This window comes from Pseudomonas sp. TWP3-2 (assembly GCF_049897765.1).
Lineage (GTDB): Bacteria > Pseudomonadota > Gammaproteobacteria > Pseudomonadales > Pseudomonadaceae > Aquipseudomonas.
Genome location: NZ_JAFCWW010000029.1, coordinates 1 through 51,354, shown reverse-complemented (window position 1 = coordinate 51,354; position 51,354 = coordinate 1). Strand labels below are relative to the sequence as shown.

The following is a 51,354-nucleotide window of genomic DNA, read 5'->3' as shown; positions in this document are numbered from 1 at the left end:
TGCTTTTGGCCATGTGTGAGACGTTGGAGCAACACACCCCAGAGGAGCTGGCGGCTTTTGCTAAAGAAGCCATCGGCTGGATGGCCAGCCGAAGAACTTAGATGTGTAGATACCAATGCAGCGATGAGGCCAGACCAGCCAATAAAGTTCAGCCCTTCAACTCCTTCAAATGCTTGTAAACCGTCGCCCGCCCCATGTTCAGCACATTCGCCACATAGTTCGAGGCACTCTTGCCTTTGAACGCGCCCTCGGCGTGCAACGCCAAGACCAATTCCCGTTTGTGATCACGCGTCAGCACGCTCAGGCTGAGCTGCCGTTCGCGCAGCCAGTTGTGCAGGAAGGTGTTGATGCGCTCCTGCCAGTCATCGCGAAACAGTGAGTCCGGTTGCGGGATCAGTTTGCTCGGCGAGAGAAACAGATCCAGCGCAGCCTTGGCATTCTCGAACAGCGAAATATTCAGATTGATGCACAGCACCGCCAGCGGACGCCCTTCGCTGTCACGCAGCACGCTGCTCAGGCTGCGAATCTTCTGACCGTCCCAGTTGAGCTTTTCGTAGGGGCCGATGTTCCGTTCGCTGACGTCTTCACTGAGCATGTCTTCCAGCGCCGAGTCATCGCCGATGTCGCGCTTCGACAGGTTGTTGGCAATGTAATCGACCTTCTGCGTGCGCAGGTCGTGCAGCACCACTTCAGCGTGGGGATAGAACAGCGTGGCGATGGCGTCGGCGATGGCGCGGAAGTTGTCCAGCGCAGCGTCGTTCAGCTCGGGTTTGGTTTCGGCGGCGGTCATGATTGTGTAGCTCCAGAAAGCGTCAGCGCCTCGTGCACAGGGGCGCTGCGAGTGTGCCGCAATCGGTCGCGCGCGTCATCCGCGCAGGCGGGCAGGGGCGAGCATCGCGGCGTTCAGACCGAACTGCTGCAGGTGTTCGGGCAGTGCTTCACCGCGCACCAATGCCGCACTGGCCTGGCCCATGGCGGGAGACGTCTGAATGCCGTAACCGCCCTGCGCCGCGACCCAGAACAGCCCCGGTACCTGCGGATCGAAACCGCAAAGCAGGTCACCGTCAGCGACGAAGCTGCGCAAACCGGCCCAGGTGCGGGTCGGGCGGCGGATGGTCAGGGTGGTGGCTTCCTCGATCTGGTAAATGCCCATGGCGATGTCGAGTTCTTCCGGCTGCACGTCATGCGGTTCCACCGGGTCGGCGTTGGCTGGCGAGCCAAGGAACATGCCCGCGTCGGGCTTCATATAGAACGATTCATCGAGGCTGACCAGCATCGGCCAGTGATGAATATCCACGCCTTCAGGGCCGGCGAAAATGAACGCGGCGCGGCGCTTCGGTTGCAGGCCCAACGGCTGGGCGCCGGCCAATGCACCGACCTTGTCGGCCCACGCGCCTGCGGCATTTATAACAACCGGGGCGCTGAACGTCTGGCCGTTGGTCTCGACCTGCCACAGGCCTTCGGCATCGCGGCTCAGGCCCAGCACCTGGCAATCGGTGTGCACTTCGCCTTTGTTGCGGCGAATACCGCGCAGATAACCCTGATGCAGCGCGTCAGTGTCGATGTCGCTGGCGGACGGATCGTAGATTGCGCCGTGGACTTTTTCCCGGCGCAGGATCGGCAGCCTTGCGCAGGCTTCATCGGCGCTGAGCAGTTGCATCTCCGGCACCGTGGCTTTGGCGCTCAGGTATTGATTGTTGAGCTCGGCCGGATCGCCGGTGAAATCCACGGTCATCTCGCCGCGTGGGGTCAGCAGTGGATGTTCGCAAAATCCGCTGGGCGGGTTATCGAAAAACGCGCGACTGGCCTGAGTCAGCGCGCGCACCTGCGGCGTGCCGTACGCGGCAGTGAACAGCGCGGCCGAACGGCCGGTGGAGTGATAGGCCGGATGCGATTCGCGCTCCAGCACGATCACCTTGCCGTGCGGCGACAACCAGAAACCGCTGGAAGCGCCGGCAATCCCGCCGCCGATGATGATGAAATCTGCGTGGCTCATGATGATCTCCGCTGTCAGCGCTGCAATTGGTAAACCGCATTGGCCAGGGCGATGTCTTCCAGGCCCAGGCCAATCGAGCGGAAAAATACGTGGCGGTGATATTCCGGGCGCTGCACTTTTTCGCTGAGCAGGTCCGCGAGGTCACCGAGGATTGAATCGGGATTCCAGTCGTGTTGTTCAGCGGCAATCAACATCTCACCCGCCGAACCCGGGGTGGTCAGACGATAGTCGCAGAACACCTGCATGTCGTTGAGGCTGTGCGGCGGCACTTCGTGAGCGCGTGCAGCGTTGGTGCTGATCGAAGTGATCAGCGCCGGTTTGCTCAGGTTCGCCGGGTCAATCACCGGGCCGGCGGACGAAGTGCAGAGCATGATCACGTCAGCATCGGCGATGGCGGCTTCGCGGCTGGCGGCGATGGTCAGGCGTGGATCGAGGGATTTCAGCAGTTTCGCGGTTTCGGCGTCGGAGCTCAGGCTTGGCGAATAGAACGTAATACTCTGCCAGTCGCGCAATGTTTTGACGTAATGCAGGTGCGCCTGGGCGACCTTGCCGCTGCCGATGATCGCCAGGCGTTGTGCGTTCAACGGCGCAAGGGCATCGACTGCCACCGCTGTGGTCGCCGCCGTGCGTGCGGTGGTCAGCTCACCGGCATCACATAACAGCAGCGGTTGGCCGGTCTTCATCGACATCAACAGCGTCCACGCGGTCACCAGCGGGCCTTGCTCGCGCACGATGTACGGCGAAGTCTTGACCCCGTACACGCCGTCCTCGGCGAGTACGCCCAGATAATTGATGAAATCCCCGGCGCCCTGTGGAAATTCCACCAGTTGCTGCGCCGGTTGCACTGCGTGCCCGGCCGCCAGATCACGGAACAGGTTGCGCAGGATCTGCGGCACATCAATCCGCGCCAGCAACTCGCGGGCCTGGGTCTGGTCGATCACGTAAGGCGTACTGGACATGTCGGCTCCGCCGTCTGGATATAAACTAATTTGTCCATTATGGACTTTTAGTCGAGGCGAACAATATCCAGACGAAAAAAAAGCGCAGTCCGTTGCCGGCTGCGCTTTCCTTTATCGCTTCGCTTACTCGGGACGCTTGCGCTCAACCGCACGCAACAGATGCGTCGGCGGTGTTTCACAGCTGATCTTGCGGCCCAGCTTCTCTTCGATCGAAGGCAACTGATAAGAGTCATCTTCTCCGGCGAAGCTGATCGACACACCATCGGCGCCGGCGCGACCGGTACGGCCGATGCGGTGCACGTAGTCGTCCGGGACTTCCGGCAGGGTGAAGTTGATCACGTGGCTGATGCCGTCGATGTGGATGCCGCGACCGGCGACGTCGGTGGCAACCAGTACGCGGATCTTGCCTTCGCGGAAACCTTCCAGAGTCTTGATGCGCTTGTGCTGCGGCACGTCGCCGGACAGTTGCGCGGCGTTGACGCCATCACGCACCAGACGTTCTTCAATGCGCCGCACTTCATCCTTGCGGTTGGCGAAGACCATCACCCGCTCCCAACCGTTGTCGGTGACGAGGTTGTAGAGCAGTTTGTATTTGTCGGCGGCTGCTACCGCGTAAATATGTTGCTCGACGTTTTCGCTGGCCACGTTCTGCGACTCGATCTCGACGATCGACGGGTCGGTGGTCCATTGCTTGGCGAGGTTCATCACGTCTTCGGTGAAGGTCGCGGAGAACAGCAGCGTCTGACGCTCGTTCTTCGGCGGCGTCTGACGAATGATCTGCCGCACTTGCGGGATGAAACCCATGTCGAGCATGCGGTCGGCTTCGTCCAGCACCATCACTTCGACCATGTCCAGATGCACGTCGCCGCGCTGGTTGAAGTCGAGCAGACGGCCCGGCGTGGCCACGAGGATGTCGCAGTGGCGCGCCTCGAGGTGCTTGAGCTGCTTGTCGAAGTCCATGCCGCCAACGAACGTCATGACGTTGAGGCCGGTGTACTTGGTCAGGTCCGCGGCGTCTTTGGCAATCTGCACCACCAGCTCGCGGGTTGGCGCGATGATCAGTGCGCGTGGCTCACCCATGTAGCGCTCTTTCGGCGGCGGGGTCTGCAGCAGCTGGGTGATGATCGAGATCAGGAACGCGGCGGTTTTGCCGGTACCGGTCTGGGCGCGGCCGATGGCGTCTTTGCCGGCGAGGGTGAAACCCAGCACCTGCGCCTGGATCGGCGTGCAGTACGGGAAGCCCAGGTCCTGGATGGCATGCATCAGTTCCGGGGACAATTTGAAATCGTGGAAACGGGTTTTGCCTTCCTGTGGTTCGACGACGAAGTCTTCGAGCTTCCACGGAATCACCGGCGCCTTGGGCTTCGGTTCGCGACGCGGCTTGGCTGGTTTCGGCGCTTCGCTGTGTGCTGGCTCGGCAACTGGAGCATCAACAACAGGCGTGGCCGGTGCTGGCCGTGGTTCGCGTTTGGGTGCCGCTACCGGAACGTGGCGGTCAGCTTGAGGGGCATCGCTTTGATGACCGGAGGCGCGGGACGGCGCACTGGGAACTGGCGCGAGCTGCTCAGCCTCGCTTTTACCGAACATTTTCTTGAGTGCTTTGAGCACGGTCATCTCATCAATTGGTTAAGGAATGTACGCCGGCCAGTGTAATGCAAGAATCGGGCGCGGCGTAGTGGGATGATCAAAGGGCTTTTATTGCAGAACTGATCAGCGCAGGCGTTCGCTCAGCCACACGCCGATATCGCGAATTTCCTCGGGTAACACTTCGTGCTCCATTGGGTATTCCTGCCATGTCACGGTGACACCATGAGCCTTCAGATACTCATACGCCGTGCGGCCCATCGAGTTCTGTACCACGTTGTCGAACTGACCGTGCAACGCCAGCACCGGAATTCGCTGCTGACTGGCGGATAACTCCAGTTCATCACTGAAAGTCGGCGCATACGTCGACAATGCGATCACCCCGCCCAGGGGGCCCTGCCAGCGCAGAAAAGCGCTGTGATAAACCACGGCGCCACCTTGGGAAAACCCTGCGAGAAAAATCCGCGAGGCGTCTATTCCGCTGGCGCGCTGTTGTTCGATCAATTCGAGGACATGATCGGCGGAAGCTTCCAGCTCATCGCGATCAATCGCGCGTGCCGGGCTCATGGCCTTGATGTCGTACCAGCTCGGCATGGCATATCCGCCATTTATGGTCACGGGACGAGTAGGCGCCTGTGGCAATACAAAGCGTGTGCTCAACAGGTTTTCCTGCAGGGCCTCGGCCACCGGCAGGAAGTCGTAACGATCGGCGCCGAGGCCGTGCAGCCAGATCACGCAGGCGTCTGCGGGCTTAACAGGCTGAAGAATCAAGGGCTCGGTCATGGCTGCTCCAAATATGTGCGGGCGCTCTCATTAAGTGCGTGATTGAGGTGCGCGCCGGGGTGATCCGTTAAGAAGATGTCGCAAGGTTACAAGTTTTGCTATTGACCTGTCGCACAGTCGTATCGGCGACCAGTGTGGTACGGGCTTTGCTATGAAGAATTCGCGCAGTTGATCTCGCGCCCGGCGGTAACACTATCAGTGAACGTCGGGCGGGGGGAAAGCAAAGAATCCGGTGATGGATGTTCGCCAATGACCGCTACGGGCTTAGCGAACGTGAAAGGGCTACAGCCCGTTCGGCCGATGGTGAGAAGTGAGTTGTCCATGATGTGGATTGTCTCCTACTAGACTCATAGCGAAGGTTCTGCGTCGGTTGACCCTAAAAAAAGCCAACACGGGTCAGCAACGCCTCAAAAGGGTGCGACGGAACTCAAGCTCCGACACAACAAGAGCAAAACTGGAGGTTTGAATGAAGATGTTGAAATCCACCCTGGCCATCGTGACTGCTGCAGCAGTCCTCGGTGTCAGCGGGTTCGCTCAGGCGGGTGCAACCCTGGATGCCGTGCAGAAGAAAGGTTTCGTGCAGTGTGGCGTGAGCGACGGTCTGCCGGGTTTCTCGGTACCGGATTCGACCGGCAAGATCCTCGGGATCGACGCTGACGTCTGCCGTGCTGTGGCCGCTGCGGTTTTCGGCGACGCGACCAAGGTCAAATTCAGTCAGTTGAATGCCAAAGAGCGCTTCACCGCGCTGCAATCGGGCGAGATCGACATCCTGTCGCGCAACACCACCATGACCAGTTCGCGTGACGCGGGCATGGGCCTGAAATTCCCCGGCTTCATCACTTACTACGACGGCGTGGGCTTCCTGGCCAACAGCAAGATGGGCGTGAAAAGTGCCAAGGAACTGGACGGTGCAACCATCTGCATCCAGGCCGGTACCACCACCGAGCTGAACGTGTCCGACTACTTCCGCGCCAATGGCCTGAAGTACACCCCGATCACTTTCGACACCTCCGATGAAAGCGCCAAGTCGCTGGAATCCGGTCGTTGCGACGTGCTGACCTCGGACAAATCGCAACTGTTCGCTCAGCGCAGCAAACTGGCTACGCCGAAGGACTACGTGGTTCTGCCGGAAACCATTTCCAAAGAACCGCTGGGTCCAGTCGTGCGTAACGGCGATGACGAGTGGCTGGCTATCGTGCGCTGGGTCGGCTATGCGCTGCTCAACGCTGAAGAAGCCGGCGTGACGTCGAAAAACGTACTGGAAGAAGCCAAGTCGACCAAGAACCCGGACGTTGCACGTCTGCTGGGCGGCGACGGTGAGTACGGCAAGGATCTGAAACTGCCGAAGGACTGGGTGGTGAAAATCGTTTCCCAGGTCGGTAACTACGGCGAAATCTTCGAGAAAAACCTCGGCAAGAGCACTCCGCTGGAAATCGACCGTGGCCTGAACGCGCTGTGGAACAACGGCGGCATTCAGTACGCACCACCAGTGCGCTAATGGTTCTATCACCCGGCGGGCCAACCGCCGGGTGATGTTCTGTTCCATTTCTTTCGGGGCACTTCATGCAAAATTCAATCGGCGCACCAAAGCAGAGGTTCAGCCTCAGCGATCCACGAGTGCGTGCGTGGCTATTCCAGATCATCACCATTGTCGCGGTGGTCTCGATGGGCTGGTATCTGTTCGATAACACTCAGACCAACCTGCAACACCGGGGCATCACCTCCGGCTTCGACTTTCTGGAGCGCAGCGCCGGGTTCGGCATCGCTCAACACCTGATCGACTACACCGAATCGGACAGCTATGCCCGGGTATTCGTGATCGGTCTGCTCAACACCTTGCTGGTGACGTTCATCGGCGTGATCCTCGCGACCTTGCTCGGCTTCATCGTCGGCGTGGCGCGGCTGTCGCCGAACTGGATCATCAGCAAACTGGCGACGGTGTATGTGGAAGTCTTCCGCAACATTCCGCCGCTGTTGCAAATCCTGTTCTGGTACTTCGCGGTGTTCCTGACCATGCCGGGACCGCGCAACAGTCACAACTTCGGCGATACCTTTTTTGTCAGCAGCCGTGGCCTGAACATGCCGGGCGCGCTGGCGGCGGACGGTTTCTGGGCGTTCGTGATCAGCGTCGTGGTGGCCATCATCGGCGTCGTGCTGATGAACCGCTGGGCGACCAAGCGTTTTGAAGAAACCGGCGTCCCGTTTCACAAATTCTGGGTTGGCCTGGCCATCCTCGTAGTGATTCCGGCGCTGTGCGCACTGATCTTCGGCGCGCCGCTGCATTGGGAAATGCCGCAGCTCAAAGGCTTCAACTTCGTTGGCGGCTGGGTGTTGATCCCGGAACTGCTCGCGTTGACCCTGGCCCTGACCGTGTACACCGCGGCGTTCATCGCCGAGATCGTACGGTCTGGGATCAAGTCGGTCAGCCACGGCCAGACCGAAGCGGCGCGTTCGCTGGGACTGCGCAACGGCCCGACCTTGCGCAAGGTGATCATTCCGCAAGCTCTGCGCGTAATCATTCCACCGCTGACCAGCCAATACCTGAACCTGGCGAAGAACTCCTCGCTGGCGGCCGGTATCGGTTATCCGGAAATGGTTTCGCTGTTCGCCGGCACCGTGCTCAACCAGACCGGTCAGGCGATCGAAGTGATTGCCATCACCATGAGCGTGTACCTGGCGATCAGTATCAGCATTTCCCTGCTGATGAACTGGTACAACAAGCGCATTGCGCTGATCGAGCGGTAAGGAAAAGCGCATGAGTACTCATACTTTCAAACCCGACATGCCCCCACCGAGCAGCAGCATCGGCGTGGTGGCGTGGATGCGCGCGAACATGTTCTCCAGCTGGCTCAACACGCTGCTGACGCTGTTCGCGTTCTACCTGATTTACCTGATCGTGCCGCCGATTCTCAGCTGGGCGATCATCGACGCCAACTGGGTCGGCACCACCCGCGCCGACTGCACCAAGGAGGGCGCCTGCTGGGTGTTCATTCAGCAGCGTTTCGGCCAGTTCATGTACGGCTACTACCCGGCCGATCTGCGCTGGCGCGTTGACCTGACCGTGTGGCTGGCGGTGATTGGCGTCGCGCCGTTGTTCATCAAGCGCGTCGCGCACAAAGCGGTGTACGGGCTGAGCTTTCTGGTGATCTACCCGATCGTGGCCTGGTGTCTGCTGCACGGCGGTGTGTTCGGTCTGACTCAGGTGGCGACCAGCCAGTGGGGCGGCCTGATGCTGACCCTGGTGATCGCCACTGTCGGTATCGCCGGCGCATTGCCGCTGGGCATCGTCCTGGCCCTCGGTCGCCGTTCGAACATGCCGGCGATCCGCGTGGTCTGCGTGACCTTCATCGAGTTCTGGCGCGGCGTGCCGTTGATCACCGTGCTGTTCATGTCCTCGGTGATGCTGCCGCTGTTCTTGCCCGAAGGCATGAACTTCGACAAGCTGCTGCGAGCGCTGATCGGCGTGATCCTGTTCCAGTCGGCGTACGTCGCCGAAGTGGTGCGCGGCGGGCTGCAAGCGATCCCCAAAGGTCAATACGAAGCCGCTGCGGCGATGGGCCTGGGCTACTGGCGTTCGATGGGCCTGGTGATTCTGCCGCAAGCCCTGAAGATGGTTATTCCCGGCATCGTCAACACCTTCATTGCGCTGTTCAAGGACACCAGTCTGGTGATCATCATCGGCCTGTTTGACCTGCTCAACAGCGTCAAGCAAGCCGCTGCCGATCCGAAATGGCTGGGCATGGCCACCGAAGGCTACGTGTTCGCCGCCCTGGTGTTCTGGATTTTCTGTTTTGGTATGTCGCGCTATTCCATGCATCTGGAACGCAAGCTCGACACTGGCCACAAGCGCTAAGTCGCTACCTAATTTGGGAAGTTCTGTAATGAGCGAAGCAATCAAAAAGCCTGTGAGCCCCGAAGGCATTATTCAGATGCAGGGCGTGAACAAGTGGTACGGCCAGTTCCACGTACTGAAAGACATCAACCTCAACGTCAAGCAGGGCGAGCGTATCGTGCTGTGCGGCCCGTCGGGCTCCGGCAAATCCACCACCATCCGTTGCCTGAATCGTCTGGAAGAACACCAGCAGGGCCGCATTGTGGTAGACGGCGTCGAGCTGACCAATGACCTCAAGCAGATCGAAGCGATCCGCCGTGAAGTCGGCATGGTGTTCCAGCACTTCAACCTGTTCCCGCATTTGACCATCCTGCAGAACTGCACGCTGGCGCCGATGTGGGTGCGCAAGATGCCCAAGCGCAAGGCCGAGGAAATCGCCATGCATTATCTGGAACGCGTACGCATTCCGGAGCAGGCGCACAAGTTTCCGGGGCAACTGTCCGGCGGTCAGCAACAGCGTGTGGCGATTGCCCGTGCGCTGTGCATGAAACCGAAAATCATGCTGTTCGACGAACCGACTTCGGCGCTCGATCCCGAGATGGTCAAAGAGGTTCTCGACACTATGATCGGTCTGGCGGAAGACGGCATGACCATGCTCTGCGTAACCCACGAAATGGGTTTTGCGCGGACCGTGGCCAACCGCGTGATCTTCATGGACAAGGGCGAGATCGTTGAACAGGCAGCGCCAAACGACTTCTTCGACAATCCGCAGAATGAGCGTACCAAGCTGTTCCTGAGCCAGATTCTGCATTGATCGGATTCAGGCAGTGAAATAAACCCGGACTCAGTTCCGGGTTTATTTTTGGTTGCAGATCCAATCAGGTGACCAACGCAGTTTCATGTTCAGGGAAACGCTCGGCGAGCAATCGCCGCAGGTTAGTACCTTCACTCAACGCCTGTACTTCGGCGAGGAGGTGCGGGTGACGATCCAGCAGGTGCATCAGCGCGAACAGCGCTTGAGGCGGAGCGATTTCGCCGCGTTCATAACGAGAAAAGGCGTTGTGACCGCCGCCTGACAGTAGGGCTACTGCGTCTTTTTGTGTGAGATGCAGTTTGCGGCGGATGCGTTTCATCTCGCTTCCCATGATTTGAAAGCAGTCTTCGAGCAGTTTGTCGCTGGCATCGGAGTAGCGCTTGGCACTGTCCGTCTGCTGATCGAATTCGATCTCATGGCAGACTTGGCATTCCCAGCCCGCGATATGGTGTACCACCCGCGCGAATTGCTTGTAATCGATGGTAAAGGTTCGACCTGAAAAGTGATGCATTCCATCGTGGGTACCGCAGCTGACGCATTGCTGAGTTTTCATGGGTGTTTCTCCTTGAAGGAGATCACCGGATGACCTCCGCGGGGGCGGTAGGTCACCTTGATGTAAATCTCCCGATTCTCGAATTTACTGTAATACACGTCTTGCCAGACTCGATGGTCTGCATGGCTGGTCATCGATTTGTGGAGCATTCGATACTCCAGCAAATAAACCACCCTGAGCATCTGGCCAATGCTTAAGCCCATTTTTCGTCCGCCTTCACGAGCCGTCATAGTGAACGCTTCGGCTCCCATCCTGAGAACCTCTTCCCTGACCACCGCCAAGTCGTAATGAGGCGTGTGCTTTTCCATAAGATGCTATTAACCTGTCCCTGAAATTACCCTTAAAGGGTAATTTTGACTAATCGAAAATCCCGCTCCTTTTCTCTCCATCTGACCCTAGGCGGTTGCCGTCCTACACGAAGCTGACTAACATGTCAGAAAATTCATCCGATGATTGGATGAAAAGGCGAATCCCATGTCAGACATTTCTCCACTTATTAAGCGATCCTTGGTCGATCAGGCCCTGGATCAGCTACGCCAGCGCATCACCGATGGCATATGGGCTGTCGGTCAGCGCTTGCCGACCGAGCCTGAGCTCAGCTCAGAGCTGGGCATCAGCCGTAACACCGTGCGCGAAGCCATGCGTGTATTGGCGTTCTCTGGATTGATCGAGATCCGTCAGGGCGACGGCAGTTATCTGAGGGCGGTGGTCGATCCGATGGACACGCTCAAGGCACTCTCGCGCTGCTCGCTGGATCAGGCGCGGGAAACCCGGCACATCCTCGAAGTCGAGGCCATTGGTCTGGCTGCACTGCGCCGCACCGATGAAGACCTGGCGACGTTGCGTGAGGCGCTCGGTACCAGCGGTTGTCACTACCACGGCGATCTCGACACCTACGTCGCGTGTGATCTGGTGTTTCACCAGGGACTGGTGGACGCCGCGCACAACCCGGCGCTCAGTGAGTTGTACCGCTATTTCTCCAGCATCGTCGGCGCGCAGTTGCGCCAGACCTTGAACATCGTCCCGCGTCGCCAGGAAGTGTTCGATCTGCACATCGAGTTGCTCGATGCGGTCGAACAGCGCGATCCGGAACGGGCAAAAGCCTTATCCAGGCAGTTGATCAATGAACCTTGAAACCGAGAAAACCATGCCCCGCAGTGAGATATCCACAGCCCCCAAACGCACCGCAGAGCTGGAAGAGCTGCTGATCGACGCCGAGGCCGACGACGAGCAAGTGCAGCAAAGTCATCCGCTGGTGCGCCGGCCATGGCTATTGCTGCTGGGTCTTATCCTGGTCGCGTTGAACCTGCGCCCGGCGCTGTCGAGCATGGCGCCGCTGCTCACTGACGTGTCGAAAAGCCTGGGTTTGTCGGCTGCACACGCCGGCCTGCTGACGACTTTGCCGGTGCTGTGCCTTGGTCTGTTCGCGCCGATGGCGCCGATTCTGGCGCGGCGTTTTGGCGCCGAACGCGTTGTACTGGGGATTCTTCTGACGCTGGCTGGTGGGATTATCCTGCGCAGCAATTTCGGAGAAATCGGCCTGTTTGCGGGCAGCGTGTTGGGCGGCGCGAGTATCGGCATCATCGGCGTATTGCTGCCGGGTATCGTCAAACGCGATTTCGCCAAACACGCCGGCACCATGACTGGCGTGTACACCATGGCCCTGTGTCTCGGTGCGGCGATGGCGGCGGGTTCGACCGTACCGTTGAGCGAACACTTCGATCACCGCTGGGCTGTAGGCCTGGGATTCTGGGTGATTCCGGCGCTGGTTGCGGCGGTGTTCTGGTTGCCGCAAGTCGGGCAGAAACATGGCGCGCACAATGTGGCTTATCGGGTGCGCGGTCTGTTGCGTGATCCGCTGGCCTGGCAGGTCACGCTGTACATGGGCTTGCAATCGTCGCTGGCCTACATCGTATTCGGCTGGTTGCCGTCGATCCTGATCGGTCGCGGGCTGACACCGACCCAAGCGGGTCTGGTGTTGTCCGGTTCGGTGATCGTTCAGCTCGCCAGCTCACTGGCCGCACCTTGGCTGGCGACGCGTGGCAAGGATCAGCGTCTGGCCATCGTGGTGGTGATGGCGATGACGCTCGGCGGTCTGTTCGGTTGCCTGTACGCACCGATTGAAGGCCTGTGGGGCTGGGCGATTCTGCTCGGACTTGGGCAGGGCGGTGCGTTCAGTCTGGCGTTGACGTTGATCGTGCTGCGCTCGCGTGATGCGCATGTCGCGGCCAATCTGTCGAGCATGGCGCAGGGCTTCGGCTACACCCTGGCGTCGATGGGGCCGTTCGCGGTCGGCATCGTGCATGACTGGACCGGTGGCTGGAACGCGGTGGGCTGGATCTTCGGCATCATCGGTCTTGGTGCGATCATTGCCGGACTCGGTGCCGGGCGCTCGCTGTACGTGCAGGTCGAAAGCGAGAAGATCTGAAGCATCCGCACTGTCGGTATTCGGAGCGCGAATGCCGATAGTGTTTCCCGCGTTTGCAGACTATCGTGCTGGCAATCGTCTGCCATCATTTTGCAACCAAAGGTAGTTTGCCCATGAGTGAAGCCCACAGCGCCCTGATCACCCGCTTCTACGAGGCGTTCCAGCGTCTCGACGCCGAAGGGATGGCTGCCTGCTACAGCGACGATGTAGTGTTCAGCGACCCGGCTTTCGGTGAACTGCGCGGGCGCGATGCCGGCGATATGTGGCGCATGCTCACCACCCGCGCCAGGGATTTCTCCCTGACCTTCGACAACGTCCGCGCCGATGAGCGCACTGGCGGCGCACATTGGGTGGCGACCTACCTGTTCAGCCAGACCGGCAACACGGTGGTCAATGATATCCAGGCGCGCTTCGTGTTTCGCGACGGCAAGATCTGCGAGCACCACGACCACTTCGATCTGTGGCGCTGGTCGCGTCAGGCACTGGGTTTCAAAGGGCTGTTGCTGGGCTGGACGCCCGTGGTGCACAACGCGGTGCGCTCTCAGGCGCTGAAAGGCCTGAAGGCATTTCAGGCCAGTCGCTGATAAGATCGCGGCCTGTTCCTACACACCTTGATTCTCAAGTGACCAGCCTCAGCGAAAATCCTCTCGAAGCCGACAAACCTGTGAGCAAATCCTGGTTCGTCTACCTCGTACGCGCGGCCAACGGCTCGTTGTACTGCGGGATCAGCGATGATCCCGTGCGCCGCTTTGCCAAACATCAGAGCGGCAAGGGCGCGCGGTTTTTCCTGTCGAGTCCGGCGATGGCGTTGGTGTATACCGAGTTGTGTCGCGACAAGGGCGATGCGTTGCGTCAGGAAAGGTTGATCAAGAAGCTCAGGAAGAGTGCCAAGGAATGCTTGGTGGCTTCCTATCAGTCGAGGTAGACCTCGCTGTTCTACGAGGCAGTGGCTACAAAATTGATGGCAAAAAAAACCGCCTTGCGGGGCGGTTTTTTCCGTAAGCATCGGTTTGCGGCCGAGCTTGGTGCATCTCACTGAATACACTGGCGTGGACGAAGCTTATTCGCCTTTTCGGCGCCGGGCAAGCCTTCAAGCAATCATTCCAGAGAATGCTTTTCTGGTTCGATTTGTTTAAAAGCCAGTTCAAGAATCTGATTACTATTCGTCCGCTCGCATGACAGTGCAGTCACTGAGGCCAAGTCGATTGGCGAACCGATTTCACGCCCTCTGACACGGAGTTGCACCCGTGCCGGAATGATGGCTCGGAGGGATCACAATCGGCCGCCTCACTGAATACGCTGGCGTGTATTCCAAAGGCGTACATGGTCCGGTAAGCACGCTGGAGGTTTGGCCACCGACTGGAGGCCAAAACGTATGAAGCTTTTGCTGCGTACTCTGAGCCTCGTATGGAGATCGTTTAAAGCGTTCCGCTTTTACGAGTTCCTGCGAGATCACTTTGATGACCTGACGTAAGGTTTATCGGTGTGAGAACAACCGCCCCGGTTTCGGCCGAGGCGGTTTTTTAGCTCGGTAAATCTTGAGCACCTTATCAATCTGACTGATAGGTTCCCATCAGCCAGATCTGTAGGCTGCTATGTAAATGCACGCTAAGCTGCGGACTCACTTTTTGTGCGGCGGAGCCGAGCATGTCCGAGTTGATTCTGCATCATTACCCGACCTCTCCATTCGCCGAAAAGGCCCGTCTGCTGTTGGGTTTCAAAGGCTTGTCCTGGCGTTCGGTGCACATCTCGCCGGTGATGCCAAAACCTGATCTGACTGCGCTGACCGGCGGCTATCGCAAGACACCGGTGTTGCAGATTGGCGCTGACATCTATTGCGACACCGCATTGATCGCCCGGCGTCTGGAGCAGGAAAAAGCTTCACCGGCGTTCTTCCCGCAGGGGCAGGAAATGATCACGGCGAGTTTCGCGGCGTGGGCTGATTCGGTGGTGTTTCAGCATGCGGTGAGCCTGGTGTTTCAACCGGAATCGGTGGCGGTGCGTTTCGGCAAGCTGCCGCCGGAAGCGATCAAGGCGTTCATCGCTGATCGTGCCGCACTGTTCTCGGGTGGCAGCGCGACGCGCCTGTCTGCCGAGCAGGCCAAGCATCAATGGCCAACGATCATGGCGCGGCTGGAGCAGCAGTTGCAGCGCGAGCAGGGCGACTTCCTGTTTGGTGAGCCGTCGATTGCCGATTTCGCTTTGGCACATCCGATGTGGTTCTTGAAGGCGACGCACGTGACGGCGCCGTTTGTTGATGATTATCCAGCGGTGGCGGCGTGGTTCGGCCGGGTGCAGGGTTTCGGCCATGGCGCGGCAAGTGAGATGACTGCTGATGCCGCGCTGGAGGTTGCGCGTAATGCGACACCAGCGGCTTTACCGGATGAGCAGTTCGTTGATCCGAACGGCTTTGTTGCGGGGCAGCAGGTAGTGATCGCGGCGACTGATTACGGTGTTGATCCGGTTGCCGGGGAGTTGTTGTTCGCTGGGCGTGAGGAATTGATCCTGCGCCGCGAAGACGAACGTGGCGGAGTGGTGCATGTGCACTTCCCGCGTTTCGGTTTCTGCATCGAAAAACACTGAGCAAACTGAATGAGGGAGCCAATTGGCTCCCTCATTCATTTCAGCGCAGCCAGAATCTCATCCGGGTCAAACCCGCGAATCAACGTTCCATTCACGTCGATCAACGGAATCCCGCGTCCGCCCAACGCTTCATACGCCTCGCGCGCCTCGGCGTCCTTCTCGATGTCGAATTCCTTGTAGGCAATCCCCTTGGCATCGAGAAAGCGCTTGGTCTGCTTGCAGTAGCCGCACCAGTCGGTGGTGTACAGCACGACGTCAGCGTTGGCGCGGACTTGCTCCGAGACCATCTGCGACGGATTGAATACGCGCTCGATCTTGCCCCAGTTCTGATAGACCACCACCACGATCAGTACCAGCAGAACCTTTTTCAGCACATTGCCGAGCATCAGTTACGACGCTTCAGCTGATCGGTGAGCGAGGTCGGCAGGCCCTTGATGATCAGAGTGCCGGCTTCTTCGTCGTACTCGATCTTCGAGCCCAGCAGATGCGCTTCAAAGCTGATCGACAGGCCTTCGGCGCGGCCGGTAAAGCGGCGGAACTGGTTGAGGGTGCGTTTGTCGGCCGGGATTTCTGGCGACAAGCCGTAATCCTTGTTGCGGATGTGATCGTAGAAGGCTTTCGGGCGTTCCTCGTCGATCAGCTCCGAGAGTTCTTCCAGGCCCATCGGTTCGCCGAGTTTGGCCTGACTGCTGGCGTAATCGACCAGTGTCTTGGTTTTCTCGCGGGCGGACTCTTCCGGCAGATCTTCGCTCTCGACGAAATCGCTGAAGGCCTTGAGTAGCGTACGGGTCTCGCCCGGGCCGTCGACGCCTTCCTGGCAGCCGATGAAGTCGCGGAAGTACTCCGAAACCTTTTTGCCGTTCTTGCCTTTGATGAACGAGATGTACTGCTTGGATTGCTTGTTGTTCTGCCACTCGGACACATTGATTCGCGCCGCAAGGTGCAATTGGCCGAGGTCGAGATGCCGCGATGGCGTCACGTCGAGCTGGTCGGTTACCGCCACGCCTTCGCTGTGATGCAGCAGCGCAATTGCGAGGTAATCAGTCATACCCTGCTGATAGTGGGCGAACAGCACGTGGCCACCGACCGACAGGTTGGATTCTTCCATCAGTTTCTGCAGGTGCTCCACCGCCACGCGGCTGAACGCCGTGAAGTCCTGACCACCTTCAAGGTAATCCTTCAGCCAGCCGCTGAACGGAAACGCGCCGGACTCCGGATGAAACAAGCCCCAGGCTTTGCCCTGTTTGGCGTTATAGCTCTCGTTGAGGTCGGCGAGCATGTTCTCGATGGCCGCGGACTCGGCCAGTTCGGAGTCACGAGCGTGCAGAACTGCGGGCGTGCCGTCGGGTTTTTTGTCGATCAAATGGACGATGCAATGACGGATCGGCATGGGCTTCTCGGCTGGTGAATGGGAGGAGGGCAGGCTCCCCCGAAAAAGCGCTCAGTGTACCGCAACCACTGGATTTGGCGCGGGCTGAGGGGCAAATCCGGGTCACTCGGCAGCCCTTATGCATTTATTTAACGATTTAGCGCAATAAACCTGACCATTTGGGTAGCTAGAGGCGGATATTTCCTTGTCGCTGTGCTAGTTTTGCCCGGTCTTACGCGAAGTCACTGCGTTAAGCGTGCATTCAGCATTTGTCAGGTCGAACCAAACCCTGATTTCGGTATCTATAACCCGACTCGTCGCGGTTATCGCCGAGGGTGCCAGATCCAGAAGATCGGGCTCGATGGCTGACACTGCACTCTGCAATCCATATGAATTTGATAGGGAAGGAACACTACATGGCTCTTACTAAAGACCAACTGATCGCCGACATCGCTGAAGCTATCGACGCGCCGAAAACCACCGCGCGTGCCGCTCTGGACCAACTGGGCCAAATCGTTGCCGATCAGCTGGAAAACGGCCACGAAATCACCCTGCCAGGCATCGGCAAGCTGAAAGTGACCGAGCGTCCTGCCCGCACCGGCCGTAACCCTTCGACTGGCGCTGCCATCGAAATCGCTGCCAAGAAAGTGATCAAGCTGGTTGTGGCCAAAGGCCTGACCGACGCTGTGAACAAGTAAGACGCAGCAATAAAAAACCGTGCACCGGAGTGATCCGGGCACGGTTTTTTTGTGCCTGCTGATTTTATAAACCCGAAGCAGCGAATGATCGCGGCTTCGGGGCTTGGATCAACTCAGCCCTTGCGAACCCAGCGGTCGCGACGCCAGATCTGCTGTTCGGATTTGGTCTGGAAGGTCCAGGCGACGAAGCGGCTTTGCTTCTGGCCCTGGGACATTTCCACAACCTGGCTTTCCAGAACACCGGCCTTCTTCAGCGCAGTCTCGATTGCGGGGAGGTTGGAGGCTTTCGACACCAGTGTGCTGAACCACAGCACCTTGTGCTGGAAGTTCGCGCTCTCGGCGATCAGTTGCGTCACGAAACGTGCTTCGCCACCTTCACACCACAGTTCAGCCGACTGGCCACCGAAATTCAGCACCGGCAACTTGCGTTTCGGGTCGGCGCGGCCCAGTGCGCGCCATTTGCGCTCGCTGCCCTTGGTCGCTTCGTCCATCGAAGCGTGGAACGGCGGATTACACATGGTCAGGTCGAAACGCTCGCCCGGCTCCAGCAGGCCGATCAGAATGTGCTTGCGGTTCTCTTGCAGGCGCAGCTGGATGACCTTGTTCAGGTCGTTGGACTGAACGATAGCTTTGGCGGCGGCCACGGCGGTCGGATCGATTTCCGAGCCAAGGAAGTGCCAGCGATATTCGCTGTTACCAATCAGCGGGTACACGCAGTTGGCGCCCATGCCGATATCCAGCACGTTGACGATCGCGCCGCGCGGCACCACGCCGTCGTTGACGCTGGCCAGCATGTCAGCCAGGAAGTGTACGTAATCAGCACGGCCCGGGACCGGTGGGCAGAGATAATCGGCGGGAATATCCCAATGCTGGATGCCGTAGAACGACTTGAGCAGCGCCCGGTTGAACACGCGCACCGCATCCGGGCTGGCGAAGTCGATGCTTTCCTTGCCGTACGGGTTGATGATCACAAACTTCGCCAGTTCCGGCGTGGTTTTGATCAGCGCCTGGAAGTCGTAACGACCTTGATGGCGATTACGTGGGTGCAGGCTGGCCTCTTTACGCGGCTCCACGGGCTTGGCCGGGGTGGCGGAATCAGGCTTCTTGCGCGCGGGGCGAGGTGTGCGGGGGGCGTTCATGGGCGTGGTCGATTCGGGTATGGCTGAAATTGGCGGCCATTGTCCCACATCTGAACCGTGGCCGAGCAAACGAGTGCAAATCACTTGCACGGCAAGTTTCTTATTCCGAATAAGTCTTGGATACCTGTCATATATGACAGTTGGAGCAAGCATCATCATTGGGTTTACTGGGAGGGCAAATCTTATTTAACTTAAAGTGTTTTCAGGAGTGATATGCATGAGCGAGTTGCCTCCCGCCAAGTTTTTAGATGCTAACCTGCACAACTATATCAATTGCGCGACTATCCCCAGTCCCGTGGAAGGCATTCGAGTCCGTGCCCAGTTGCCGAACGATGTGATGGCAGGTGCCATCATTACTCTGAGGTCTCAGGCCTGCAAAGGGCTCGATGGCACAAATCCTATTGCGGGAACGGATGCGAAGTTCACCGAAGAGGTAAAGTCACCAATTACGTTCGCGGACTTCAACATTGCTCCATATTCGACCACAATCAAACCGGTCGGTGAGTTTGGTTCATTGCTTGTGAGTTGGACCATTACGCACCCCGACGGCAGTATCGTCCAATCCCCACCGTCGCTCGTAAAAGTTGCTATTGGGGTGCCGGGTGGAGGAACGTGTCCGGAGTGATGCAACCGATATAAAAAAGGGAGGCCGTTGCGGGCCTCCCTTTTTCATTGCGGTTTGCCGTTACAGGCTGGCAATCCGCGCGTGTTGCTCGGCCAGCTTGCCCAGAGCCTGTTCGGCTTCGGCCAGTTTGGCGCGTTCCTTGTCGATGACTTCGGCCGGGGCCTTGTCAACGAAACCGGCGTTGGACAGCTTGCCGCCAACCCGCTGGACTTCGCCCTGCAGACGCAGGATTTCCTTGTCCAGACGCGCCAGTTCTGCAGCCTTGTCGATCAGGCCGGCCATTGGCACCAGCACTTCCATTTCGCCAACCAGCGCGGTCGCGGACAGCGGTGCTTCTTCGCCGACCGCCAGCACGGTGATCGATTCCAGACGCGCGAGCTTCTTCAGCAGCGCTTCGTTCTCGGTCAACCGACGCTGATCTTCGGCGCTGACGTTCTTCAGATAGATCGGCAATGGCTTGCCCGGACCGATGTTCATCTCGCCACGGATGTTGCGCGTGCCGAGCATCAGTTCCTTGAGCCACTCGATGTCACTCTCGGCTGCCGGATCAATGCGCTCTTCGTTGGCCACCGGCCAAGGCTGGAGCATGATCGTCTTGCCCTGAATACCGGCCAGCGGCGCGATGCGCTGCCAGATTTCTTCAGTGATGAACGGCATGAACGGATGCGCCAGACGCAGCGCGACTTCCAGTACGCGAACCAGTGTGCGGCGGGTGCCGCGCTGCCGCTCTACCGGTGCGTTTTCGTCCCACAGCACAGGCTTGGACAGTTCCAGGTACCAGTCGCAATACTGGTTCCAGATGAACTCGTACAAGGCTTGCGCCGCGAGGTCGAAACGGAACTGATCCAGTTGGCGGGTCACTTCGGCTTCGGTGCGTTGCAGCTGCGAGATGATCCAGCGATCCGCCAGCGACAGCTCGTAGGCTTCGCCGTTCTGGCCGCAGTCTTCGCCCTTGTCCAGAACGTAACGCGCGGCGTTCCAGATCTTGTTGCAGAAGTTGCGATAGCCTTCGACGCGGCCCATGTCGAACTTGATGTCGCGACCGGTGGACGCCAGCGAGCAGAAGGTGAAGCGCAGGGCGTCGGTGCCGTAGCTGGCGATGCCGTCGGCGAACTCGTCGCGGGTCTGCTTCTCGATCTTCTTCGCCAGTTTCGGCTGCATCAGGCCGGAAGTGCGTTTCTGCACAAGGTCTTCCAGCTCGATGCCGTCGATGATGTCCAGCGGGTCAAGGACGTTGCCCTTGGACTTGGACATCTTCTGGCCTTGGCCATCACGCACCAGACCGTGCACGTAGACAGTCTTGAACGGAACTTGCGGCGTGCCGTCTTCATTCTTCACCAGGTGCATGGTCATCATGATCATCCGGGCAACCCAGAAGAAGATGATGTCGAAACCGGTGACCAGCACGTCGGTGGAGTGGAATTTCTTCAGGAATTCGGTCTTTTCCGGCCAGCCGAGGGTGGAGAAGGTCCACAGACCCGAACTGAACCAAGTGTCGAGAACGTCGTTGTCCTGTTGCAGCGTCACGTCGGCGCCGAGGTTGTGCTTGGCACGGACTTCCGCTTCGTCGCGACCGACGTAGACCTTGCCCGATTCGTCGTACCAGGCCGGAATCCGGTGGCCCCACCACAGCTGACGGCTGATGCACCAATCCTGGATGTCACGCATCCACGAGAAATACATGTTTTCGTACTGTTTCGGCACGAACTGGATACGACCGTCTTCAACGGCTGCAATCGCAGGCTCGGCCAGTGGTTTGGTCGATACGTACCACTGGTCGGTCAGCCACGGCTCGATCACGGTGCCGGAGCGGTCGCCTTTCGGCACTTTCATGTTGTGGTCGTCGATGCTCACCAGCAGGCCGGCGGCGTCGAACGCGGCAACGATCTGCTTGCGTGCTTCGAAACGCTCAAGACCAACATATTCGGCCGGGATCTTGCCGTCGATGCTCTCGTTCAGCGTGCCGTCGAGGTTGAACACCTGACAGGCCGGCAACACGTGCGCGTTCTTGTCGAAGATGTTCATCAGCGGCAGGTTGTGGCGCTTGCCGACTTCGTAGTCGTTGAAATCGTGGGCCGGGGTGATTTTCACGCAACCGGTGCCGAATTCAGGATCGCAGTAGTCGTCGGCGATGATCGGGATGCGGCGGCCGACCAGCGGCAGCTCGACGAACTTGCCGATCAGAGCTTTGTAGCGCTCGTCGTTCGGGTTCACCGCGACGGCGGAGTCGCCGAGCATGGTTTCCGGACGCGTGGTCGCGACGATCAGGAAGTCGTTGCCTTCAGCGGTTTTCGCGCCGTCGGCCAGCGGGTACTTGAGGTTCCACAGGAAACCTTTCTCGTCGTGGTTTTCCACTTCGAGGTCGGAAATCGCCGTGTGCAGCTTGGTGTCCCAGTTGACCAGACGCTTGCCGCGATAGATCAGACCGTCTTCATGCAGGCGCACGAAGGCTTCTTTCACCGCTTCCGAGAGGCCGTCGTCCATGGTGAAGCGCTCGCGGCTCCAGTCTACGGATGAGCCGAGGCGGCGGATCTGCCGGCTGATGTTGCCGCCGGATTCATCTTTCCATTCCCAGATTTTCTCGAGGAATTTTTCGCGACCGAGGTCGTGGCGGCTCTGGCCTTTGGCTTCGAGTTGACGCTCGACCAGCATCTGCGTGGCGATACCGGCGTGGTCGGTACCCGGCTGCCACAGGGTATTGCGACCCTGCATGCGGCGGAAACGGATCAGGGCGTCCATGATCGCGTTGTTGAAACCGTGACCCATGTGCAGGCTGCCGGTGACGTTCGGCGGCGGGATCATGATGGTGTAGGAGTCGCCCGCGCCTTGCGGGGCGAAGTAGTTCTCGGACTCCCAGGTGTTGTACCAGGAAGTTTCAATGGCGTGCGGCTGGTAGGTCTTATCCATGCGCGGCGGGACCCTATTGGCATTTATTCAGGAAAAGCCGGGAAGTATAGCGGGGCATGGGGCCGAGGGCGAGCGGGGGAGGGCTGGCTGGAGACTAATGTTTGGAGTAAACCTTTGTGGCGAGGGGATTTATCCCCGTTGGGCTGCGAAGCGGCCCCAGAGATCTGTCAGACAAACCCAGTGCACAGGTTTTACGACTGCTCCGCAGCCGAACGGGGATAAATCCCCTCGCCACAAAAGCCCCCAAATGGCCGGATTATTCGTATTGGCTGAGGAGCCGTTCCATTCGCGCATCGAGGCGGCGTTTGATTTCGGTCTCGATGTGCGGGGCAAAATCGTCGATCACGTCTTGCATGATCAATTGTGCAGCGGCGCGCAATTCGCGGTCGAGATGCAGCAGGGCGTCTGGACCTTTGGTCTCGGGCGCGGCCGTTGCAGGGGTAGGAGTCGGCTCGACGGCTGGCGCTTGCGCGCTTACCGAATCGAACAACATCGGAATCTGTTCCTGTTCGCCATCCTCGACCGTATCGGTCAGTAGCGGTGGTTGCAGGTTGTCATCGCCGAGCAACTGACGGATCGATTCAAGATCGTCCAGCAGGTGTGCGGACTTTTGCTGCGGTTTCGGAGTGTCCATTGGAATGCTCAGAGTCGCTGTAAACGGTGGTCTTGCAAAGGATAGCCCTGTTCCCGGTAGAAACGGAAACTGTCCCGGGCCGCCGCGCGGATCGCCGGGTCTTCCACCACCACTTCCGCCACACGGGCGAATTTGCTGGCGAAGGCCGGGACTTTCAAGTCGAGATTGACCAGCAAGTCTGCGTGCTGGCCGCAGTCATCGCCTAATCCCAGCACAATCAGGCCGTCCGGTTCGCTTTCGGCAGGGCCGTGCGGTACGAAGGTTTCGCCCTTGAACGCCCACAGGCGCGCATCGAGATCATCACGCTGAGCCGCATCGCTGCAATGCAGGTAGATGCGATGGCCCATGCGCCAGGCTTTCTCGGTGAGCTTGCAGGCAAAGTCCAGGCGTGCCGAAGGATCGGCGCTGGGCAGGATGTAAAAGTCGACTTTGGTCATTGCGGTTCCTGAGCTGCAAGCGGCGCTTCTATATAGAAACGCCGCCCGCAGTCATCGGTGTCAGGCTTTGGCGCGATCCAGCAGGTATTGGGTCAGCAGTGGCACCGGACGGCCAGTGGCGCCCTTGTCCTTGCCGCCGCTGGTCCATGCAGTGCCCGCGATGTCCAGGTGCGCCCAGTTGAGATTCTTGGTGAAGCGCGACAGGAAGCACGCGGCGGTGATGGTGCCGGCCTTCGGCCCGCCGATGTTGGCGATGTCGGCAAACGGGCTGTCCAGCTGTTCTTGGTACTCATCGAACAGCGGCAATTGCCAGGCGCGGTCGTCAGCAGTCTTGCCAGCGCTGAGCAGTTGCTCGATCAGTTCGTCGTTGTTACCCAGCAGGCCCGACGTGTGGGCGCCCAGCGCAACCACGCAAGCGCCGGTCAGGGTGGCGATGTCGATCACTGCCTGCGGCTTGAAACGCTCGGAGTAGGTCAGGGCGTCGCACAGCACCAGACGGCCTTCGGCGTCGGTGTTGAGGATTTCCACGGTCTGCCCGCTCATGGTGGTGACGATGTCGCCCGGACGGCTTGCGTTGCCGCTCGGCATGTTTTCCGCGCAAGCGAGAATGCACACCAGATTGATCGGCAGTTTCAACTCAAGCACGGCACGCAGAGTGCCGAATACGCTGGCGGCGCCGCCCATGTCGTATTTCATTTCGTCCATGCCGGCGCCCGGTTTCAGGCTGATGCCGCCGGTGTCGAAAGTGATGCCTTTGCCAACCAGCGCGTATGGCTTCTCGGATTTCTTGCCACCGTTGTATTGCATGACAATCAGGCGTGGCGGCTGTTCGCTGCCCTGGCCGACGGCGTAGAACGAACCCATGCCCAGTGATTTGATCTTCTTCTCGTCGAGGACTTCGACTTTCAGATCCTTGAATTCTTTACCCAGGTTCTTGGCTTGCTCGCCAAGGAACGTCGGATGGCAGATGTTCGGCGGCAGGTTGCCCAGATCACGGGTGAAGGCCATGCCGTTGGCGATTGCAGTGGCGTGGGTCACGGCTCGCTGGACTTCGGCCTGAGCGGCTTTGATGGTCAGCAGGGTGATTTTTTTCAGCGCGCGCGGTTCGGCTTTCTGGCTCTTGAACTGGTCGAACGTGTATTCGCCGTCGACCAGCGTTTCAGCCAGCAGACGGGTTTTGCCGTAGCTGTCGCGATTTTTAACAATGATTTCATCGAGTGCCAGAACTGCATCGCTGCCATTCAGGCCCTTCAGGGTGTTGAGGATGCCGGCGATGATTTTGCGGAACGGGCGGTCGCCGAGTTCTTCATCTTTACCTGCACCGACCAGCAAAACGCGCTCGGCCTTGAGGTTCGGCAGGCTGTGCAGCAGCAGGCTCTGACCGACCTTGCCGGCCAGATCGCCACGCTTGAGCACGGCGCTGATGGCGCCACCGCTCATTTCGTCGACCAGTCTGGCGGCGGCGCCGAGCTTGCGGCCTTCGCCGACGGCAACTACCAGGGTGGCGGTTTTCAACGTTTCTGGGCTAACGCTTTTTACAACCAGTTCCATGTCCGGATCCCTAATGAATGGTCAACACAGGCGTTCTGCGATGTGCGCAGCCACCTGCTTATAGATAGAAGAAGCGCAGGTCAGTGCCCGCGACAGACGCGGCAGTTTGAACCTCGCTCACCGCGCCTGACAACCCTCGGTTGTACGATCTGCAAACCGATTGCACGCTTGGATGAGTGTGCGCAGTGACAGGCGACCCCAATCACAGGATAATGCCGCATCTTTTTTCGGCGGCTCTGCGTTGCGGGCCGGCTGATATGTTTGCTTGTTTGGCCGCCTTAGCCTGACAATCCTGGAGTGTCTGGTTTGATCGTCTTCCGTTATCTTTCCCGCGAAGTCCTGTTGACCCTGAGCGCCGTGAGCGCCGTGTTGTTGGTCATCATCATGAGCGGTCGCTTCATCAAATACCTGGCGCAGGCCGCTGCCGGCCAGCTCGATCCGGGCTCGCTGTTCCTGATCATGGGCTTTCGTCTGCCGGGTTTCCTGCAACTGATCCTGCCGCTGGGCCTGTTTCTCGGGATCCTGCTGGCGTACGGCCGGTTGTACCTGGAAAGTGAAATGACCGTGCTCTCGGCCACCGGCATGAGCCAGCAGCGTCTGTTTCGCATGACCCTGTTTCCGGCGACCCTGGTCGCACTGGTCGTCGCCTGGCTGAGTCTGAGCCTGGCCCCGCAAGGCGCCAATCAGTTCCAGTTGCTGCTGAACAAGCAGGACGCGCTGACCGAATTCGATACGCTTGAGCCGGGCCGCTTCCAGGCACTGCGCGACGGTACGCGGGTGACTTACACCGAAACGCTGAGTGACGACCGGGTGAATCTCGGTGGTGTGTTCATCTCGCAGAAGAACCTCGGTGCCAACGAAAAAGATCGCGGGATTTCCGTACTGGTGGCCGAAAAGGGTCGTCAGGAGATCCATTCCGACGGTAACCGCTACCTGATCCTCGACAACGGCTACCGCTACGACGGCAGCCCGGGCCAGGCCAATTATCGCGCGATCCATTACGAAACCTATGGCGTGCTGCTGCCCAAGCCAGACGTCAGCGAAGAAGTCACCGACCGCGATGCGATGCCGACTTCGTCGCTGATTGGCAGTGATGACATTCGCTCGAAAACCGAGCTGCAATGGCGCCTGTCGCTGCCGCTGCTGGTATTTATCGTGACCCTGATGGCGGTGCCGCTCTCGCGAGTCAACCCGCGTCAAGGGCGTTTCCTCAAGTTGCTGCCGGCGATTCTTCTTTATATGGCTTACCTGACCATCCTGATTGCCGCTCGCGGCGCACTCGAGAAGGGCAAGATCCCACCGGCCCTTGGCTTGTGGTGGGTGCATGCGATCTTCCTGGCCATCGGTATCGCCCTGCTGTACTGGGAACCTCTAAGGCTGAAGATGGCAAGTCGCCGCAGCGCTGCGCTGGAGGTGGCCCGTGGTTAAACTCGACCGCTACATCGGCAGCAGTGTTTTCATCGCAATTATTGCGGTGCTGGCGATCATTCTTGGTTTGGCGACCCTGTTCGCGTTCATCGACGAGATGGGCGACGTCAGCGAAACCTACACCCTGGTCGACGTGCTGAGCTTCGTGCTGTTGACCGCACCACGGCGCATGTACGACATGCTGCCGATGGCCGCGCTGATCGGTTGCCTGATCGGCCTCGGCAGTCTGGCCAGCAGCAGCGAACTGACCGTGATGCGTGCGGCCGGTGTATCCATCGGGCGCATCGTCTGGGCGGTAATGAAGCCGATGCTGGTGTTGATGCTGGCTGGCGTGCTGATCGGCGAATACGTTGCGCCGGCCACTGAAAGCATGGCCCAGGCCAATCGCTCGCTGGCTCAGGGCAGCGGCGATGCGCAAAGTGCCAAGCACGGCATGTGGCACCGTCAGGGCGAGGAGTTCATCCACATCAACTCCGTGCAGCCAAACGGTCGTCTTTATGGTGTAACCCGCTATCACTTCGACAAAGAGCGTCATCTGCTCAGCTCGAGCTTCGCCAAGCGCGGCGAGTTCGATACTGATCACTGGCAGCTCACGGACGTCACCACGACTGTATTCCATGAGCGCAGCACCGAAGTGGTCAATACGCCGGTCGAACGTTGGGATGTGGCACTCAGCCCGCAACTGCTGAGCACTGTGGTCATGGCGCCGGAGTCGCTGTCGATCACCGGTTTGTGGGGCTACATCCACTATCTGTCCGAGCAAGGCCTGAGCAACGGTCGCTACTGGCTGGCGTTTTGGGTCAAGGTGTTGCAGCCGCTGGTGACCGCCGCGCTGGTACTGATGGCGATCTCGTTCATCTTCGGTCCGCTGCGTTCGGTGACCCTTGGCCAGCGCGTGTTCACTGGTGTGCTGGTAGGTTTTACCTTCCGCATCGTCCAGGATTTGCTCGGCCCATCCAGCCTGGTGTTCGGTTTCTCGCCGCTGTTCGCGGTGCTGGTGCCGGCGGCGGTCTGTGCCCTGGCGGGTGTCTGGCTGTTGCGCCGAGCCGGTTGATGAACAAGGTTTCACCACAGTTGTAGCCAATGAAAACGCCCCGGTCGACAGATCGGGGCGTTTTTGCATGCAATCCGGGTGACAGGCGAACGTGACGCTTGCGCCGTGTATCAGGTACAATTCCCGGCTATTTTTCGGCGGGCCTTGCCTGCAGCCTTTTTGAGTGTTGATCCGTGAGTGATTTGAGTCATATCCGCAATTTCTCCATCATCGCCCACATTGACCATGGCAAGTCGACGCTGGCCGATCGCTTCATCCAGATGTGCGGCGGCCTCGCCGAGCGCGAAATGGAAGCCCAGGTACTGGATTCCATGGATCTGGAGCGTGAACGCGGGATCACCATCAAGGCCCACAGCGTCACCCTGTATTACACGGCCAAAGACGGCATCAAGTATCAGCTGAACTTCATTGATACCCCGGGCCACGTTGACTTCACCTACGAAGTCAGCCGTTCCCTGGCGGCCTGTGAAGGCGCGCTGCTGGTGGTCGACGCCGGTCAAGGTGTTGAAGCCCAGTCCGTAGCCAACTGCTACACCGCCATCGAGCAAGGCCTCGAGGTCATGCCGGTGCTGAACAAGATCGACCTGCCACAGGCCGATCCGGATCGCGTCAAGGACGAGATCGAGAAGATCATCGGCATCGACGCCACCGACGCCGTCACTTGCAGCGCCAAGACCGGCCTGGGTGTCGACGAAGTGCTTGAGCGTCTGGTGCACACCATTCCTGCGCCGACCGGCAACATCGAAGATCCGCTGCAAGCGTTGATCATCGACTCCTGGTTCGACAACTATCTGGGCGTTGTTTCCCTGGTACGCGTGCGCCACGGTCGTGTGAAGAAGGGCGACAAGATCCTGGTGAAATCCACCGGCAAGATCCATCTGGTCGACAGCGTGGGTGTATTCAACCCGAAGCACACCGCCACTGTTGACCTGAAAGCCGGCGAAGTGGGCTTCATCATTGCCAGCATCAAGGACATTCACGGTGCACCGGTCGGTGACACCCTGACCTTGAGCTCGACCCCGGACGTTGAAGTGCTGCCCGGCTTCAAACGCATCCAGCCACAGGTTTACGCCGGTCTGTTCCCGGTCAGCTCCGACGACTTCGAGGATTTCCGCGAAGCGTTGCAGAAGCTCACCCTGAACGACTCGTCGCTGCAGTACACCCCGGAAAGCTCCGACGCCCTGGGCTTCGGCTTCCGTTGCGGCTTCCTTGGCATGCTGCACATGGAAATCATCCAGGAGCGCCTCGAGCGCGAGTACGACCTGGACCTGATCACCACGGCGCCAACAGTAATCTTCGAATTGCTGCTGAAAACCGGTGAAACGATTTACGTCGACAACCCGTCGAAGCTTCCGGACATCTCGTCGGTCGAGGACATGCGCGAGCCGATCGTGCGGGCCAACATCCTGGTTCCGCAAGAACACTTGGGCAACGTTATCACCCTGTGCATCGAGAAGCGCGGTGTGCAGCACGACATGCTGTTCCTCGGCAATCAGGTGCAGGTCACTTACGATATTCCGATGAACGAAGTGGTCCTGGACTTCTTCGACCGTCTGAAGTCCACCAGTCGCGGCTATGCTTCGCTGGACTATCATTTCGATCGTTATCAGTCGGCTAATCTGGTGAAACTGGATGTGCTGATCAACGGTGACAAAGTCGACGCCCTGGCGTTGATCGTGCACAAGGATAACGCGCACTACAAAGGTCGCCAGTTGACCGAGAAGATGAAAGAACTGATTCCTCGTCAGATGTTCGACGTAGCGATCCAGGCCGCCATCGGCGGGCAGATCATTGCGCGAACTTCGGTCAAGGCACTCAGAAAGAACGTATTGGCCAAGTGCTACGGCGGTGATGTAAGCCGTAAGAAAAAGCTGCTTGAAAAGCAGAAGGCCGGTAAAAAACGCATGAAACAGGTCGGCAACGTGGAAATTCCACAAGAAGCCTTCCTCGCCGTGCTCAGGTTGGATAGTTAGGTCCTATGTCACTAAATTTCCCGCTGTTGCTGGTCATCGCCGTGTTCGTCTGCGGCCTGTTGGCGTTGCTCGATCTGTTGATCCTGGCACCGCGTCGGCGTTCGGCGATTGCCTCTTATCAGGGCAGCGTCAGCCAGCCTGATGTGGTGGTGGTCGAGAAGCTGAACAAGGAACCGCTGCTGGTCGAATACGGCAAGTCGTTCTTTCCGGTGCTGTTCATCGTGTTGGTATTGCGTTCGTTTCTGGTGGAGCCGTTCCAGATTCCGTCGGGTTCGATGAAACCGACCCTGGACGTTGGCGACTTCATCTTGGTGAACAAGTTTTCTTACGGGATCCGCCTGCCGGTGATCGACAAGAAAATCATCGAAGTCGGTGATCCGCAGCGCGGCGATGTGATGGTGTTCCGCTATCCGAGCGACCCGAACGTCAACTACATCAAGCGTGTGGTCGGCCTGCCGGGCGACACGATTCGCTACACTGCTGACAAGCATTTGTTCGTCAACGGTCAGTCGATTGCCGAGCAACTGGTTGGCTCCGAGCCGGGCACGCTGGGCAGCGCAGAGCTCTACAAGGAAAAACTTGGCGAAGCCGAGCACCTGATCCGCAAGGAAATGAGCCGTTATCGCGCTACCCCGGACCGTTCGTGGACCGTGCCCGCCGGGCACTACTTCATGATGGGCGACAACCGCGACAACTCGAACGACAGTCGCTACTGGGATGACCCGAACATTCCCAAGGATCTGCTGGGCATGGTTCCCGACCAGAATATCGTCGGCAAGGCCTTCGCGGTCTGGATGAGCTGGCCGGAACCGAAACTCAGCCACCTGCCGAATTTCTCGCGGGTCGGCCTGATCAAGTAATCACACACGGCGCTGTTGAACACAGCGCCGAATGCATTTCTGGCGTCGACATAATCGGCTCCAAGGCATGAAGCCACGATATTCAGGACATTATTTTTGAACACAGCGTTAATTGTCCCAGGCCTGCGCCGTATCCCGGCGATGGCGGTGGAATCCAGCCACGAACTCAGCGTGGGTAAACCGTGAGCGTTTCTCTTAGCCGTCTCGAGCGTCAGCTCGGTTACACCTTCAAGGACCAGGAACTGATGGTCCTGGCCCTTACGCATCGCAGCTTTGCCGGACGCAACAACGAGCGTCTGGAATTCCTCGGCGATGCGATTCTCAACTTTGTCGCCGGTGAAGCCTTGTTCGACCGCTTCCCGCTGGCCCGCGAAGGCCAGTTGTCGCGATTGCGTGCGCGCCTGGTGAAAGGTGAGACGCTGGCCGTTCTGGCTCGCGGTTTCGATCTGGGCGAGTACCTGCGTCTGGGTTCCGGCGAATTGAAAAGCGGTGGTTTTCGTCGCGAATCGATTCTGGCCGATGCCCTCGAAGCGTTGATCGGTGCAATCTATCTCGACGCTGGCATGGACATGGCGCGTGAACGCGTACTGGCCTGGCTGGCCGGCGAGTTCGAAGGCCTGACGCTGGTCGATACCAACAAGGATCCGAAAACCCGTTTGCAGGAATTTCTGCAATCGCGCGGTTGCGACCTGCCACGTTACGAAGTGGTGGATATCCAGGGCGAGCCGCACTGCCGTACGTTCTTCGTCGAGTGCGAAGTTGTCTTATTGAATGAAAAAAGCCGAGGTCAGGGTGTGAGTCGTCGTATTGCCGAACAGGTAGCGGCCGCCGCAGCACTGATTGCCCTGGGTGTGGAGAATGGCAATGACTGATACAAACGCAACTCGCTGTGGCTATGTTGCCATCGTCGGCCGTCCCAACGTGGGCAAGTCCACGCTGCTGAACCATATCCTTGGTCAGAAGCTCGCGATCACTTCGCGCAAGCCGCAGACCACTCGCCACAACATGCTCGGGATCAAGACCGAAGGTGATGTGCAAGCGATCTACGTCGACACCCCCGGCATGCACAAGGGTGGCGAGAAGGCTCTCAACCGTTACATGAACAAGACTGCTTCGGCGGCGTTGAAAGACGTCGACGTGGTGATCTTCGTGGTCGACCGCACCAAGTGGACCGATGAAGACCAGATGGTCCTGGAGCGCGTGCAGTACGTGACCGGCCCGCTGATCGTCGCGCTGAACAAGACCGACCGCATCGAAGACAAGGCCGAGCTGATGCCGCACTTGTCGTGGTTGCAGGAGCAGCTGCCGAACGCGCAGATCATTCCGATCTCGGCGCAGCACGGGCACAACCTCGAAGCGCTGGAAAAGGTCATCGCCGGCCACCTGCCGGAAAATGATCACTTCTTCCCGGAAGACCAGATCACCGACCGCAGCAGCCGTTTCCTCGCCGCCGAACTGGTACGCGAGAAAATCATGCGTCAGTTGGGCGCCGAGCTGCCGTACCAGATCACCGTGGAAATCGAAGAGTTCAAGCAGCAGGGCAAGACGCTGCACATCCACGCGCTGATCCTGGTTGAGCGTGACGGCCAGAAGAAAATCATCATTGGCGACAAGGGCGAGCGCATCAAACGCATCGGCACCGAAGCGCGCAAGGACATGGAGCTGCTGTTCGACTCCAAGATCATGCTCAACCTGTGGGTCAAGGTGAAGGGCGGCTGGTCCGATGACGAGCGCGCACTGCGTTCGCTGGGTTACGGCGACCTGTAAACCTCGGTTTCACTGTGGGGGCGGGCTTCTGTGGCGAGGGAGCTTGCTCCCGCTCGGCTGCGGAGCAGTCGTAAAGTCAGGCAGCGCGGTATGTCTGACCGATTTCTATCGCTGATCTTAGGGCTGCTTCGCAACCCAGCGGGAGCAAGCTCCCTCGCCACAATGGATTGGTTCCTGCAGAAACATCTCCTAGAGATTCGGACTACCGATGTCCTCAACCCCACCTCCCGCGCAGCCTGCATATGTTCTGCACAGTCGCGCCTACCGCGAAACCAGCGCCCTGGTGGATTTCCTCACGCCGCAAGGTCGGCTGCGGGCGGTGCTGCGCAGTGCGCGGGGCAAGGCCGGGACGATGGCGCGGCCGTTCGTGCCGCTGGAAGTCGAATTTCGTGGCAAGGGTGAATTGAAGAATGTCGGGCGCATGGAAGGGGTCGGCACGCCGACCTGGCTGGTCGGTGAGGCATTGTTCAGCGGTTTGTATCTCAACGAACTGCTGATCCGCCTGCTGCCGGCTGAGGATCCGTTGCCGTCGGTGTTCGATCACTACGCTGCGACATTACTGGCCTTGGCTGAAGGTCGGCCGCTGGAGCCGCTGCTGCGTTCCTTCGAGTGGCGTCTGCTGGATGACCTCGGATATGGCTTCTCGCTGAACACCGATATTCACGGCGAACTCGTCGCTGCGGACGGTCTCTATCGCTTGCAAGTCGACGCCGGACTTGAGCGCGTCTACCTGTTGCAGCCGGGCCTGTTCAACGGCACAGAACTGCTGGCCATGGCCGAGGCCGACTGGTCGGCCCCCGGCGCACTGTCCGCCGCCAAGCGCTTGATGCGTCAGGCATTGGCCGTTCACCTGGGCGGTCGTCCGCTCGTCAGTCGCGAGCTGTTTCGCAAGCCCTGATCTCACCGTATGCTGTGCGCCGAATCTCTCAATTCAGGAGCGCATCCGTGACCACCAGCAATCGCATTCTTCTTGGCGTGAACATCGACCACGTCGCCACCCTGCGTCAGGCCCGTGGCACCCGCTATCCGGATCCGGTCAAGGCTGCGCTGGACGCGGAAGAGGCGGGCGCCGATGGCATCACCGTGCATCTGCGTGAAGATCGCCGCCACATCCAGGAGCGCGATGTGTTGCTGCTCAAGGATGTGCTGCAAACCCGTATGAACTTCGAAATGGGCGTCACCGAAGAAATGATGGCGTTCGCCGAGCGTATCCGTCCGGCGCACATCTGCCTGGTGCCTGAAACCCGTCAGGAACTGACGACTGAAGGTGGTCTGGATGTAGCGGGGCAGGAAGAGCGAATCAGGGCGGCAGTCGAGCGCTTGTCGAAGATCGGCAGCGAAGTGTCGCTGTTCATCGATGCTGACGAGCGTCAGATTGCCGCGTCGAAACGCGTTGGTGCGCCGGCCATCGAGCTGCACACCGGGCGTTACGCCGATGCTGAAACGCCGACCGAAGTGGCTGAAGAATTGAAGCGTGTGGCGGACGGTGTGGCGTTTGGTCTGGCTCAGGGTTTGATCGTTAACGCTGGTCACGGTTTGCACTATCACAACGTTGAAGCCGTGGCGGCGATCAAGGGCATCAACGAATTGAACATCGGCCATGCGCTGGTGGCGCATGCGTTGTTTGTGGGCTTCAAGTCTGCTGTTTCCGAGATGAAAGCGCTGATTCTGGCTGCTGCGTTGAAAGGCTGATATCGGCGGCGCTTCCATCGCGGGCAAGCCACGCTCCCACAGGTTCGGTGATCACTGTGGGAGCGTGGCTTGCCCGCGATGGCGTCATGTGAGACAGCGAAAATCAGAGCGGGGCGGGTTCTTGGGCGGGCTTGGACTTGTCGATCGCCGGCACGTGCAAGTTGCCCTCGGCCACTTGATCGCCTTCCAGCTGCGGCTGGGTCACCCAGGTCAGGATGTCGTAGTAGCGACGGATGTTCGCCACGAAATGCACCGGCTCGCCGCCCCGGGCGTAGCCATAGCGGGTCTTGCTGTACCACTGCTTTTGCGACAGACGTGGGAGCATTTTCTTCACGTCCAGCCATTTGTCCGGGTTCAAGCCTTCCTTGGTCGCCAGTTTGCGCGCGTCATCCAGATGACCGCTGCCGACGTTGTAGGCTGCCAGCGCGAACCACGTGCGATCCGGTTCCTGAATCGAATCGTCGAGCTGATCCTTCATATACGCCAGGTACTTGGCACCGCCCATGATGCTCTGCTTCGGATCGAGCCGATTCGACACGCCCATCGCCTGCGCGGTGTTCTGCGTCAGCATCATCAGCCCGCGCACGCCGGTCTTCGACGTGACTGCCGGTTGCCACAGTGATTCCTGATAGCCAATGGCCGCGAGCAGACGCCAGTCGACTTTCTCTTTCTTGGCGTAGGCTTTGAAATGCTGTTCGTACTTGGGCAGGCGCTGCTGCAAATGTTGGGCGAAGGTGGTGGCGCCCATGTAGCCGAGGACATCGACGTGACCGTAGTAACGGTCTTTCAAGCGTTGCAGGGTGCCGTTCTTCTGCACCTTGTCCAGATAGCTGTTGATCTCGTTGAGCAGGCTGTTGTCTTCGCCGGGGCCGACGGCCCAGCTCTGGCTGCGCGCATCGCCAAGGTCGAAGGCCACGCGAATATTGGTGAAGTACACCTGATTCATTGCCACTTCGTTGGAGTCGACCAGCGTCAGATCGATCTGACCTTCATCAACCATGCGCAGCAGATCAACTACTTCAACCGCGTCAGACTCTTCGTATTCGATCGCCGGATTTTTCAGTTTCAGTTCGGCCAGTTGCTCGGCGTGGGTACTGCCCTTGAGCACCATGATTTTCTTGCCGACCAGATCGCCGGCATCGGTCGGCCGTGACTGGCCGTTGCGATAGATGATCTGCGGAGTGACTTCAAGGTAGGAGTGGGAAAACCGCACTTGCTTCTTGCGCTGCTCGCTGCTGACCAGTCCGGCGGCGGCCAGTACCGGGCCGTTGGGTTTGCCGATCTGATTGAACAGATCGTCGAGATTGTCTGCAGTTTCGATCTTCAACTCGACCCCCAAATCGTCGGCGAAGCGCTTCACCAGCTCGTATTCGAAGCCGGTTTCGCCGCTGCGATCCTGAAAGTAGGTGGCGGGGCTGTTTCGGGTAATGACCCGCAGCACGCCATCCTCCTTTACGCGCTCGAGTGTGTTGGGTTTATCAACACAGCCACTGAGCATCAGGAAGAGTCCGGTAGCGATCAGCCATTTGGCGTACCGCGGACGCAAAGCCGTTGGGGAAAACATGTGCGCAGTATACGCAAAGGACAACGGGCGCCATATCTCGACAGCGCAGGGCAGGTCTGCTAGCGATCACAAAACCGGCAAAAACCCCGCGTAAATGGGCCTTCAGGGCGTTTTGTTACAACAAAAATAAGCCGCCCGCATACGCTGGATAAATCTGACCTGCGAGGCAGAAACACAGATCGACATCCGAGTGCAACCGTGCGTAGCGTTTCGGGTGATGTTGAGGGCGGTTTAGGCTAGAATGCACGGCCTCAAAGCACACCCCTTCCCGAGGCTGTCCCGAAGATGTTGATCCTGCGCGGCGCTCCTGCCCTTTCTGCCTTTCGCCACAGCAAACTCCTTGAGCAACTGAGCCAGAAGGTTTCGGCTGTCAGCGGCTTGTATGCTGAATTCGCCCACTTCGCCGAAGTCACCGGCGTCCTGACCGGCGACGAACAGCAGGTGCTTGCGCGCCTTCTGAAGTACGGTCCAAGTGTTCCGGTTCAAGAGCCGACCGGCCGCCTGTTCCTGGTGTTGCCGCGTTTCGGCACCATCTCGCCATGGTCGAGCAAGGCCAGCGACATCGCTCGCAACTGCGGCCTGAGCAAGATCCAGCGTCTCGAGCGCGGTATCGCGTTCTACGTTGCCGGTCAGTTCAGCGACGCCGAAGCCCAGCAGATTGCCGATGTATTGCATGACCGCATGACGCAAATCGTCCTCGGCAACCTTGAGCAGGCTGCCGGCCTGTTCAGCCACGCCGAGCCGAAGCCGCTGACCGCGATCGACATCCTCGGCGGCGGTCGCGCCGCGCTGGAGAAAGCCAACACCGAGCTGGGTCTGGCTTTGGCTGAAGACGAGATCGACTATTTGATCAACGCCTTCACCGGTCTCAAGCGCAATCCGCACGACATCGAACTGATGATGTTCGCCCAGGCCAACTCCGAGCACTGCCGTCACAAGATCTTCAACGCCAGTTGGGACATCGACGGCCAGAGCCAGGAAAAAAGCCTGTTCGGCATGATCAAGAACACCTACGTCATGCACAGCGAAGGCGTTCTGTCGGCTTATAAGGACAACGCTTCGGTGATCGTCGGCAACGTTGCCGGCCGCTTCTTCCCGAATCCTGAAACCCGCCAGTACGGCGCGGTGCAGGAGCCGGTGCACATCCTGATGAAGGTTGAAACCCACAACCACCCGACCGCGATTGCCCCGTTCCCGGGTGCAGCCACCGGTTCCGGCGGCGAGATTCGTGACGAAGGTGCAACCGGTCGCGGCGCCAAGCCGAAGGCCGGCCTGACCGGTTTCACCGTATCCAACCTGCAAATCCCGGGGTTCGAACAGCCGTGGGAAGTGCCGTACGGCAAGCCTGAGCGCATTGTTACCGCGCTGGACATCATGATCGAAGGCCCGCTCGGCGGCGCTGCGTTCAACAACGAATTCGGGCGTCCGGCCCTGACCGGCTACTTCCGTACCTTCGAACAGTCGATCAGCACCCCGCACGGCGACGAAGTTCGCGGTTACCACAAGCCGATCATGTTGGCCGGCGGCATGGGCAACATCCGTGAAGAACACGTCAAGAAAGGCGAGATCGTTGTCGGCTCCAAGCTGATTGTACTTGGCGGACCGGCGATGCTGATCGGTCTGGGTGGCGGTGCTGCCTCGTCGATGGCCACCGGCACCAGCTCGGCGGATCTGGACTTCGCCTCCGTTCAGCGTGAAAACCCTGAGATGGAGCGTCGCTGCCAGGAAGTTATCGACCGCTGCTGGCAGTTGGGCGACAAGAACCCGATCAGCTTCATCCACGACGTGGGGGCGGGCGGTCTGTCCAACGCCTTCCCGGAACTGGTCAACGACGGCGACCGCGGTGGCCGTTTCGAACTGCGCAACATTCCAAACGACGAGCCGGGCATGGCCCCGCACGAAATCTGGAGCAACGAATCCCAGGAACGTTATGTTCTGGCCGTCGGTCCTGAAGACTTCGAGCGCTTCCAGGCGATCTGCGAACGTGAGCGTTGCCCGTTCGCCGTGGTCGGCGAGGCCACTACCGAGCCGCAACTGACTGTCACCGACAGCCACTTCGGCAACGACCCGGTGGACATGCCGCTGGAAGTATTGCTGGGCAAGGCGCCGCGCATGCACCGTTCGGTGGTTCGCGAAGCTGAGTTGGGCGATGATTTCGACCCTAGCACTCTCGACATCGGCGAATGCATCGAGCGCGTGCTGCATCACCCGGCCGTGGCCAGCAAAAGTTTCCTGATCACCATCGGCGACCGCACCATCACCGGCCTTGTGGCCCGTGACCAAATGGTCGGCCCGTGGCAGGTTCCGGTGGCAGACGTTGCCGTGACCGCTACCAGTTTCGACGTTTACACCGGTGAAGCCATGGCCATGGGCGAGCGTACTCCGCTGGCTCTGCTCGACGCTCCGGCGTCGGGCCGCATGGCCATTGGCGAAACCCTGACCAACATTGCCGCTTCGCGCATCAACAAGATCTCCGACATCAAACTGTCGGCGAACTGGATGTCCGCCGCCGGTCACCCGGGTGAAGACGCGCGTCTGTACGACACCGTCAAAGCGGTCGGCATGGAGCTGTGCCCGGAGCTGGGCATCACCATTCCGGTGGGCAAGGACTCGATGTCCATGGCCACACGCTGGAACGACGAAGGCGTCGACAAGACCGTGACTTCGCCGATGTCGCTGATCGTGACCGGTTTTGCGCCCGTGGCTGACATCCGTCAGACCCTGACGCCGGAACTGCGCATGGACAAGGGCACCACCGACCTGATTCTGATCGACCTCGGTCGTGGTCAGAACCGCATGGGCGCTTCGATTCTCGCTCAGGTGCACGGCAAGCTCGGTTCGCAAGCGCCGGATGTCGATGATGCCGAAGACCTCAAAGCCTTCTTCGCTGTGATCCAGGGCCTGAACGCCGACGGTCATCTGCTGGCTTACCACGACCGTTCCGACGGTGGTCTGTTGACCAGCACCGTGGAAATGGCCTTCGCCGGCCACTGCGGTCTGAGCCTGAACCTCGATGGTCTGGCCGAAACGTCTGCCGACATTGCCGCGATCCTGTTCAACGAAGAACTGGGCGCTGTGATTCAGGTTCGTCAGGACGCGACGCCGGATATCCTCGCGCAGTTCAGCGCGGCAGGTCTCGGCGACTGCGTATCGGTGATCGGTCAGCCGATGAACAACGGCCAGATCAACATCACCTTCAACGGTGACACGGTGTTCGAAGGTCAGCGTCGTCTGCTGCAGCGTACCTGGGCTGAAACCAGCTACCAGATCCAGCGTCTGCGTGACAACGTCGAGTGCGCCGAGCAAGAGTTCGACGTGCTGCTGGAAGAAGACAACCCGGGCCTGAGCGTCAAACTCAGCTTCGACGTCAACCAGGACATCGCCGCGCCTTACATCAAGAAAGGCATCCGCCCACAGGTTGCCGTGCTGCGTGAGCAGGGCGTCAACGGTCAGGTGGAAATGGCCGCAGCGTTCGACCGCGCCGGTTTCAACGCGATCGACGTGCACATGAGCGACATTCTCGCTGGCCGTGTCGACCTGAACGAGTTCAAAGGTCTGGTGGCGTGCGGTGGTTTCTCCTACGGCGACGTACTCGGTGCCGGTGAAGGCTGGGCCAAGTCGGCACTGTTCAACAGCCGCGCCCGCGATGCGTTCCAGGGCTTCTTCGAACGTAACGACAGCTTCACCCTCGGCGTGTGCAACGGTTGCCAGATGATGTCCAACCTGCACGAACTGATCCCGGGCAGCGAGTTCTGGCCGCACTTCGTGCGCAACCGCTCCGAGCAGTTCGAAGCGCGCGTGGCGATGGTTCAGGTGCAGGAGTCGAACTCGATCTTCCTGCAAGGCATGGCCGGTTCGCGTATGCCGATCGCTATCGCACACGGCGAAGGGCATGCCGAGTTCTCCAGCGAAGAAGCACTGCTGGAAGCCGATCTGTCGGGTTGTGTGGCGATGCGTTTCGTCGATAACCACGGCAAGGTCACCGAAAAGTACCCGGCTAACCCGAACGGCTCGCCGCGCGGGATCACCGGCCTGACCAGCCGCGACGGCCGCGTGACGATCATGATGCCGCACCCGGAGCGTGTGTTCCGCGCAGTGCAAAACTCGTGGCGTTCGGAAGACTGGAACGAAGACGCACCGTGGATGCGTATGTTCCGTAATGCTCGTGTGTGGGTTAACTAAGGCCTGTGTACAAGCTTGCCTTCTTTGTGCCTGACAGCCATGTGGAGACGGTGAAAACCGCCGTCTTCGCTGCTGGCGGCGGGCGCATCGGGGACTACGACAGCTGTGCCTGGCAGGTGCTGGGGCAAGGCCAATTTCGTGCGTTGGACGGGAGTCAGCCGTTTATCGGGGAAGTGGGTCAGGTTGAAGTGGTTGAAGAGTGGAAGGTTGAGCTGGTTGTGGCGGATGAGTTGATTGTGGCTGTTGTGGCTGCGTTGAAGCTTAGTCATCCGTATGAGACGCCGGCTTATGAGGTTTGGCGGCTGGAAGATTTCTGATAGCCGCTTGTTACGAGAAACCCGCAGATGAGTGATTGTCTGCGGGTTTTTTGTTGCCTGCGATTTGGCGGGCGACCTCATTTCACTGTGGGAGCTGGCTTGCCAGCGATGGCGCCCTGACAGGCGACCATGTTCTGGCTGATTGAGTGAATATCCGTTTTTTCGGGGGCTGCGGCTGGCGGTTTCGCCCTTACGGCGAGTCACTTTTGCAGACGCCCAAAAGTAACCAAAACGCTGTGCCCCAACGTTCGGCCCGCTCGCTAAAGCTCGGGGTTCCTTCGCTCCGGGATCCATCCGGGGGCATCGCCTCCGGTTTGCTGCGCTGCACCTCCTCTCGATGTGTTCGACTGCGTCGAACGGCGCTGCGCGCCCACCCCCGGATGAATCCCGGAACGAAGCCTGCCGACGGGGCGCTGTAGATCAAGAGCTGCTGCCGAGCTAACGCTCATCCTGTTGAGTGGTGGTGGGGCAGAAGCTGGGGCGGATTTGGGTGTTTTTCAGAATTTTAATTCACCTCGATATTTCACGTCGGCGCTACCTGCACTCACATCAGATGGCGTGGCCTCGGTACTCGGAGGCTCACTATTCTCGCTTGCCGCCCAGATCACAGATCCCTGACGTAATCTTCAAGAAACTCTGTCCAACTGATCTTGCCGTCGGCGTTGGGATTCACTTCCTTCATCAGCGCCTTCAGGTCTTCTGGCGTGAGATAGGGCTCAAGGGCTTTCCTGAACTCACTTGTACTTAACGTGCCATCGCCGTTTGCGTCATAGCGTTTGAAGTCGTCTTTCGCGCGCTCAACTTGTGCAGCCGTCAATTTGCTTTCAAGTGATTTGGTTTTTGCTGACTTTCCCATGGCAACCTCGCTTTGCTTCATTTGAATGAAGAATCAGTAAGGCGACGGCTACGTTTGAAGTACGCCCTGTCAGGACGAAACTAAGGGCGGGTGGGTTTGCCGTCAACTGTCAGATCTGACAGTTGACGGCGATGCAAGATCAAGAACTGCTCCCAGGCTAACGCTTATCCTGTTCAGTGGGACAGCTTGCGCCTTGGGGGCGGTACACACATCAAACTGTGGGAGCTGGCTTGCCAGCGATAGCGGTCTGACAGCCGACCAATCTTTGACTGAATGCTCCCAATTCCAATTGTGGGAGCCAGCCTGCTGGCGATGAGGCCCGACCAGCCAACGATTATTTATACCCTCGCGCCCACCTCACCACGATTCACCAATGCCTCCAACGCGCCACTCAAACTCGGCGCTTTGTCGCCAACCAGCAAATGCCAAACTCCACCCTCAAGCTGGCTGACACCCTGACAACCCAGCTGTTTCAACCGAGCCTCAGACAACCCTTTGCCATCGGCCAACTGCAAGCGAATCCGGCTCATGGCAATGCAATCCAGTTGCAGTACATTGTTGCCACCACCCAGCGCATTCAACCATTGCTGCGCTTCGGTCGTAGCGAAGGCAACCGACTTCAGCGGTGCCTCGGCGACAGCGACATCTGGCGCAGCCACCACCGCACGTCCCAGCGCTGGCATCGCCAGGCGAATCTCATCAGCAATGCTGTCCGCCAGCGGCCCGACCACCACCTGCAAACTCCCGCCCTTGCCTGGGCGCACCACCGCCATCGCGCCCAGCGCTTTCAACTCCGCATCCGAAGCCTTGTTGCGATCGACCATTTCCAGCCGCAGCCGCGTGGTGCACGCACCCACAGTCATCAGGTTCTCTGCGCCACCCAATGCCTTGATATACGCCCCGGCGCGTTCGTTTTCAGCGAACACGACTTTCTCCGCAGTCGCTACATCCTCACGCCCCGGCGTTTTCAGATTGAAACGACGAATGCAGAAATCAAACACCACGTAGTAGATGACGGCGTAAGCCAGCCCGACCGGAATCACCAGCCAGCCATTGGTCGAGCGACCCCAACCCAGCACCATGTCGATGAAGCCACCGGAAAAGGTGAAGCCCAAATGGATGTTCAGTGCGTTGGTGATGGCCATCGATAAACCGGTCAGCAGCGCATGCAGCAGATACAGCAACGGCGCGAGGAACATGAAGGCGAATTCGATTGGCTCGGTCACCCCGGTCAAGAACGAGGTCAACGCCATCGACAGGAAGATCCCGCCCATCACTTTGCGCCGTTCCGGCAGGGCGTTGCGGTACATCGCCAGGCATGCGGCAGGCAGGCCGAAGATCATCATCGGGAACATGCCAGTCATGAACTGGCCGCCCTTCGGGTCGCCGGCGAAGTAGCGCGACAGGTCGCCGGTCACCAAAGCGCCGGTGGTTGGGTCGGTGAAGTTGCCGAACACGAACCACGCCATGTTGTTGAGGATGTGGTGCAGGCCGGTGACGATCAGCAGGCGGTTGAACACGCCGAACACGAACGCGCCGATGCTGCCGCTTTCCATCATCAGTGTGCCGAAGCTGTTGATGGCGTGCTGGATCGGCGGCCAGATGTAGCCGAATACTACGCCGAGGCCGACCGCTGCGAACCCGGTGACAATCGGCACAAAACGCCGTCCACCGAAGAACGCCAGGTATTCCGGCAGTTTGATGTCCTTGAAGCGGTTGTACAGCGCGCCGGCCATCAGGCCGCTGACGATCCCGGCGAGCATGCCCATGTTGATGCTTGCGTCGAGCACCTTGAGCGTCGAGATCATCACCAGATATCCGATTACCCCGGCCAGACCCGCCGTGCCGTTGTTGTCCTTGGCGAATCCGACGGCGATGCCGATGGCGAAGATCATCGCCAGATTGGCGAAGATCACCTGACCGGCGTCGTGGATGATCGCGATGTTCAGCAGGTCAGTGTCACCCAGACGCAGCAGCAGGCCGGCGATGGGCAGGATCGCAATCGGCAGCATCAGCGCGCGGCCGAGGCGTTGCAGGCCTTCGATGAAGAGTTGGTACATGGCGTATGTCCTTGTTGTTTTTGTTAGCGCAGAGGCCAATGTTGATGACAGGCGTGACGCACCGCAGCGGCGCTGCTCAGCTTGAGCAAGTCGTGGCTGAGGCGCTGGCATTCGGCTTGGTGCAACTGGCGCACGCGATCTTTGATCTCGCCGATCTGCACCGGGCTCACCGACAGTTCACTGACGCCGAGGCCGATCAACACTGGCGTCGCCAGCGGATCCGAGGCTAATGCGCCACACACGCCAACCCAGCGCTTGTGCACCGCCGCGCCTGCGCAGGTCATGGCGATCAGGCGCAGCAAAGCCGGGTGCAACGCATCGACGCGCGCGGCCAAACCGGCGTGGTCGCGATCCATCGCCAGGGTGTATTGCGACAGATCGTTGGTGCCGATCGACAGAAAGTCCGCGTGCTCGGCCAGTTGCTCGGCCTGCAAAGCGGCGGCCGGGACTTCGATCATCACACCGATTTCCGGGCGTTGGCTGATGCCCAGTTCAACGCATAACTGATCGACGCGCTGGCGGATGTGCAGCAGTTCGTCGACTTCAGTGACCATGGGCAACAGGATCCGGCAGCGCTGCAACGGGCTGACTTGCAGCAGCGCGCGCAGTTGCTGATCAAGAATTTCCGGACGCGCCTGAGCCAGACGAATCCCGCGCAGACCGAGTACCGGGTTGGCTTCGACCGGCAGCGGCAGGTAGTCGAGTTGCTTGTCGCCGCCGACGTCGATGGTGCGGATGATCACTGACTTGTCGCCCATCGCATCGAGCACGGCTTGATAAGCGGCGCGTTGTTCGTTTTCGTCGGGCGCGGTCTGGCGGTCGACAAACAGAAACTCGGTGCGCAGCAGGCCGACGCCATCGGCGCCGTTGGCGAAAGCGTCCGCCGCTTCATGGCTGGAGGCGACATTCGCCACGACTTCGATGTGCACGCCATTGCGCGTTTCTGCCGGCAGATGTGCTTGAGTCTGTTGTGCGGCGCGGCGTTGTTGCCGGTCGATTTGCGCTTGCTGGACTTCGGCAAGACGCTCGGCACTTGGGACCAATTCGAGGCGTCCGCCATCGGCGTCGAGTACCACCGATTGGCCTTGTGCCTGATCGAGCAGCGACGAACCCAGAGCGACCATGCACGGCAGGCCTTTGCCGCGAGCGAGGATCGCCACATGCGAGGTCGCGCCACCCTCGGCCATGCACAACCCGGCGACGCCTTGCGCGCTGAGTTGCAGCAAATCCGAGGGGGTCAGTTCGTGCGCGGCGACGATGGCGCCGGCCGGGACTTCGTAATGCCAGGCTTCGCCGAGCAGGGCACGTAGCAGGCGTTGCTTGAGGTCGCGCAGGTCGTTGGCGCGTTCGGCCAACAGTGCGCTGCCGGTGTTCAGCAGCACCTCACATTGCACGTCGATGGATTGGCTCCAGGCGTGAGTCGCGGCGCTGCCCTGTTCGATGGACTGGAATGCGGCGTCGAGCAGTGCGGGGTCTTCCAGCAGTGCCAGATGCGCGGCGAAGATCGCTTCTTCGTCGGTGTTTCTGTGTTTCTGTGCCTGGTTCAGGGTTGCGTCGATATCGCTGCGCACTTGCTTCAGTGCGAGGTTGAGCGCTTGGCGTTGTTGCGTTGGATCATTGCCACCGGCATCGCTCGGAAGTTTGATCGCGTGCAAGCGAAACAGCGGCCCGCCAACCAATCCTGGCGCAGCGCACACGCCGTGCAGTACACCGTTTTCGGCTGGGCGTTTCGTCGAAGCGACGATGACTGGCGCAGCGGCGTGATGATCCTCGGGGAGGGCGGTCGCCAGTGCCGAGAGCAACGCCTGCAACGCCGCCTCGGCATCCGGCCCCTGACAACTGACCTGCACTTCGTCCTGCTCACCAATTGCCAGCCCCATCAAGCCGATCAGACTGTTGCACGGCGCCGACTTACCGGCAAAGTGCAGATGCGACTGGCTGCTGAAACCTTGTGCCGTCTGACGGATCAGCGCCGCCGGACGCGCATGCAGACCGCCGCGATGGGCGACGCGCACTTGTCCTTTCGCCTCGGGCCCCTCCGATACGTCGGTGTCCACTGATGTGTGTTCTCGCGACACGATGTGCAGCAACGGCTCGCCGACTTTCACCGTTTTCACCGTGATCGGCCGCGCCTGAAAACGCTCGCCGTTAGTCAGTATCAACAAGCTGATCAGGCTTTTGCACTGCTGACCGACCTTGTCCAGGTCATAGCGCAACAACGGCTGGCCATTGCTCACTCGTGCGCCTTCCTTGACCAGCACCGTGAACCCTTCGCCCTGCAATTCGACGGTATCCAGGCCCAGATGCAGGAGAATTTCCGCGCCATTGTCGGCGCGTAGGGTCAGCGCATGGCCGGTGCGGGCGACGTGAATCACCACGCCGGCGCAGGGTGCATGCAGCGTGTCATTCAGCGGGTCGATGGCAATGCCGTCGCCCATCGCGCCACTGGCGAACACCGCGTCCGGGACTTTGCCCAGGGTCAACACCGGGCCGCTGAGCGGGGCGCTGAGGGTCAGCTCTTTATTGTTGTTGTTTTGCATGGCTCGGTCTCATCAAGAAAACGGTGTGGTTCGGACTCAGTGCGTACGCGTGACTTTGCTCAGGTGCCGTGGCTGATCCGGGTCCATGCCTCGGGCTACCGCAAGACCTGCGGCCATTACGTAGAAGCTCTGGATCGCCAGAATCGGATCAAGGGCCGGGTGTTCGGCGCGAGTCAGAGTCAGGTCGCGTTCGAGTACGTCATCCGGTGCCGCGAGCAATACCCGCGCGCCGCGTTGGCGCATCTCGGCCGCCAGGCTGAGCAATCCGGCCTGCTCGGCACCGCGTGGCGCGAACACCAGCAGCGGGTAGTGCTCGTCGATCAGGGCCATCGGGCCGTGACGGACTTCGGCGCTGCTGAAGGCCTCGGCCTGGATCGCCGAGGTTTCCTTGAATTTCAGCGCCGCTTCCTGGGCGATGGCAAAACCGGCACCTCGGCCGATCACCATCAAGCGTTCGCAATCGCGCAGCGCATCAATCGCCACGCTCCAGTCCTGTTGCGCCGCATCGCGCAGACCTTCAGGTAGTGCGTTATGCGCCTCCAGCAATTCGCTGTCCTCTTTCCAGTGCGCGATCAAACGGGCGCTGGCACTGAGGGTGGCGATGAAACTCTTGGTCGCGGCGACGCTGCTTTCAACACCTGCGAGCAGCGGCACGCTGAATTCGCACGCGGCTTCCAGTGGCGAAGCGTCGGCGTTGACCATGGCAATGCTCAGCGCGCCACGCTTGCGTAGCAGACGCAGGCTGTTGACCAGATCCGGACTCTGCCCCGATTGCGAAAAGGCAAACACCGCCTGACCGCTGACCTTCAGCGGCGCCTGCTGCATGGTCACCACCGACATCGGCAACGACGCGACCGGCACGCCGAGTTGCTGCATGGTCAGGTAGGCGAAGTAGCTCGCCGCATGGTCGGAGCTGCCACGGGCGACGGTCATTGCTACTTGCGGTGGCTGGCGGCGCAGGCGTCCGGCGATCTCGATCAGTTGCGGGTCGAGCTGTTGCAGTTGGGCTTGCACGGCCTCGAACGAGGACAGCGCCTCTTCAAGCATTTTTGAAGTCAATGTCTTCTCCTTCGACCATGACGGCGGTCAGTGTGAGTGAGCGATCCAGCCGCACGCAGTCGGCCCAGGCACCCGGTTCGAGGCGCCCGCGTTCGGTGATGCCGAGGTAGTCGGCGGGGAATTGCGAAAGACGTTGCGAAGCTTCGGCAAGCGGCAGACCGATCTTCACCAGGTTGCGCAGCGCCTGATCCATGGTCAGGGTGCTGCCGGCCAGCGTGCCGTCCGGCAGGCGTACGCCGCCCAGGCATTTGGTCACGGTGTGGCTGCCGAGCTTGTACTCGCCATCGGGCATGCCGGCGGCGGCGGTCGAATCGGTGACGCAATACAGGCACGGGATCGAGCGCAGGGCCACGCGGATCGCGCCGGGGTGTACGTGCAGCAAGTCCGGAATCAGCTCGGCGAACTTGGCGTGCGCCAGCGCCGCGCCGACAATCCCCGGCTCGCGGTGATGCAGCGGGCTCATGGCGTTGTACAAATGGGTGAAGCTGGTGGCGCCTGCTTCCAGCGCGGCAACGCCTTCTTCGTAACTGCCGAGGGTGTGGCCGATCTGCATGCGCACGCCACGGCTGCTCAGTTCACGAATCAGCGCATCATGCCCCGCAATTTCCGGAGCGATGGTGATCACCCGGATCGGCGCCAGCGCCAGATATTCTTCGACTTCGGCCATCAGTGCGGTGTGCGCGAAGTTCGGTTGCGCCCCGAGTTTGCCGGGGTTGATGTACGGGCCTTCCAGGTGCACCCCGAGCACGCGGGCACTGCCTTTCGGGCGCTGTTCGCAGAATTCGCCGACCTCTTTCAGGACGCTGGAAATCTCGGCGCTCGGCGCGGTCATGGTGGTGGCCAGCAGTGACGTGGTGCCAAAACGCACGTGGGTCCTGGTAATGGTCTCGAACGCGCTGGCGCCTTCCATGATGTCTTTGCCGCCACCGCCGTGGACGTGCAGATCGATGAAGCCCGGCAGCAGATACGGCAGGTCGTTATCCGCCGGATCGCAAGGCACGCCTTCGATCGACACGACTTTGCCGTGTGCGTGAATCAGCCGGCCGCGTACCCAGCCGTGGGCGGTAAGGATGTTGTCTTCGGACATGATCGGTTCTCGCTGTTATCTGCGAAGCGCTTATCGGCGCAGCTCTGCAACAAAGTCGTAGTAATCGTTGCGGCAATAGGTGTCGGTGACTTCGATGGGCGTGTTGTCTTCGAGGTAGCCGACCCGGGTCATCAGCAACATGGCGGTGCCGGGGGCGATGCCGACCAGCGCTGCGAATTCGTCCGAGGCGTTGATCGCCTGAATGTGCTGCAAGGCGCGCACGATCGGTTTGCCGATGCTGTCGAGGTATTCGTAGAGGGAGTCGCCGACCACTTGCGGCTTGGGCATGATCGAGGCGGGCAGGGTACTCATCTCGATCGCCATGACGGTGTCGTCGGCTTTGCGCAGGCGTTTCATGCGCGCCACTTTGTCGTTCGGCGACAGGCTCAGGCGGATCAATTCTTCGTGGGTCGGCAGGGTGATTTCGCGCTCCAGCCACTGCGAACTCGGCACGAAACCCTTGAGCCGCAGCATCTCGCTGAAACCTGAAAGGCGCGAGAGCGGTTGCTCCAGACGCGGGGTGATGAAGGTACCGGAACCTTGCAGACGACGAATCAGACCTTGATCGAGCAGGACTTCCAGGGCTTTGCGTGCGGTGACTCGGGAGATGCCGAGTTGCTCGCTGAGATTGCGCTCGGACGGCATCGCCTGTTCGGATTTCCACTGGCCGGCATGGATCGCCGCTTCCAGATTGCGCGCCAGTTGCAGGTACAGCGGCGTCGGCTGAGAGTCGTCGGGGCGTAGGGCGTGGAAGTCGTTCATGTAGGGCATTTCCGGCGCGAGTATTGGATTGTTGTGGCTCGCTTGTGTGGCGGAAATTAATACCACTTGAATACCATGTCAACGTCACGAAATGGACTACAGCCCAATGAAATGGCAGGTTTTGGAACGGTTGGTTTGAAGTGGTATTAGCGATTGGTTGTAGAAAGCAAAAGATCGCAGCCTTCGGCAGCTCCTACAGTTGAGAGTGGTATCACCCCTGTAGAAGCTTCCGAAGGCTGCGATCTTTTGATTTATTTTTTTGCGGGTGACCAGTGGTCGGTATTTATGGGCGAATCTCGATCATCGTGCCGTCCGGCACCAGATTCCACACTTCACGCATGTCGACGTTGCGCATGGCGATGCAGCCGTCGGTCCAGTCGAGGGTATGGAACAGATCCTCGGGATTCTCTTCGGAATCCGGTGTGCCGTGGATCATGATCATCCCGCCAGGCTCGACACCTTCGCGACGGGCGCGGGCCGAGTCGCTGATGTTGGGATAAGAAATGTGCATCGACAGGTTGAATTTTTCGCTGGTCTTGCGCCAGTCGATCCAATAGAAACCTTCCGGTGTGCGTTTATCGCCTTCAATCAGTTTCGGGCCTTTTTTCGCACCCTTGCCGAGGGAAATGCGATAGGTCTTCAGCGGCTTGCCGTCGGTAATCAACTGCAGTTGATGCGCCGATTTGAGCACCAGGACCTTCTCGATGAACGGGGTGTTCGAAGGCGTCACAGTGGTCACGAATGACGCTTGGGAGACGGTGACGAACGACAGGCAGAACAGGGCAAGCAACCAGCGCATTGAAACGATTCCCCAGAAGTGAAGCAGATACTTTATTTATAGATGTCATGCAGGCGCTGTCGCGGGCTGCGCTGGCTGGTTATCGGCCGGTCGCCGCTGAAATCAAGTGATGGCTGGCTGCGCGAGCGGCGGGATCGACTCCGAACGTACCGGATACTCCTCGGCACGCCGATCCGCGAAGAAGCATTCTAAGGTACGACCCACCGTGCGGAAAGCCAGCTCGTCCCAGGGAATGTCCGCTTCGTCGAACAGTTGCACTTCAAGGCTCTCCGGGCCGGCGGAAAAGTCCGGATCTGCCAGTTCGGCGCGGAAGAACACATGCACCTGACTTATGTGTGGCACGTCGATCAGCGTGTAAATGCTCAGATTGCGCACCCGGGCGCAGGCTTCCTCGGCGGTTTCGCGGACGGCGGCCTGTTCGATGGTCTCACCGTTCTCCATGAAACCGGCCGGCAGCGTCCAGTAACCGAGGCGCGGCTCGATGGCGCGCCGGCACAACAATACTTTTGTGCCCCAAGTGGCGACGCAACCGGCGACGATGTTGGGGTTCTGATAGTGAATGGTCTGACAGCTGTCACAGACAAAGCGCAGCCGCGAATCGCCTTCGGGAATGCGCTGGGTCACCGGGTTGCCGCACTGGCTGCAAAATTTCATGCTGGGGTTCCTGAATGCTCGGCCTATCTTGGCGTGCAGCGGTGGCAGTCGGCAAGTTGCCATTTAGCGACATGCCCTCTGTTCGGGGCTTGGGCGCTCGCAATGATTGGTGCATGATGCCGGGTAAGGCACAGATCGAGAACACTTATGCTGGACGAGCTACTGCACCGGGTAAGCAATCACACGCCGCGCACGCTGGAGACCGACAAACGTTTCCCCGAGGCCGCCGTCCTGGTGCCGATTACTCGCAGTGACGAACCGGAACTGGTGCTCACCCTGCGCGCCAGCGGGCTCTCGACCCATGGTGGTGAAGTGGCTTTTCCGGGCGGACGCCGCGACCCCGAAGACCCCGATCTGATCTTCACCGCGCTGCGCGAAGCCGAAGAAGAAATCGGCCTGCCGCCGGGGCTGGTGGAAGTGATCGGCCCGCTGAGTCCGCTGATCTCTTTGCATGGGATCAAGGTCACGCCTTACGTCGGGGTGATTCCTGATTTCGTCGAGTACCGACCGAACGATGCCGAGATCGCTGCAGTGTTCAGCGTGCCGCTGGAGTTCTTTCGCAAGGACCCGCGCGAACACACCCATCGCATCGATTATCAGGGGCGCAGTTGGTATGTCCCGAGTTACCGCTATGGCGAATACAAGATCTGGGGACTGACGGCGATCATGATCGTCGAATTGATCAACCTGCTCTATGACGCGAAGATCAGCCTGCATCAACCGCCGAAAACCTTTATCAACAGTTGAAACCACCGTGAGCCTGAGGAAAACAAGATGAAATACCGCTTGGGCGACGCCCGTGTCGAGACCCATCCGCAGAGCTGGGTTGCGCCCAATGCCGTGCTGGTGGGCAAGGTCAAACTGGAAGAGGGCGCCAACGTCTGGTTCAACGCGGTACTGCGTGGCGACAACGAGCTGATCCTGATCGGCAAGAACAGCAACGTTCAGGACGGCACGGTGATGCACACCGACATGGGCTACCCGCTGACCATTGGCACCGGCGTGACCATCGGCCACAACGCCATGCTCCACGGCTGTACGGTTGGCGACTACAGCCTGATCGGCATCAACGCGGTGATTCTCAACGGCGCAAAGATCGGCAAGAACTGCATCATCGGCGCCAACTCGCTGATCGGCGAAGGCAAGGAAATCCCCGATGGCTCGCTGGTCATGGGGTCGCCGGGCAAGGTTGTGCGCGAACTGACCGAGCAGCAGAAGAAGATGCTCGAAGCCAGCGCCGCGCACTATGTGCATAACTCGCAACGGTATGCGCGCGATCTGGTTGAGCAGGAAGAATGAATACGGTTGAACGGCCGGTGGCGTCACCCTGCGTGAATATCTGTGCGCTGGACGATGACGATATCTGCACGGGCTGTCAGCGTTCGGTTGAAGAGATCACGCGCTGGAGCCGGATGAGCAATGACGAGCGGCGTGTGGTGCTGGGGTTGTGTCATGAGCGGGCGAAGGCGAGTGGGTTAGTCTGGATGTTGCCCTCGAAGTTGTGATCGGCTCTGGAGTGGCCCCTCACCCTAACCCTCTCCCGGGGGAGAGGGGACTGACCGAGTAGTACTTTTGAGCTACATCGACCTGAATTATCGAGTCGAACTCAGATTTTAAAACCATTGGAGATCGGCTCCCTTTCCCCTTTCCCGGAGGGGATGGGACTGACCGAGTAGTACTTTTGAGCTACTGCAGTGGTCAACTAATTCCGGGCACCTCGATAGGTGGTTTTGACGCCATCGCCCGCTCATAAACGGTCGGTGGCAGATATCCCAGTTTCGAGTGCAGCCGTTCGTTGTTGTAAAACC

The 51,354-nt window shown here is 59.6% G+C and carries 47 protein-coding genes; 24 read left to right on the top strand and 23 right to left on the bottom strand.

Going from position 1 to position 51,354, the window contains the following annotated elements; genetic code table 11:
* Positions 1–148: 148 nt before the first annotated feature.
* The 5 genes from ACP7EE_RS26030 to ACP7EE_RS26010 form a co-directional block, all read right to left on the bottom strand.
* Positions 149–790, bottom strand: a complete 642-nt coding sequence (locus ACP7EE_RS26030; protein WP_420647729.1) for a helix-turn-helix transcriptional regulator — start codon at positions 788–790, stop codon at positions 149–151.
* Between the two features lie 75 nt (positions 791–865).
* The gene (locus ACP7EE_RS26025; protein ID WP_426202362.1) at positions 866–1,996 is read right to left on the bottom strand and encodes an NAD(P)/FAD-dependent oxidoreductase; all 1,131 of its coding nucleotides are present in this window, start codon (positions 1,994–1,996) and stop codon (positions 866–868) included.
* 14 nt (positions 1,997–2,010) lie between these two features.
* Positions 2,011–2,955 carry an ornithine cyclodeaminase family protein gene (locus tag ACP7EE_RS26020; RefSeq protein ID WP_426202360.1) on the bottom strand — a complete coding sequence of 315 codons (945 nt, stop codon included), beginning with the start codon at positions 2,953–2,955 and terminating at the stop codon, positions 2,011–2,013.
* Positions 2,956–3,078: 123 nt separating this feature from the next.
* A complete protein-coding gene (gene rhlB, locus ACP7EE_RS26015) occupies positions 3,079–4,569 on the bottom strand; it encodes an ATP-dependent RNA helicase RhlB (protein WP_426237795.1) in 1,491 nt (496 codons plus the stop codon).
* A 96-nt stretch (positions 4,570–4,665) separates the two neighbouring features.
* Positions 4,666–5,322, bottom strand: a complete 657-nt coding sequence (locus ACP7EE_RS26010) for an alpha/beta hydrolase (RefSeq protein WP_426237793.1) — start codon at positions 5,320–5,322, stop codon at positions 4,666–4,668.
* A 466-nt stretch (positions 5,323–5,788) separates the two neighbouring features.
* Between ACP7EE_RS26010 and ACP7EE_RS26005 the strand changes: the two genes are divergently transcribed.
* The 4 genes from ACP7EE_RS26005 to ACP7EE_RS25990 all read left to right on the top strand — a co-directional run bounded on the left by ACP7EE_RS26005 (position 5,789) and on the right by ACP7EE_RS25990 (position 9,968).
* On the top strand, positions 5,789–6,820 hold the full coding sequence (locus ACP7EE_RS26005; protein ID WP_420647734.1) for an amino acid ABC transporter substrate-binding protein: 1,032 nt from the start codon (positions 5,789–5,791) through the stop codon (positions 6,818–6,820).
* A 65-nt stretch (positions 6,821–6,885) separates the two neighbouring features.
* Positions 6,886–8,067 carry an amino acid ABC transporter permease gene (locus tag ACP7EE_RS26000; RefSeq protein ID WP_426237791.1) on the top strand — a complete coding sequence of 394 codons (1,182 nt, stop codon included), beginning with the start codon at positions 6,886–6,888 and terminating at the stop codon, positions 8,065–8,067.
* A 10-nt stretch (positions 8,068–8,077) separates the two neighbouring features.
* A complete protein-coding gene (locus tag ACP7EE_RS25995) occupies positions 8,078–9,175 on the top strand; it encodes an amino acid ABC transporter permease (protein WP_426202353.1) in 1,098 nt (365 codons plus the stop codon).
* A 28-nt stretch (positions 9,176–9,203) separates the two neighbouring features.
* Positions 9,204–9,968, top strand: coding sequence for an amino acid ABC transporter ATP-binding protein (locus tag ACP7EE_RS25990; RefSeq protein ID WP_150603734.1), 765 nt, complete (start codon positions 9,204–9,206; stop codon positions 9,966–9,968).
* 64 nt (positions 9,969–10,032) lie between these two features.
* Here the strand turns inward: ACP7EE_RS25990 and ACP7EE_RS25985 are convergent, their stop codons facing one another.
* Positions 10,033–10,521, bottom strand: coding sequence for a type II toxin-antitoxin system MqsA family antitoxin (locus tag ACP7EE_RS25985; RefSeq protein ID WP_426237789.1), 489 nt, complete (start codon positions 10,519–10,521; stop codon positions 10,033–10,035).
* Positions 10,518–10,829 (bottom strand): type II toxin-antitoxin system MqsR family toxin, encoded by a 312-nt coding sequence (locus ACP7EE_RS25980; protein WP_426237787.1) that lies wholly within the window; start codon positions 10,827–10,829, stop codon positions 10,518–10,520. Before ACP7EE_RS25980 ends, ACP7EE_RS25985 begins: the two co-directional genes overlap by 4 nt.
* 166 nt (positions 10,830–10,995) lie before the next feature.
* Here ACP7EE_RS25980 and ACP7EE_RS25975 point away from each other — a divergent pair, with 166 nt between their 5' ends.
* From ACP7EE_RS25975 to ACP7EE_RS25955, 5 genes are all read left to right on the top strand, one after another.
* Entirely contained in the window at positions 10,996–11,655 is a 660-nt protein-coding gene (locus ACP7EE_RS25975; protein WP_426237785.1) for a FadR/GntR family transcriptional regulator, read from the top strand.
* Entirely contained in the window at positions 11,645–12,949 is a 1,305-nt protein-coding gene (locus ACP7EE_RS25970; RefSeq protein WP_420647739.1) for a CynX/NimT family MFS transporter, read from the top strand. The genes ACP7EE_RS25975 and ACP7EE_RS25970 overlap by 11 nt, the downstream gene beginning before the upstream one ends.
* 113 nt (positions 12,950–13,062) lie before the next feature.
* Positions 13,063–13,533 (top strand): nuclear transport factor 2 family protein, encoded by a 471-nt coding sequence (locus tag ACP7EE_RS25965; protein ID WP_426237783.1) that lies wholly within the window; start codon positions 13,063–13,065, stop codon positions 13,531–13,533.
* Positions 13,534–13,571: 38 nt separating this feature from the next.
* Positions 13,572–13,874, top strand: a complete 303-nt coding sequence (locus tag ACP7EE_RS25960) for a GIY-YIG nuclease family protein (RefSeq protein ID WP_426237781.1) — start codon at positions 13,572–13,574, stop codon at positions 13,872–13,874.
* Between the two features lie 722 nt (positions 13,875–14,596).
* The gene (locus ACP7EE_RS25955; protein WP_426237779.1) at positions 14,597–15,532 is read left to right on the top strand and encodes a glutathione S-transferase family protein; all 936 of its coding nucleotides are present in this window, start codon (positions 14,597–14,599) and stop codon (positions 15,530–15,532) included.
* A gap of 35 nt (positions 15,533–15,567) precedes the next feature.
* On the opposite strand, the gene ACP7EE_RS25950 is transcribed toward ACP7EE_RS25955, so the two are convergent.
* Together ACP7EE_RS25950 and yejK are read right to left on the bottom strand one after the other, a co-directional pair.
* Positions 15,568–15,918: a glutaredoxin family protein gene (locus tag ACP7EE_RS25950; protein WP_420647743.1), complete on the bottom strand. Its 351-nt coding sequence runs from the start codon at positions 15,916–15,918 to the stop codon at positions 15,568–15,570.
* Positions 15,918–16,922: a nucleoid-associated protein YejK gene (gene yejK / locus ACP7EE_RS25945; protein ID WP_426237776.1), complete on the bottom strand. Its 1,005-nt coding sequence runs from the start codon at positions 16,920–16,922 to the stop codon at positions 15,918–15,920. The genes ACP7EE_RS25950 and yejK overlap by 1 nt, the downstream gene beginning before the upstream one ends.
* A gap of 395 nt (positions 16,923–17,317) precedes the next feature.
* Between yejK and ACP7EE_RS25940 the strand changes: the two genes are divergently transcribed.
* Positions 17,318–17,599, top strand: a complete 282-nt coding sequence (locus ACP7EE_RS25940) for an HU family DNA-binding protein (protein WP_420647745.1) — start codon at positions 17,318–17,320, stop codon at positions 17,597–17,599.
* A gap of 113 nt (positions 17,600–17,712) precedes the next feature.
* Here ACP7EE_RS25940 and rlmF read toward each other — a convergent pair whose 3' ends face one another.
* Positions 17,713–18,738, bottom strand: coding sequence for a 23S rRNA (adenine(1618)-N(6))-methyltransferase RlmF (gene rlmF, locus ACP7EE_RS25935; protein ID WP_420647746.1), 1,026 nt, complete (start codon positions 18,736–18,738; stop codon positions 17,713–17,715).
* A gap of 217 nt (positions 18,739–18,955) precedes the next feature.
* On the opposite strand from rlmF, the gene ACP7EE_RS25930 reads away from it, so the two are divergent.
* Complete coding sequence (locus ACP7EE_RS25930; protein ID WP_426237774.1) at positions 18,956–19,363, top strand: hypothetical protein; 408 nt, start codon at positions 18,956–18,958, stop codon at positions 19,361–19,363.
* A 60-nt stretch (positions 19,364–19,423) separates the two neighbouring features.
* On the opposite strand, the gene ACP7EE_RS25925 is transcribed toward ACP7EE_RS25930, so the two are convergent.
* The 4 genes from ACP7EE_RS25925 to ACP7EE_RS25910 all read right to left on the bottom strand — a co-directional run bounded on the left by ACP7EE_RS25925 (position 19,424) and on the right by ACP7EE_RS25910 (position 24,892).
* Positions 19,424–22,270 carry a valine--tRNA ligase gene (locus tag ACP7EE_RS25925; protein WP_426237772.1) on the bottom strand — a complete coding sequence of 949 codons (2,847 nt, stop codon included), beginning with the start codon at positions 22,268–22,270 and terminating at the stop codon, positions 19,424–19,426.
* 256 nt (positions 22,271–22,526) lie between these two features.
* Positions 22,527–22,904 (bottom strand): DNA polymerase III subunit chi, encoded by a 378-nt coding sequence (locus tag ACP7EE_RS25920; protein WP_420647749.1) that lies wholly within the window; start codon positions 22,902–22,904, stop codon positions 22,527–22,529.
* Between the two features lie 8 nt (positions 22,905–22,912).
* Complete coding sequence (locus tag ACP7EE_RS25915; protein ID WP_426237770.1) at positions 22,913–23,341, bottom strand: DNA polymerase III subunit chi; 429 nt, start codon at positions 23,339–23,341, stop codon at positions 22,913–22,915.
* A gap of 60 nt (positions 23,342–23,401) precedes the next feature.
* Positions 23,402–24,892, bottom strand: coding sequence for a leucyl aminopeptidase (locus ACP7EE_RS25910; protein WP_426237768.1), 1,491 nt, complete (start codon positions 24,890–24,892; stop codon positions 23,402–23,404).
* Positions 24,893–25,198: 306 nt separating this feature from the next.
* Here ACP7EE_RS25910 and lptF point away from each other — a divergent pair, with 306 nt between their 5' ends.
* The 8 genes from lptF (at position 25,199) to pdxJ (ending at position 33,666) form a co-directional block, all read left to right on the top strand.
* Positions 25,199–26,320, top strand: a complete 1,122-nt coding sequence (gene lptF, locus ACP7EE_RS25905; protein ID WP_426202322.1) for an LPS export ABC transporter permease LptF — start codon at positions 25,199–25,201, stop codon at positions 26,318–26,320.
* Entirely contained in the window at positions 26,313–27,374 is a 1,062-nt protein-coding gene (gene lptG, locus ACP7EE_RS25900) for an LPS export ABC transporter permease LptG (protein ID WP_426237766.1), read from the top strand. The genes lptF and lptG overlap by 8 nt, the downstream gene beginning before the upstream one ends.
* Before the next feature lie 173 nt (positions 27,375–27,547).
* Positions 27,548–29,347 (top strand): translation elongation factor 4, encoded by a 1,800-nt coding sequence (gene lepA, locus ACP7EE_RS25895; protein ID WP_402814531.1) that lies wholly within the window; start codon positions 27,548–27,550, stop codon positions 29,345–29,347.
* A gap of 5 nt (positions 29,348–29,352) precedes the next feature.
* Entirely contained in the window at positions 29,353–30,207 is an 855-nt protein-coding gene (gene lepB / locus ACP7EE_RS25890; RefSeq protein ID WP_426202318.1) for a signal peptidase I, read from the top strand.
* Positions 30,208–30,389: 182 nt separating this feature from the next.
* Positions 30,390–31,079, top strand: a complete 690-nt coding sequence (rnc, locus tag ACP7EE_RS25885) for a ribonuclease III (protein WP_420647756.1) — start codon at positions 30,390–30,392, stop codon at positions 31,077–31,079.
* Entirely contained in the window at positions 31,072–31,974 is a 903-nt protein-coding gene (era, locus tag ACP7EE_RS25880) for a GTPase Era (RefSeq protein WP_426237763.1), read from the top strand. Before rnc ends, era begins: the two co-directional genes overlap by 8 nt.
* Before the next feature lie 208 nt (positions 31,975–32,182).
* Positions 32,183–32,872 carry a DNA repair protein RecO gene (recO, locus tag ACP7EE_RS25875; RefSeq protein WP_426202314.1) on the top strand — a complete coding sequence of 230 codons (690 nt, stop codon included), beginning with the start codon at positions 32,183–32,185 and terminating at the stop codon, positions 32,870–32,872.
* A 47-nt stretch (positions 32,873–32,919) separates the two neighbouring features.
* Positions 32,920–33,666 carry a pyridoxine 5'-phosphate synthase gene (gene pdxJ, locus ACP7EE_RS25870; protein WP_065118207.1) on the top strand — a complete coding sequence of 249 codons (747 nt, stop codon included), beginning with the start codon at positions 32,920–32,922 and terminating at the stop codon, positions 33,664–33,666.
* Positions 33,667–33,769: 103 nt separating this feature from the next.
* Here the strand turns inward: pdxJ and mltF are convergent, their stop codons facing one another.
* Entirely contained in the window at positions 33,770–35,230 is a 1,461-nt protein-coding gene (gene mltF, locus ACP7EE_RS25865; protein ID WP_426237761.1) for a membrane-bound lytic murein transglycosylase MltF, read from the bottom strand.
* Positions 35,231–35,515: 285 nt separating this feature from the next.
* Here mltF and purL point away from each other — a divergent pair, with 285 nt between their 5' ends.
* Both purL and ACP7EE_RS25855 read left to right on the top strand, forming a co-directional pair.
* Positions 35,516–39,412, top strand: coding sequence for a phosphoribosylformylglycinamidine synthase (gene purL / locus ACP7EE_RS25860; protein WP_426237759.1), 3,897 nt, complete (start codon positions 35,516–35,518; stop codon positions 39,410–39,412).
* A 5-nt stretch (positions 39,413–39,417) separates the two neighbouring features.
* Positions 39,418–39,729 (top strand): NGG1p interacting factor NIF3, encoded by a 312-nt coding sequence (locus tag ACP7EE_RS25855; protein WP_426237757.1) that lies wholly within the window; start codon positions 39,418–39,420, stop codon positions 39,727–39,729.
* Between the two features lie 604 nt (positions 39,730–40,333).
* On the opposite strand, the gene ACP7EE_RS25850 is transcribed toward ACP7EE_RS25855, so the two are convergent.
* From ACP7EE_RS25850 to ACP7EE_RS25815, 8 genes are all read right to left on the bottom strand, one after another.
* Positions 40,334–40,606, bottom strand: a complete 273-nt coding sequence (locus ACP7EE_RS25850) for an EF-hand domain-containing protein (protein WP_426202304.1) — start codon at positions 40,604–40,606, stop codon at positions 40,334–40,336.
* A gap of 317 nt (positions 40,607–40,923) precedes the next feature.
* A complete protein-coding gene (gene nagE / locus ACP7EE_RS25845; protein WP_426237755.1) occupies positions 40,924–42,645 on the bottom strand; it encodes an N-acetylglucosamine-specific PTS transporter subunit IIBC in 1,722 nt (573 codons plus the stop codon).
* Between the two features lie 23 nt (positions 42,646–42,668).
* The gene (gene ptsP, locus ACP7EE_RS25840) at positions 42,669–45,185 is read right to left on the bottom strand and encodes a phosphoenolpyruvate--protein phosphotransferase (RefSeq protein ID WP_426237753.1); all 2,517 of its coding nucleotides are present in this window, start codon (positions 45,183–45,185) and stop codon (positions 42,669–42,671) included.
* 36 nt (positions 45,186–45,221) lie between these two features.
* On the bottom strand, positions 45,222–46,244 hold the full coding sequence (locus tag ACP7EE_RS25835) for an SIS domain-containing protein (protein WP_426237751.1): 1,023 nt from the start codon (positions 46,242–46,244) through the stop codon (positions 45,222–45,224).
* On the bottom strand, positions 46,225–47,331 hold the full coding sequence (gene nagA, locus ACP7EE_RS25830; protein ID WP_426237749.1) for an N-acetylglucosamine-6-phosphate deacetylase: 1,107 nt from the start codon (positions 47,329–47,331) through the stop codon (positions 46,225–46,227). The genes ACP7EE_RS25835 and nagA overlap by 20 nt, the downstream gene beginning before the upstream one ends.
* Before the next feature lie 30 nt (positions 47,332–47,361).
* Complete coding sequence (locus ACP7EE_RS25825) at positions 47,362–48,093, bottom strand: GntR family transcriptional regulator (protein ID WP_420647765.1); 732 nt, start codon at positions 48,091–48,093, stop codon at positions 47,362–47,364.
* A gap of 283 nt (positions 48,094–48,376) precedes the next feature.
* Positions 48,377–48,892, bottom strand: coding sequence for a L,D-transpeptidase family protein (locus ACP7EE_RS25820; protein WP_426202296.1), 516 nt, complete (start codon positions 48,890–48,892; stop codon positions 48,377–48,379).
* A 102-nt stretch (positions 48,893–48,994) separates the two neighbouring features.
* Positions 48,995–49,546, bottom strand: a complete 552-nt coding sequence (locus ACP7EE_RS25815) for an NUDIX hydrolase (RefSeq protein ID WP_420647767.1) — start codon at positions 49,544–49,546, stop codon at positions 48,995–48,997.
* 147 nt (positions 49,547–49,693) lie between these two features.
* Here ACP7EE_RS25815 and ACP7EE_RS25810 point away from each other — a divergent pair, with 147 nt between their 5' ends.
* The 3 genes from ACP7EE_RS25810 to ACP7EE_RS25800 are packed head-to-tail and all read left to right on the top strand — an operon-like array spanning position 49,694 to position 51,051.
* A complete protein-coding gene (locus ACP7EE_RS25810) occupies positions 49,694–50,293 on the top strand; it encodes a CoA pyrophosphatase (RefSeq protein WP_426237746.1) in 600 nt (199 codons plus the stop codon).
* A gap of 27 nt (positions 50,294–50,320) precedes the next feature.
* Positions 50,321–50,845 carry a gamma carbonic anhydrase family protein gene (locus ACP7EE_RS25805; RefSeq protein WP_007944857.1) on the top strand — a complete coding sequence of 175 codons (525 nt, stop codon included), beginning with the start codon at positions 50,321–50,323 and terminating at the stop codon, positions 50,843–50,845.
* Complete coding sequence (locus ACP7EE_RS25800) at positions 50,842–51,051, top strand: DUF1289 domain-containing protein (RefSeq protein ID WP_420647770.1); 210 nt, start codon at positions 50,842–50,844, stop codon at positions 51,049–51,051. Before ACP7EE_RS25805 ends, ACP7EE_RS25800 begins: the two co-directional genes overlap by 4 nt.
* The last annotated feature ends 303 nt before the right edge of the window (positions 51,052–51,354 follow it).

What these genes read in the sequence shown, in the direction of transcription:
- yejK (WP_426237776.1), bottom strand. Translation starts at nt 16,922, where the DNA reads ATGCCGATCCGTCATTGCATCGTCCATTTGATCGACAAAAAACCCGAC.
- ACP7EE_RS25815 (WP_420647767.1), bottom strand. Translation starts at nt 49,546, where the DNA reads ATGAAATTTTGCAGCCAGTGCGGCAACCCGGTGACCCAGCGCATTCCC.
- ACP7EE_RS26010 (WP_426237793.1), bottom strand. Translation starts at nt 5,322, where the DNA reads ATGACCGAGCCCTTGATTCTTCAGCCTGTTAAGCCCGCAGACGCCTGC.
- ptsP (WP_426237753.1), bottom strand. Translation starts at nt 45,185, where the DNA reads ATGCAAAACAACAACAATAAAGAGCTGACCCTCAGCGCCCCGCTCAGC.
- nagA (WP_426237749.1), bottom strand. Translation starts at nt 47,331, where the DNA reads ATGTCCGAAGACAACATCCTTACCGCCCACGGCTGGGTACGCGGCCGG.
- rlmF (WP_420647746.1), bottom strand. Translation starts at nt 18,738, where the DNA reads ATGAACGCCCCCCGCACACCTCGCCCCGCGCGCAAGAAGCCTGATTCC.
- ACP7EE_RS26000 (WP_426237791.1), top strand. Translation starts at nt 6,886, where the DNA reads ATGCAAAATTCAATCGGCGCACCAAAGCAGAGGTTCAGCCTCAGCGAT.
- recO (WP_426202314.1), top strand. Translation starts at nt 32,183, where the DNA reads ATGTCCTCAACCCCACCTCCCGCGCAGCCTGCATATGTTCTGCACAGT.
- ACP7EE_RS25980 (WP_426237787.1), bottom strand. Translation starts at nt 10,829, where the DNA reads ATGGAAAAGCACACGCCTCATTACGACTTGGCGGTGGTCAGGGAAGAG.
- ACP7EE_RS26030 (WP_420647729.1), bottom strand. Translation starts at nt 790, where the DNA reads ATGACCGCCGCCGAAACCAAACCCGAGCTGAACGACGCTGCGCTGGAC.
- ACP7EE_RS25985 (WP_426237789.1), bottom strand. Translation starts at nt 10,521, where the DNA reads ATGAAAACTCAGCAATGCGTCAGCTGCGGTACCCACGATGGAATGCAT.
- rhlB (WP_426237795.1), bottom strand. Translation starts at nt 4,569, where the DNA reads ATGACCGTGCTCAAAGCACTCAAGAAAATGTTCGGTAAAAGCGAGGCT.
- ACP7EE_RS25805 (WP_007944857.1), top strand. Translation starts at nt 50,321, where the DNA reads ATGAAATACCGCTTGGGCGACGCCCGTGTCGAGACCCATCCGCAGAGC.
- ACP7EE_RS25975 (WP_426237785.1), top strand. Translation starts at nt 10,996, where the DNA reads ATGTCAGACATTTCTCCACTTATTAAGCGATCCTTGGTCGATCAGGCC.
- ACP7EE_RS25920 (WP_420647749.1), bottom strand. Translation starts at nt 22,904, where the DNA reads ATGGACACTCCGAAACCGCAGCAAAAGTCCGCACACCTGCTGGACGAT.
- ACP7EE_RS25995 (WP_426202353.1), top strand. Translation starts at nt 8,078, where the DNA reads ATGAGTACTCATACTTTCAAACCCGACATGCCCCCACCGAGCAGCAGC.
- ACP7EE_RS25820 (WP_426202296.1), bottom strand. Translation starts at nt 48,892, where the DNA reads ATGCGCTGGTTGCTTGCCCTGTTCTGCCTGTCGTTCGTCACCGTCTCC.
- ACP7EE_RS25965 (WP_426237783.1), top strand. Translation starts at nt 13,063, where the DNA reads ATGAGTGAAGCCCACAGCGCCCTGATCACCCGCTTCTACGAGGCGTTC.
- ACP7EE_RS25925 (WP_426237772.1), bottom strand. Translation starts at nt 22,270, where the DNA reads ATGGATAAGACCTACCAGCCGCACGCCATTGAAACTTCCTGGTACAAC.
- mltF (WP_426237761.1), bottom strand. Translation starts at nt 35,230, where the DNA reads ATGTTTTCCCCAACGGCTTTGCGTCCGCGGTACGCCAAATGGCTGATC.
- purL (WP_426237759.1), top strand. Translation starts at nt 35,516, where the DNA reads ATGTTGATCCTGCGCGGCGCTCCTGCCCTTTCTGCCTTTCGCCACAGC.
- ACP7EE_RS25915 (WP_426237770.1), bottom strand. Translation starts at nt 23,341, where the DNA reads ATGACCAAAGTCGACTTTTACATCCTGCCCAGCGCCGATCCTTCGGCA.
- ACP7EE_RS25810 (WP_426237746.1), top strand. Translation starts at nt 49,694, where the DNA reads ATGCTGGACGAGCTACTGCACCGGGTAAGCAATCACACGCCGCGCACG.
- ACP7EE_RS26020 (WP_426202360.1), bottom strand. Translation starts at nt 2,955, where the DNA reads ATGTCCAGTACGCCTTACGTGATCGACCAGACCCAGGCCCGCGAGTTG.
- ACP7EE_RS25990 (WP_150603734.1), top strand. Translation starts at nt 9,204, where the DNA reads ATGAGCGAAGCAATCAAAAAGCCTGTGAGCCCCGAAGGCATTATTCAG.
- ACP7EE_RS26025 (WP_426202362.1), bottom strand. Translation starts at nt 1,996, where the DNA reads ATGAGCCACGCAGATTTCATCATCATCGGCGGCGGGATTGCCGGCGCT.
- ACP7EE_RS25930 (WP_426237774.1), top strand. Translation starts at nt 18,956, where the DNA reads ATGAGCGAGTTGCCTCCCGCCAAGTTTTTAGATGCTAACCTGCACAAC.
- nagE (WP_426237755.1), bottom strand. Translation starts at nt 42,645, where the DNA reads ATGTACCAACTCTTCATCGAAGGCCTGCAACGCCTCGGCCGCGCGCTG.
- lepB (WP_426202318.1), top strand. Translation starts at nt 29,353, where the DNA reads ATGTCACTAAATTTCCCGCTGTTGCTGGTCATCGCCGTGTTCGTCTGC.
- ACP7EE_RS25940 (WP_420647745.1), top strand. Translation starts at nt 17,318, where the DNA reads ATGGCTCTTACTAAAGACCAACTGATCGCCGACATCGCTGAAGCTATC.
- ACP7EE_RS25955 (WP_426237779.1), top strand. Translation starts at nt 14,597, where the DNA reads ATGTCCGAGTTGATTCTGCATCATTACCCGACCTCTCCATTCGCCGAA.
- ACP7EE_RS26005 (WP_420647734.1), top strand. Translation starts at nt 5,789, where the DNA reads ATGAAGATGTTGAAATCCACCCTGGCCATCGTGACTGCTGCAGCAGTC.
- era (WP_426237763.1), top strand. Translation starts at nt 31,072, where the DNA reads ATGACTGATACAAACGCAACTCGCTGTGGCTATGTTGCCATCGTCGGC.
- ACP7EE_RS25825 (WP_420647765.1), bottom strand. Translation starts at nt 48,093, where the DNA reads ATGAACGACTTCCACGCCCTACGCCCCGACGACTCTCAGCCGACGCCG.
- ACP7EE_RS25910 (WP_426237768.1), bottom strand. Translation starts at nt 24,892, where the DNA reads ATGGAACTGGTTGTAAAAAGCGTTAGCCCAGAAACGTTGAAAACCGCC.
- ACP7EE_RS25800 (WP_420647770.1), top strand. Translation starts at nt 50,842, where the DNA reads ATGAATACGGTTGAACGGCCGGTGGCGTCACCCTGCGTGAATATCTGT.
- ACP7EE_RS25850 (WP_426202304.1), bottom strand. Translation starts at nt 40,606, where the DNA reads ATGAAGCAAAGCGAGGTTGCCATGGGAAAGTCAGCAAAAACCAAATCA.
- ACP7EE_RS25970 (WP_420647739.1), top strand. Translation starts at nt 11,645, where the DNA reads ATGAACCTTGAAACCGAGAAAACCATGCCCCGCAGTGAGATATCCACA.
- ACP7EE_RS25950 (WP_420647743.1), bottom strand. Translation starts at nt 15,918, where the DNA reads ATGCTCGGCAATGTGCTGAAAAAGGTTCTGCTGGTACTGATCGTGGTG.